This window comes from Paenibacillus caui (assembly GCF_019904135.1).
Classification (GTDB): domain Bacteria; phylum Bacillota; class Bacilli; order Paenibacillales; family Paenibacillaceae; genus Fontibacillus; species Fontibacillus caui.
In genome coordinates this window covers 1-41790 of the sequence record NZ_JAIOGQ010000036.1, presented here as the reverse complement: position 1 = coordinate 41790, position 41790 = coordinate 1, and the positions used below count along the sequence as shown (strand labels likewise).

The 41790-nt window shown below is 49.7% G+C and carries 42 protein-coding genes, 1 tRNA gene, 1 rRNA gene and 1 pseudogene; 12 read left to right on the top strand and 33 right to left on the bottom strand.

The genetic code is table 11. The features are described from left to right. From K7397_RS18375 to K7397_RS18335, 9 genes are all read right to left on the bottom strand, one after another. Nucleotides 1-348, bottom strand: a 16S ribosomal RNA gene (locus tag K7397_RS18375); the annotation flags it as partial. Nucleotides 349-1575: 1227 nt separating this feature from the next. Then, nucleotides 1576-2265 (bottom strand): GDSL-type esterase/lipase family protein, encoded by a 690-nt coding sequence (locus K7397_RS18370; RefSeq protein WP_223069718.1) that lies wholly within the window; start codon nucleotides 2263-2265, stop codon nucleotides 1576-1578. 191 nt (nucleotides 2266-2456) lie between these two features. Next, on the bottom strand, nucleotides 2457-3734 hold the full coding sequence (locus K7397_RS18365) for a TRAP transporter large permease (RefSeq protein ID WP_223069716.1): 1278 nt from the start codon (nucleotides 3732-3734) through the stop codon (nucleotides 2457-2459). Continuing rightward, nucleotides 3731-4201, bottom strand: a complete 471-nt coding sequence (locus K7397_RS18360; protein WP_223069713.1) for a TRAP transporter small permease — start codon at nucleotides 4199-4201, stop codon at nucleotides 3731-3733. Before K7397_RS18360 ends, K7397_RS18365 begins: the two co-directional genes overlap by 4 nt. A 69-nt stretch (nucleotides 4202-4270) precedes the next feature. After that, complete coding sequence (locus K7397_RS18355; protein ID WP_223069710.1) at nucleotides 4271-5290, bottom strand: TRAP transporter substrate-binding protein; 1020 nt, start codon at nucleotides 5288-5290, stop codon at nucleotides 4271-4273. Between the two features lie 33 nt (nucleotides 5291-5323). Then, entirely contained in the window at nucleotides 5324-6106 is a 783-nt protein-coding gene (locus K7397_RS18350) for a carbon-nitrogen family hydrolase (RefSeq protein ID WP_223069678.1), read from the bottom strand. 3 nt (nucleotides 6107-6109) lie between these two features. Further along, nucleotides 6110-6793 carry a DUF2848 family protein gene (locus K7397_RS18345; protein ID WP_237691040.1) on the bottom strand — a complete coding sequence of 228 codons (684 nt, stop codon included), beginning with the start codon at nucleotides 6791-6793 and terminating at the stop codon, nucleotides 6110-6112. 14 nt (nucleotides 6794-6807) lie between these two features. After that, on the bottom strand, nucleotides 6808-7464 hold the full coding sequence (locus tag K7397_RS18340) for a GntR family transcriptional regulator (RefSeq protein WP_223069676.1): 657 nt from the start codon (nucleotides 7462-7464) through the stop codon (nucleotides 6808-6810). Between the two features lie 358 nt (nucleotides 7465-7822). Further along, nucleotides 7823-8182 (bottom strand): glycerophosphodiester phosphodiesterase, encoded by a 360-nt coding sequence (locus K7397_RS18335; RefSeq protein WP_223069674.1) that lies wholly within the window; start codon nucleotides 8180-8182, stop codon nucleotides 7823-7825. 532 nt (nucleotides 8183-8714) lie between these two features. On the opposite strand from K7397_RS18335, the gene K7397_RS18330 reads away from it, so the two are divergent. The 3 genes from K7397_RS18330 (at nucleotide 8715) to K7397_RS18320 (ending at nucleotide 12590) form a co-directional block, all read left to right on the top strand. Beyond that, nucleotides 8715-10484, top strand: coding sequence for a DEAD/DEAH box helicase (locus K7397_RS18330; protein WP_223069670.1), 1770 nt, complete (start codon nucleotides 8715-8717; stop codon nucleotides 10482-10484). A 4-nt stretch (nucleotides 10485-10488) separates the two neighbouring features. Then, on the top strand, nucleotides 10489-11436 hold the full coding sequence (locus K7397_RS18325; protein ID WP_223069668.1) for a YqhG family protein: 948 nt from the start codon (nucleotides 10489-10491) through the stop codon (nucleotides 11434-11436). A 215-nt stretch (nucleotides 11437-11651) separates the two neighbouring features. Then, a complete protein-coding gene (locus K7397_RS18320; protein ID WP_223069664.1) occupies nucleotides 11652-12590 on the top strand; it encodes a hypothetical protein in 939 nt (312 codons plus the stop codon). Between the two features lie 84 nt (nucleotides 12591-12674). Here the strand turns inward: K7397_RS18320 and K7397_RS18315 are convergent, their stop codons facing one another. Then, nucleotides 12675-12869 (bottom strand): YqzE family protein, encoded by a 195-nt coding sequence (locus tag K7397_RS18315; RefSeq protein ID WP_223069661.1) that lies wholly within the window; start codon nucleotides 12867-12869, stop codon nucleotides 12675-12677. A gap of 180 nt (nucleotides 12870-13049) precedes the next feature. Here K7397_RS18315 and K7397_RS18310 point away from each other — a divergent pair, with 180 nt between their 5' ends. Further along, nucleotides 13050-13742: an N-acetylmuramoyl-L-alanine amidase family protein gene (locus tag K7397_RS18310; protein ID WP_223069658.1), complete on the top strand. Its 693-nt coding sequence runs from the start codon at nucleotides 13050-13052 to the stop codon at nucleotides 13740-13742. A 164-nt stretch (nucleotides 13743-13906) separates the two neighbouring features. Here the strand turns inward: K7397_RS18310 and K7397_RS18305 are convergent, their stop codons facing one another. From K7397_RS18305 to K7397_RS18275, 7 genes are all read right to left on the bottom strand, one after another. Beyond that, the gene (locus K7397_RS18305) at nucleotides 13907-15295 is read right to left on the bottom strand and encodes an MATE family efflux transporter (RefSeq protein WP_223069657.1); all 1389 of its coding nucleotides are present in this window, start codon (nucleotides 15293-15295) and stop codon (nucleotides 13907-13909) included. A gap of 224 nt (nucleotides 15296-15519) precedes the next feature. After that, the gene (locus K7397_RS18300; protein WP_223069656.1) at nucleotides 15520-16107 is read right to left on the bottom strand and encodes a DUF1349 domain-containing protein; all 588 of its coding nucleotides are present in this window, start codon (nucleotides 16105-16107) and stop codon (nucleotides 15520-15522) included. 296 nt (nucleotides 16108-16403) lie between these two features. After that, a tRNA-Leu gene (locus K7397_RS18295) sits at nucleotides 16404-16488 on the bottom strand. Nucleotides 16489-16619: 131 nt separating this feature from the next. Next, nucleotides 16620-16955 (bottom strand): carboxymuconolactone decarboxylase family protein, encoded by a 336-nt coding sequence (locus K7397_RS18290; RefSeq protein WP_223069655.1) that lies wholly within the window; start codon nucleotides 16953-16955, stop codon nucleotides 16620-16622. A gap of 76 nt (nucleotides 16956-17031) precedes the next feature. Next, a complete protein-coding gene (locus K7397_RS18285; protein WP_223069654.1) occupies nucleotides 17032-17259 on the bottom strand; it encodes a hypothetical protein in 228 nt (75 codons plus the stop codon). Nucleotides 17260-17352: 93 nt separating this feature from the next. Further along, nucleotides 17353-17694: a hypothetical protein gene (locus tag K7397_RS18280; RefSeq protein ID WP_223069653.1), complete on the bottom strand. Its 342-nt coding sequence runs from the start codon at nucleotides 17692-17694 to the stop codon at nucleotides 17353-17355. 110 nt (nucleotides 17695-17804) lie between these two features. Next, nucleotides 17805-18377, bottom strand: coding sequence for a xanthine phosphoribosyltransferase (locus K7397_RS18275; RefSeq protein WP_223069652.1), 573 nt, complete (start codon nucleotides 18375-18377; stop codon nucleotides 17805-17807). 410 nt (nucleotides 18378-18787) lie between these two features. Between K7397_RS18275 and K7397_RS18270 the strand changes: the two genes are divergently transcribed. Next, nucleotides 18788-19831 (top strand): YkvI family membrane protein, encoded by a 1044-nt coding sequence (locus K7397_RS18270; protein ID WP_223069650.1) that lies wholly within the window; start codon nucleotides 18788-18790, stop codon nucleotides 19829-19831. Nucleotides 19832-20114: 283 nt separating this feature from the next. On the opposite strand, the gene K7397_RS18265 is transcribed toward K7397_RS18270, so the two are convergent. Further along, complete coding sequence (locus K7397_RS18265; protein ID WP_223069648.1) at nucleotides 20115-21236, bottom strand: glycosyltransferase family 4 protein; 1122 nt, start codon at nucleotides 21234-21236, stop codon at nucleotides 20115-20117. A gap of 250 nt (nucleotides 21237-21486) precedes the next feature. Between K7397_RS18265 and K7397_RS18260 the strand changes: the two genes are divergently transcribed. Both K7397_RS18260 and K7397_RS18255 read left to right on the top strand, forming a co-directional pair. Continuing rightward, complete coding sequence (locus K7397_RS18260) at nucleotides 21487-22878, top strand: RsmB/NOP family class I SAM-dependent RNA methyltransferase (protein ID WP_223069645.1); 1392 nt, start codon at nucleotides 21487-21489, stop codon at nucleotides 22876-22878. 112 nt (nucleotides 22879-22990) lie between these two features. Further along, the gene (locus K7397_RS18255) at nucleotides 22991-23086 is read left to right on the top strand and encodes a YjcZ family sporulation protein (RefSeq protein WP_223069642.1); all 96 of its coding nucleotides are present in this window, start codon (nucleotides 22991-22993) and stop codon (nucleotides 23084-23086) included. A 182-nt stretch (nucleotides 23087-23268) separates the two neighbouring features. Here the strand turns inward: K7397_RS18255 and K7397_RS18250 are convergent, their stop codons facing one another. The 6 genes from K7397_RS18250 to K7397_RS18225 all read right to left on the bottom strand — a co-directional run bounded on the left by K7397_RS18250 (nucleotide 23269) and on the right by K7397_RS18225 (nucleotide 29000). Then, entirely contained in the window at nucleotides 23269-24087 is an 819-nt protein-coding gene (locus K7397_RS18250) for a Cof-type HAD-IIB family hydrolase (RefSeq protein WP_223069638.1), read from the bottom strand. A 107-nt stretch (nucleotides 24088-24194) separates the two neighbouring features. Then, nucleotides 24195-24971 carry a pseudouridine synthase gene (locus K7397_RS18245; protein ID WP_223069636.1) on the bottom strand — a complete coding sequence of 259 codons (777 nt, stop codon included), beginning with the start codon at nucleotides 24969-24971 and terminating at the stop codon, nucleotides 24195-24197. Nucleotides 24972-24973: 2 nt separating this feature from the next. Beyond that, nucleotides 24974-26542: an RsmB/NOP family class I SAM-dependent RNA methyltransferase gene (locus K7397_RS18240; RefSeq protein ID WP_223069635.1), complete on the bottom strand. Its 1569-nt coding sequence runs from the start codon at nucleotides 26540-26542 to the stop codon at nucleotides 24974-24976. A 52-nt stretch (nucleotides 26543-26594) separates the two neighbouring features. Then, nucleotides 26595-27062: a DUF309 domain-containing protein gene (locus K7397_RS18235; RefSeq protein WP_223069634.1), complete on the bottom strand. Its 468-nt coding sequence runs from the start codon at nucleotides 27060-27062 to the stop codon at nucleotides 26595-26597. Beyond that, nucleotides 27052-27873 (bottom strand): GTP diphosphokinase, encoded by an 822-nt coding sequence (yjbM, locus tag K7397_RS18230; protein WP_223069633.1) that lies wholly within the window; start codon nucleotides 27871-27873, stop codon nucleotides 27052-27054. Before yjbM ends, K7397_RS18235 begins: the two co-directional genes overlap by 11 nt. 32 nt (nucleotides 27874-27905) lie before the next feature. Next, nucleotides 27906-29000: a quinone-dependent dihydroorotate dehydrogenase gene (locus K7397_RS18225; protein WP_223069632.1), complete on the bottom strand. Its 1095-nt coding sequence runs from the start codon at nucleotides 28998-29000 to the stop codon at nucleotides 27906-27908. Between the two features lie 230 nt (nucleotides 29001-29230). Here K7397_RS18225 and K7397_RS18220 point away from each other — a divergent pair, with 230 nt between their 5' ends. After that, a complete protein-coding gene (locus K7397_RS18220; protein ID WP_223069631.1) occupies nucleotides 29231-29368 on the top strand; it encodes a hypothetical protein in 138 nt (45 codons plus the stop codon). On the opposite strand, the gene K7397_RS18215 is transcribed toward K7397_RS18220, so the two are convergent. The 3 genes from K7397_RS18215 to K7397_RS18205 all read right to left on the bottom strand — a co-directional run bounded on the left by K7397_RS18215 (nucleotide 29365) and on the right by K7397_RS18205 (nucleotide 32633). After that, nucleotides 29365-30759 carry a L,D-transpeptidase gene (locus K7397_RS18215; protein ID WP_223069628.1) on the bottom strand — a complete coding sequence of 465 codons (1395 nt, stop codon included), beginning with the start codon at nucleotides 30757-30759 and terminating at the stop codon, nucleotides 29365-29367. The two genes, K7397_RS18220 and K7397_RS18215, sit on opposite strands and share 4 nt — an antisense overlap. 227 nt (nucleotides 30760-30986) lie before the next feature. Further along, complete coding sequence (locus K7397_RS18210; protein ID WP_223069625.1) at nucleotides 30987-31223, bottom strand: ferredoxin; 237 nt, start codon at nucleotides 31221-31223, stop codon at nucleotides 30987-30989. Between the two features lie 123 nt (nucleotides 31224-31346). Then, the gene (locus K7397_RS18205; protein ID WP_223069623.1) at nucleotides 31347-32633 is read right to left on the bottom strand and encodes a DNA polymerase IV; all 1287 of its coding nucleotides are present in this window, start codon (nucleotides 32631-32633) and stop codon (nucleotides 31347-31349) included. Between the two features lie 163 nt (nucleotides 32634-32796). On the opposite strand from K7397_RS18205, the gene cimA reads away from it, so the two are divergent. Beyond that, nucleotides 32797-34416 (top strand): citramalate synthase, encoded by a 1620-nt coding sequence (cimA, locus tag K7397_RS18200; RefSeq protein ID WP_223069620.1) that lies wholly within the window; start codon nucleotides 32797-32799, stop codon nucleotides 34414-34416. Between the two features lie 177 nt (nucleotides 34417-34593). Here cimA and K7397_RS18195 read toward each other — a convergent pair whose 3' ends face one another. Continuing rightward, on the bottom strand, nucleotides 34594-35226 hold the full coding sequence (locus K7397_RS18195) for a TlpA family protein disulfide reductase (RefSeq protein ID WP_237691039.1): 633 nt from the start codon (nucleotides 35224-35226) through the stop codon (nucleotides 34594-34596). A 98-nt stretch (nucleotides 35227-35324) separates the two neighbouring features. Here K7397_RS18195 and K7397_RS18190 point away from each other — a divergent pair, with 98 nt between their 5' ends. After that, nucleotides 35325-35783 (top strand): M67 family metallopeptidase, encoded by a 459-nt coding sequence (locus K7397_RS18190; RefSeq protein WP_223069618.1) that lies wholly within the window; start codon nucleotides 35325-35327, stop codon nucleotides 35781-35783. Here K7397_RS18190 and K7397_RS18185 read toward each other — a convergent pair. Genes K7397_RS18185 through K7397_RS18175 form a run of 3 tightly spaced genes read right to left on the bottom strand, consistent with a single transcriptional unit; the run spans nucleotide 35769 to nucleotide 39016 of the window. Then, nucleotides 35769-36503, bottom strand: coding sequence for an exonuclease domain-containing protein (locus K7397_RS18185; RefSeq protein ID WP_223069615.1), 735 nt, complete (start codon nucleotides 36501-36503; stop codon nucleotides 35769-35771). The genes K7397_RS18190 and K7397_RS18185 overlap by 15 nt on opposite strands. Beyond that, entirely contained in the window at nucleotides 36500-37579 is a 1080-nt protein-coding gene (locus K7397_RS18180; protein WP_223069611.1) for a DUF294 nucleotidyltransferase-like domain-containing protein, read from the bottom strand. Before K7397_RS18180 ends, K7397_RS18185 begins: the two co-directional genes overlap by 4 nt. A gap of 51 nt (nucleotides 37580-37630) precedes the next feature. Beyond that, nucleotides 37631-39016 carry an ammonium transporter gene (locus tag K7397_RS18175; RefSeq protein ID WP_223069609.1) on the bottom strand — a complete coding sequence of 462 codons (1386 nt, stop codon included), beginning with the start codon at nucleotides 39014-39016 and terminating at the stop codon, nucleotides 37631-37633. A 293-nt stretch (nucleotides 39017-39309) separates the two neighbouring features. On the opposite strand from K7397_RS18175, the gene K7397_RS18170 reads away from it, so the two are divergent. Then, nucleotides 39310-39738 (top strand): MerR family transcriptional regulator, encoded by a 429-nt coding sequence (locus tag K7397_RS18170; protein WP_223069720.1) that lies wholly within the window; start codon nucleotides 39310-39312, stop codon nucleotides 39736-39738. 39 nt (nucleotides 39739-39777) lie between these two features. Further along, a complete protein-coding gene (locus tag K7397_RS18165; protein WP_223069606.1) occupies nucleotides 39778-40461 on the top strand; it encodes a zinc metallopeptidase in 684 nt (227 codons plus the stop codon). 60 nt (nucleotides 40462-40521) lie between these two features. Here the strand turns inward: K7397_RS18165 and gltC are convergent, their stop codons facing one another. Together gltC and K7397_RS18155 are read right to left on the bottom strand one after the other, a co-directional pair. Continuing rightward, nucleotides 40522-41424 (bottom strand): glutamate biosynthesis transcriptional regulator GltC, encoded by a 903-nt coding sequence (gltC, locus tag K7397_RS18160; protein ID WP_223069604.1) that lies wholly within the window; start codon nucleotides 41422-41424, stop codon nucleotides 40522-40524. A gap of 61 nt (nucleotides 41425-41485) precedes the next feature. Continuing rightward, nucleotides 41486-41668, bottom strand: a pseudogene (locus tag K7397_RS18155) (rhomboid family intramembrane serine protease); the annotation flags it as partial. Between the last annotated feature and the right edge of the window lie 122 nt (nucleotides 41669-41790).

Sequence of the window (41790 nt, the reverse complement as noted above, 5' to 3'; positions counted from 1 at the left end):
TCTGGGCCGTGTCTCAGTCCCAGTGTGGCCGTTCACCCTCTCAGGTCGGCTACGCATCGTCGCCTAGGTAGGCCGTTACCCTACCTACTAGCTAATGCGCCGCAGGCCCATCCGTAAGTGACAGATTACTCCGTCTTTCCCAAGTCCCCCATGCGAGGAACTTGCGTATCCGGTATTAGCTACCGTTTCCGGTAGTTATCCCAGTCTTACGGGCAGGTTGCCTACGTGTTACTCACCCGTCCGCCGCTAACTTTCAAGAGAGCAAGCTCTCCATCAAGTCCGCTCGACTTGCATGTATTAGGCACGCCGCCAGCGTTCGTCCTGAGCCAGGATCAAACTCTCCAATAAGGATGAATAAATCATTCGTGAATATAGCGAAGGATTTTTCATCCAAAGATGGAAGGATCCGCTCACCCAAGGGGAGTGGTATTCCATCTAATGAAAGAGCGATTAGCTCATTTTGAATCTGACGAGATTGGATGAAACTCGAATGAACATTCAAGTCATCCTAAATTCTCTTAAATCCGGATTTTACATCCGTAAAATCCTCTCACTCGTTGTTCAGTTTTCAAAGATCAAACTGTCTTTCGTGCATCACCGCATCTCAGCGGCGACTTAAATAATATAACATAGAAGTTCAGGCGATTGCAAGAGTTTTTTAAAACTTTTTTTCTAAGCATTTCTGCTTTTACTTTTTGCCCTCGCCGGACTACAATGTCCGCAGAAGCGGAACGAAAGCTAATATACTACAGACTGAACGCCAATGTCAAACCCAATTTTATCCTGTTCTAAAGACTAAAGTCGGGACCAAACACCAACAGATCTTGCAGTAATTTTGGATCTAAAACTCATCTGGCATTAGCATAAGATTGGCTTCAAAAGAGGAAATTTATCAGTAACAGCCCATAAGATGCAGCCATAGTTCAACTGATAATACAAGCAACCACCGAGCGCAGATTTCAGACTGGACAGCTAAAGGAATGATAAATACTGATGCAGTTTTCTATAGAGCAAAAGGACTAGCTTCCGCCAGTAAAAATACGGTCTCCGTCATCCATCGCCTCGGCATACAGCACGATTTCGGCGCTATAGTCGATGTGGCAAAGCTGACCCGCAACAAGAGGGAGCAGGCATTATTTCTACAGCCACAGCTTCGTTAGGAGCCGAGCCCCGGCGGTACATTGGGGTCGAGGATGCGTCTCGGGCGTAGACGCCATTAAGGCAGGAGGCATATTTGCCGTCGCCATCGGCAATGAGTACGCCTTCCCGAACGCCGTCGTTTTGCTTCCTGATCCGTCGGAGCCCATTTTTGGAGCTCGCGGCCCCGTTCTCATATTAATAACTTCTTAACGAAAGCCGTGCAGCAGAACGGCTTCTTTGGCAAATTGCCAACCCCGATTTGCCCTATGAGCATTTGCGTCTGCAGGGCGGATTTGTAGAGGGGGAGACCGTGAAGAACTAGGCCAAAACGCCAAATCGTAGCCAATAGGCCCAGACATAGAATCAAGCCCGGTTGCCCGGAGCTTGATTCTTAAATTTTGATGATGATGCGATTTCCTGGACTGGCCCAGGCCTTCAGCTTTCTTTTTTCAAAATTTGATTAATAATCTTGTTGATTTTATCGCCCCAAATTTCATAGGCCTCTCCATTGATATGGATCCCGTCAATCGAATAGTCGTAAAGTAGATAGCCCTCAGGAGCAATGGCTTCATTCAGGTCAATGCAGGTGATTTCATGCTGACGGGCATACCCGGTTAAATATCCGTTCAGCTTTTGGACCCGCTCATTGATAGCCGTATAATTGGCTATATCCTTGCCCACGTATAAGGTCAAGGTGATGACGGGAGTAATATGCTTCTGTTCCAGGGCATCAAGAATGCTAACATAATTCTGAAACGCCGTTTCCGGAGTGACCTCGCCCTTAAACAGGTCGTTGGTGCCCGCCATAATAAAAACCATGTAGGGGGTCAGGTTCGTTACATACTCCAGGCGGTTCAGCATGCCTGATGTGTAATCCCCGCCGATGCCCCGGTTTGCTGCATTTCTGCCAAGCAGTTCATTCCACTGGACGTTATAAGTAATCGAATCCCCCAGCATTACAATGTCGGCATGTTTAGGCTTGTAGTGGGACTGGTTTTCCATTTGCATCAAATAGGTCTTATTTTGTAAATATATGGGTACCTCGGAAGTAGCGCTTGCGATCGGGAGCGATAACACGGCAACCAAAATCATCATCAGTCCTGTTTTATAAATGAGCTTGTGCATTTGCCCCGCATCCTTTGTATGAGAAATGAATATTTGCTCTGTTTATTTTCGGTTTAAGGCCAAAAATTATGTGCTGCATCCCGTAAGCCCGCATTGTTAATTTATTTATAATCAAAGAAAAATATGAAGAGGGGCTCCTGTCTGCGTTAGCAGACAAGAGCCCCTCTTACGCTGTTTCCGACAGCCTCATTTCACTCACCGCCAAAAATATGGGGGAGAAAAAGCGATATGTCCGGTAAATAGGTTACGATTGCGAGCACAACAAGCAGGATTAAAAATTGCGGTATCAAAGGTCTCACCATCTGCACCAGATTAACCTTGGCAATCGAAGACGTAACAAACAGGCATACGCCTAGCGGAGGCGTGATCATACCGATAGTCAGATTGACGACGATAATAACGCCTAAGTGAACCGGATCGATGCCGGCCGCCATGGCAATCGGGAGGAACAACGGTGTAAAGATCGTCAAAGCGGATATCGTGTCGATAAACGTTCCGGCGATGAGAAGCACGATGTTCATAAGCAGCAAGATGACCCATGGCTCGTCAGAAATTCCGCTGACTAGAGCGCTGAGTTGATCCGGGATATCATGGAATGACAGCAGCCAGGTAAATAGGGTTGCGTTCCCGATCACGAACAAAATACTTGCTGAGCTTAATGCGGATTCAAACAGCACCTTCGCCAAATCCTTCAATTTGATCTCTTTATAGACAAATACGCCGAGAAGGAGCGCATAGATAACGGCGATGACACCCGATTCCGTTGCCGTAAATATGCCTGACCGGAATCCTCCTATTATGATAATCGGGAGCAGAAGGGCAAAGAAAGCATCCTTGAACCCGATAAAGATCTCTTTGGGGGAGGCCATTTTTTCTCTGCCTCGAATGTTGTTCTTCTTGCCGAACATAAAGACGTAAATCATCAGAAACACAGCCATCAATAATCCAGGCGCAACCCCGGCCAAGAAAAGATCGCCAATCGAGACGCTGGCCATAACGCCGTAAAGAATAAACGGGATGGATGGCGGAATAACAGGTCCGATCGTCGAGGCGGAGGCAATAAGCGTCGATGCAAACCGGCGGTCATAGCCTTGGGCTACCATCGCTGGAATCAAAATGCCGCCAATCGCCGCAGCATCCGCAATAGCCGAGCCGGAAATGGCCGAGAAGAAGGCACAGGCCAGAACGGCTACGAGTCCGAGCCCCGCCGGCAAATGGCCGACAAGCAATTGGGCAAAGTTGACAAGACGTTTGGAAATGCCGCCCACCGTCATGATTTCACCAGCCAAAACAAAGAGAGGGATCGCAACCAAGGTGAAGGAGTCGATGCCGGAAAACGTTTTTTGGGCAACTATGACCATGTTCGTATCGCTTAAGGCCAGTCCGACAAGAGAGGTAATGCCAAGTGCGAAGGCGATCGGAACACGAAAGAAAAACAGTACAAACAGCAGCCCGAGCAGCCAGATCATAGTCTATCCCCTCCTTGCGGTTTCATTCGGAGTTCAATGATTAAATCCTTGATCAAGTAATATAACATCAGCACTCCGGAAATAGGCATAATGATATACATATACATGAGCGATATATCAAGCGTGGGGGTCGTCTGCAGCTTTGAATTCATCGTGTGCACCCAGCTGTAATACGTGAACATGCATACGAAGGCAATGGTCAGCAGGTATCCGACCGCGGCGATCAAGCTACGGATTTTAGCTGGAAATTGGCTGATGACATCCACATTCAAATGTCCCCGGTATTTGATAGCCAGTACAGCTCCGAGAAATACCATGTAGGCGAAAGCGAATCGGGTCACTTCTTCAGTCCAGGGAGAGGGGATTTTAAAGGCGAAGCGAAACAGCACCTGCAAAAATGTCGTGATGACCACAATGGCCAGGCATCCTCCGGCAGCAATTTCGAGCCAGTTACGCAACCATTTCATTTTGTTCACCTCGGCTTATTTTAAAGGGGCTGTCATAGCGCAGCCCCTTCTTTTTTATGGATAAAACGATTATTTAGCGGCAGCTTTGATTTGATCGATCAAATCCTGAGGAACTTTATCGGCGAGCGCTTTGGACACATTCGCGGTAGCAGCGGTAAATGCCTCGATATCGGGTTGCGTAATGCTCACGCCTTTCGCCTTCAGCTCTTCAATCGATTTGGCTTCGTTATCGGCAAGTGTTTTGCGAACGGATGTTGCCGATTCTTGGACCGCTTCCCGAACCCACTGCTTCTGTTCGTCATTTAACGAATCCATGAACGATTTGCTTGCAACGACAGCGGCAGGCGTATACGTATGGTTGGTCAGTGCCACATGCTTCTGAACCTCATAAAACTTCATTGACATAATGGTAGCAATCGGATTTTCCTCACCGTCAACAACGCTTTGCTCCAAAGCGCTGTACAGTTCATTGAAGTTAACAGGCGTCGGGTTGGCGCCCAATGATTTCATGAATTCGTTCCATACAGGTGCAGGCTGAACCCGTATTTTCAAACCTTTCATATCTTCCGGTTTGTTCACCGCATTTGATTTGGTCGTAATTTGACGGAAGCCGACTTCCCAGTATCCGAGACCGACCATTCCTTTTTCATCTACCTTTTGCAATAACGACTTGCCGACCTCACCATCCAGCACGCTAAAAACATGCTCCCTGTTTTTAAAGAGGAAAGGGATGCCGAACACGTTCATTTCAGGCACGACATTGGCGAGAGAACTGTCTGCGGCTACCGTAGTCATGTCGATCGTTCCATTCATGACGCCTTCAACCGCATCTTTTTCAGAGCCAAGCTTGGCATTCCCATAAATTTTGACTTCCATCGTACCGTTGCTTTTTTGTTCAAGCGATTGTTTAAAGGCCTCAGCCGCAATGTTGTACTGGTGCGTATCCGAACCCGTATGAGCCAGCTTCAAGGTGATTTTTGATTTGCTGGATCCTTGGCTATCGGTACCTTTGTTATCGGCTCCACAGCCCGTTAACAAACCTGCAAACAACGCAACGCCCAAAACCAGATTACCCATCTTCAACTTCATTGTTATTCAACCTCCTAGGATCTAAAAATGATATTAATATAGGTCAAATCGTTGATCATCGAATACAGGAATTCGCTTGCGAATTTCATCGACTTTGTCAAGATCGATGTCAACGACAAAGATTTGTTCGGATCCATCTCCTTCGAACAGCACCTCTCCCCATGGATCAACGACAAGAGAGTTTCCGGGGAAAGCCGTTTCCCGGCTGGTGCCGCAACGATTGACCGCAATCATGTAAGACTGATTCTCGATGGCTCTGGAAATAATGAGCGTCCTCCAATGATCCACTCGAGCGGAGGGCCACTGGGCAGTATTGATCAGCACCTTAGCTCCTAAGCCGACAAGTTTGCGGAACAGAAAAGGAAAGCGGAGATCATAGCAGATCATCGTTCCGATGCCCGTACCTTCGTAATCGAATATCCCGAACGAATTTCCAGCTTTCAAATATTGATCTTCATCCATCAACCGGAACAAGTGAAGCTTGTCATAGCGGAGCACTTCATGGCCACTGCGGTCAAACACAAGCATCGTGTTGGTGATATCGCCCGTCACCGAATCTTTGTACAGCACGCTTCCGCCTACGATCATGACCCCGTTTGCTTTCGCAAATGCAGACAGAAGTTCTCTTGTCCGTCGGCCGTCCACATCCGCCAATTCAGCGGCCTGTTCCAGTGCATAACCCGTGTTCCACATTTCCGGAAAAATAATAACATCTGGTTGATGTGACATTGCTTCATGCAAAAAGCGTTCGACTTTCTGATAGTTAATGTCAGTCTCTCCAATTTTCACATCCATTTGAACGAGTGCGGCTTTCATCTATTACCCTCCTATAACAACCTCATATTCGCCGTTTAACCTGCGATCCAGCACAGGGTCAAACATTTGATATTCAAATTTGCTTCCGTACACAAACCCTTCGAGCGTCGGTACGGTTCCGGAGAAAATGACGGTATGATAAACATCGGAATAGCCAACTTCCTTCAATTTCGTCAGAAGCTCGGAAAATGGAAGCAGCGCGGTAAGATCATGTTCCTGGTAAAGCCGTCTCCTGGCTTGATCGGTAATCCAGGAACGAAGCACTAACTGATCCCAATGAGACTCAACGTCCCGTATCCTCCAAAATGAAGTGATAAATGGCTTAGGGCATGCCGCTTTTGATTTTGGAATGTCTTCCTTTTCAAGAAGTCGGTCCGTATGATCGCTGCCAATGGTAAGCAGCCAATCCTCACCGTCGTGAAACACAACGTATTCGACTTCGCCGGAAGTTTCAGAACCGGAAACGGAAATCGTTTGGTCCGCTGTCAGCAAGTCGATTTGTTGCGGATACAAAACGGGAATCGTTTCGGGCGGCGCCACGCCAATCGCCGCAAGCTCCTCGATATGTTCATGGACTTTTTCGATATCCCGTCCCATATAGCCCATCACGAGCACTTTATGAACGGCAGCCTCTTGTTCGGTCAGGCGTCCGTCAGATTCTTGAATGGTGATGCGGAAATTTTGCAAAATACATGTACCTCCTACTGCAGCTTCAACGATGCCAGAACAGCTGAGCGCGTATGTTCAATATGCTCGATGACGGCTTTTTTCGCGAAATCTACATCTCGTTTTTTCAATCCTTCTATGATGATACGGTGTTCCTTCAGCGTCCGGTCTTTACGGTCCGTCGTTTTGAGTGCCGTGATGCCGAACCAGCGCATTTGATCGCTTAAATTGTGCATCAATTGGGTTAAACGGCCATTTCCGGTGAGCTCGGCCAAATACATATGAAAATCCTTGTCAGCCATAATAAAAGCTTCGTTGCTGCCTTCATTCAGTTTTTGCTCTGCATAAATGTGTTCCAGCTTCTCGATGTCGGCATCTGAAATTTTAGGAATGATCAATTCCATGACGAGTGACTCATTTGCCCGTCTGAGCTGTAGCACCTCTTCGACATCTTGCTCCACGATCCGGCTGATGAACACTCCTTTTCTTGGAACGGATTTCAACCAGCCTTCGACTTCCAGCATTTGAATGGCAGCCCGAAGAGGTGTACGGCTGATCCCCAGTTTCTCGGATAAGTCGCGTTCATACAAAACCTCGCCTTGTGCAATCGCATGATTGATGATCGCATTCTTGATCTCATCATAAGCATGCTGTCGAAAGGATTGGGGCTGTTCAATTTTGGTGAGTTTCATTTTGGTATTCACCTGACTTTGAATTTGATAAAAGAAAGAAATGAACAACTGGAATTCATAATCTGGAATTTGGAATCTGGTATACTGATTCTTGATAAAGGTGTCAATAAAAATGACATAAATAACTCTAAATATCATTAATTCATCGAAATTAATGATAAAGCACAAGAATATATGTTAAGTAAGATGACATTGATGTCTGTTGTTGGCAGCAGCTTTATGAGGGAGGATTAAGATTAGGATGCAAATAAAAAAGCACACCGTGTCTGGAGTGTGCCTGCATTCTTAAGATTAGAAATCCCTTTGTCCTGATCTCATATCTTTTTGGGTTAATAGGAATCTCTCAGCAATATTCGGCCTACGACCTTGCTTCTCTAGACTTCTTTTGCTTTAATCGCACGAGGGTTTCCACATTCCGGGTCGTGATTGAGGCAACTCCCATATTTACAAACCGTTCCATCATGACCTCTTCATCTATAGTCCAAACATAAACCGGCAAACCGTAATGAGCCGCGCGCTCCAAAAGCTCCATCCTCACAAGCTGATAATGGATGTTTAGGCCGAAACAGGAAGCTTCGAGCGCATCACGGCAGGTTTTCTCCACCGCTGCCGAATATTCTTCCGTTAAAAACAGGTTGGAGCCTGCATTCAGCAGCTTTCTAAGTTCCGGATGCTTCCGCTGTGCAAGCAGCGCCCGTTCAGTTCCGCAGCCCGACAAGAACACCCGATCCAGCAATCATATTTGGAAACGAGGGCAGCAGTTGCTTCGATGCTTTCATCCACTTTGAGATCCAAATTAGCTGTTTTGCCTGAAGACCGGATGAGCTTAAGCATTTCTTCCAGGCTTACAAATGTCAGGATTCATCATGGGCCAAGACGGCAATGCCATCCCGGGTTACCCGGATGTCCTCTTCGATGATATGTGAGATCGTTCCCACATCAAATAGATTAACTTGCAAATGTAAGTTTCGTATTAATCAGATTTATAGGATATGTAAAGAAAAATGCGCTCCATTTCCTGAACCCCAATTATTTTGCATTTTCCTTGTTGACGGGTCAGACATGCAGCGTTTGTAAACTCTCTGTAAACCCGAACTATATTTTTCATAATTTTCCATATGATCATTTAGGATCATCAACGCGCTGATTCCGCATAAATCTACAAGAAAGGGACATGTTATGAACTTCTTCCATTTCGTCCATACTACATTTACTAAAGAGTGACGCTCCAACAAAGGAGGTTGTTTGGCATGAGTCCTCATGACATCCCGGTTCATCCTGCCGGCGTGCCTATCGAATTTGACAGCGGCTGGTACGAGAATTTGCAAAATCGTTTGGACAAAGGCGGTCCCTGGGATGATTTTCGGCTGCTTCAACTTGCCCTTCAGGCCGAGAAAGCGGGTCTTGTTTCAGACTTTGAGGAAATGCAATGCCTCAAGCATTTGTCTGCGGTTCAGCCGATGCCCCATCAGACTGAAACAGCTCGCAGAGTGCTCTTTGAGATGCGGGGAAGGGCGATACTGGCTGACGAAGTTGGCCTGGGGAAGACGATTGAGGCCGGCCTTATTTTGAAAGAATACTTAATCCGCGGACTTGTCCGCAAAGCGCTGATTCTCGTTCCGGCCTCGCTTGTTCTCCAGTGGGTCCGGGAACTGAACTACAAATTCGGCATTCCCGCCATCGCGCAAAAAAAAGAGCATTCGTGGCAGTCGGACGTAGTGGTCGCATCTATGGATACGGCCAAGCGGGATCCGCACAAGGACATTTTGCAGGCGAACGAATACGACCTGGTCATCGTGGACGAAGCCCACAAGCTGAAGAACAAGAAGACGACAAACTACCAATTCATGCTGGGACTTCGCAAAAAATACTGCCTGCTGCTGACCGCAACGCCGGTTCAGAACAATTTGGACGAGTTGTTTAATCTCATTACCATTCTCAAACCCGGTCAACTTGGCAGACAAAATGATTTTGCCGCCAACTTTGTGGTCGACAAGCGTAAGCCGAAGAATGAGCAGCTGCTTCGGGACGAACTGTCCAAAGTAATGATCCGCAACCGGCGCAGCGACGGGGAGCTTGATTTTACGAAGCGGATTGTACGCAATGTTCCGCTTGTACTGTCGCCGGAAGAGAAGGCGCTGTACGACGGGGTAACCGCTTTTGTCAAAGACCAGTACGCGGCAAACGGCGGCGACATGAACAGCATGCTGTCCCTCGTGACGCTGCAGCGCGAAGTGTGCAGCAGCCGGGACGCCGTCTTCGTCACCCTGGTCAATCTGTCGAAAAAGCTGGCTCCGGATTCGCCCCTCCGTGACAGAATCTGGGAGCTCGTGCATGCGATCAAGGCGATCACGGCCAACACGAAGGCCGAAAAAACGCTGGAGCTGATCCGCGGCATTGATCAAGGCGAAAAAGTGATCGTCTTCACCGAATACCGGGCGACTCAGGAAGCTCTGCTTAAATATTTTCGCGACCGGGAGATGATCGCCGTACCGTACAGCGGCAATATGAACCGCGGGAAAAAGGACTGGATGATGGATCTGTTCCGCGGCCGTGCCCAGGTGATGATCGCGACCGAAGCGGGGGGTGAAGGCATCAATCTGCAGTTCTGCCATCATATGGTCAACTTCGATCTGCCCTGGAATCCGATGCGCGTCGAGCAGCGGATCGGGCGCGTTCACCGTCTGGGGCAGAAAAATGACGTTAAAATCTACAATCTGTCTACGGTCGGGACCATTGAAGAGCATATATTGAATTTGCTGCATGAGAAAATCAATATGTTCGAAATGGTGATCGGCGGTCTGGACGTTATTGTCGAGCGTTTGGAAAAAAGCGGCTCTCTTGAGAAGAGCCTGTATAAAATACTGCTCGAATCAAGCAGCGACGAAGAAATTAAAAAAGGCGTGGACTCCCTGGCCTCATCCATGATGGCGATCAAGCAGAATCTGGAAGAGGAAGAGGAAGCGGTAGAAAACGATAAAGGCAAATCGGAATTGAAAGAACTGCTGGGGGGAAGTTAAGAGCATGTCAATGACTACAGAGGAAATCAGAGCATATGTACTGGACTATCTCAAAGCAACGGAATGCATCATTAAAGAAGAGGCTTCGCATCATGTTACCGTCAAGCTGTCCCCCCAGGCAGACAGAGAGCTGACCAACCGTCCCTATTACTGGGCGTATGTGGACAGATGCCAGGTCGAACCGGAGACGATGTCCTACATTTTTGTGTTTGATCCGGCAGCCTATGAGGCGGAGGAACAAAGCAAGCAAACAGCGCATGTCGGAGCCGGCGAGGACCCGATCATGGGGCGGCATTTCGGCGCGATTCGTCCTCTCCCCCTTCTGGGCCCGGACCGGATTCAGCGGGAGGATCTCTCCTTTGGCAGTCCGCGCTTGAATCAGATCTTCGAGGCTTCAAAGCGCGGGGGAAGCTTTGTCTATGTATTTGAAGACCCCGGACAGCGGCAGAGGATGACGCTTCTTCCAGCCGCCTATGAACCGTGGCTCGGCATCTGCTTCAAGGCGGAATTCGCCTGTGACATGAAACGCGAAGAACTGCATTTCTATGGCATTTCGCTTTCAAACGGAGCTTTCGACACCTCGTTCGGCGAGCGATTGTCCCGGGTGCATCTGGTGCATCGTTTGCCTGAAAATATCAGCGTAATCCCCAGCCAACTTTCGCTGGCTGAAGGCAAAACAGCGCTTGAGCATCGGCTGAGGGAATATTTGGAGCAGGTCGATAAGCATTGGGCGATGGAAGCCCGCGAAAGGCTGAACGAGGAACTGGCCATTATCGATGCCTACTACAGCCATCTGCTGGAGGACGAGAACGAAGAAGCCAGACAGGGAGCAAGGCAGCAATATGAAGCTAGGCGCGATGAAATCCGCTGGCAATTCGATCCGCGTATCCGCGTATCCGTCATAAACTGCGGGATCTTTCATCTTCGTTCCAGCGCTTTGCCGAGAACCTGACCCTAGTCGCTAAAAGACCGCAAAAATAGAAGCTTAAGGCTGGTCCTGTTCCCGACAGGGAACAACAGTCTTTTTTCCTCTACTTGCCTACAATGAAAAAAAGCCTTTCCAACCAGCGGACAAGCCGGGAAAGACTTTAATCATTACATTAATGTTGGAAAGAAAAAGCTAAGGTCCTTTGCTTTTCCTATAAAATTTCAAAGCAGGTGAAGATATTGAAATTATCCGCCGCATCTCGCCGAATGGCTCTGCTTGCCCTCTGTTTCGGACTTCTTGTTCCGCTTGGGCTTTCCTGGCCAAAAGAGAGTTTGGCTGCCGCTTCAGTTAGCGAATCGGCAGCGCAGCGCACCTCCCAGGAGAACGCGCCAGCCGAAGTGCAGAGCTTTGCGAAGGGGCTCATCCAATCCTTGTCGGCCCAGGAAGCGTTCGCCTCCTGGCGCGGAAGCGTTGCTTCCTATGATCCGCTCGGCCCTGGAACACACGCCTGGCTTGTATCCCTTGCCGCCGGCGGAAAGCCGGTCGGCTATTTGATCATTGCGGCCAGACCCGGGGGCGGACTTGCCCTCGCCGAGTACGGGGCAGGGCCTGATCCGCTGTACGATCCGGGCCGGCTGACGATTGAACCCGGCGGCAAGCTGGAGCCGCTCTACGGCGGCCCCACGCTGACCCAGTGGCGCATCGTTCCGCCGGAAGACCAGTCCGCCGCCTATCTGGAAGCCTCCACCGGTGAAGCGCTGCCGGATACGGATGCCGACTGGTCCAAACGCTCCTTCGGCTCGTCTTTTTTTTACCACGCCGTAAGCTCCGATGCACCGGAACAACCGCAGCCGCCTGTTGTAACCTCGGCGTTTTTTGAACCCTATGACAACCTGCTCTGGATGACGCATAAACCGCTGACTGCTGCGATTAATCGCCTTCCGAACGTACTGCAAACCAGAAAGAAGCTGGTTTTCTCGTCTTCCGGACCTGCCCGCACTTATTCCCAGGCTCTTCCTGTTACCGGTTATCAACAGTGGACTTTATCGCCCAAGACAGCTGCTCCAGGGGCGTCAGGGGCGCTGTATATCCGCAGCGGCACAAAGGAATCCCCCCGCTATATCCTGTTTGATGCGCTCGCCGCTTCTGGTTCATTTACGGATTGGACCGGAAAATAAAACTGGCTTGAAAGCGCCAAAGCCCTCCGATCCCGTTTACCCGGAATATCGGAGGGCTTTGTTTTGTTCATTCGCACGTGCCGATCAGCGGATTCGTGTTTTTCTTTTAAAAGGCGCGCGCTGCCACCACAGGGAAAGAGACAGCGGGATCATGCCAAACCATTTGCTGCTCCAGTGCTCTTTCACCTGTCTGCGTTCCCTGCGGATTTCCTTCGGGGTCTCCACATAGGTTACAACCTTTTCGGTAATATATCTTACGAGTTCGTCGCCCTTGGCCATTTCGTACCCCTCCTGATCATTCTCGGTTACATATCCGGCCCACGTCTTTATTACTATTGTGCGCAAATGAAAGCATTTTTAAACTACAGCCGGCACCCTAAATGTCCGTTCATCACAATGAATAAGAATATGGTTACCTGCTTACTCTATAGGCAAATAAATCCAAGCGAGGTGTCCGGTATGAAGCCGTTCAGCAAGCTGTTGATCGCGATTCCCATTGTTTTGATTCTTATTTCTTTATTATCACTCCGCCGCTGCTATGCCGATGAAAAGCCGGCGCATCACGCCTTTCCCAAACCGGTTATCCTGATCGACGCGGGACATGGCGGAATCGATGGCGGAACATCGTACGGTACCATTTTGGAGAAAGATATCAATCTGGAAATTGGACGCAGGCTCTATCTTCTGCTTCGAAGCGAGGGGTACAGGGCCGTGCTGAACCGGACCGGCGACTATGCACTCAGCGATGATAACCGCTGGCACGCCAGCCGCTCCCGCCATACGCGCGATCTTGCGCAGCGCGAAGGCTTAAGTGAAGAAGTGAAGACGTCAATCGTGGTCAGTCTTCATGTCAATTGGTCGAACAACAAAACCCGGAAAGGTCCGATTGTGCTGCATCAGAATGAAGGCCGCAGCGCGCTGCTCGCTGCCTGTATCCAGGAAACACTGAACGGGATATACAGCAGTTCCTCGAGGCCTGAGCTGGGGAAACCGTATTATTTACTCAAACATACGGAAGTACCGGCAGTTATTGTAGAAACTGGATTCATCAGCAACAGCCGGGATCGCGACTTTCTGACTTCTCCGCGGGGGCAGATGAAGATTGCCCAAGCGATAACATCAGGCATTGCGCGATACTATATGGAATCTTAGCAGCTCGAATGACCTCGGCCGTGCGTATTCCCGGCACGCCGACATGACCGATAACGACGCAGCTGTCGAGAGCTCCGATAACAAAAAAACCACGACCTTTGAGGTTTCGTGGTTATATAGCTGATCATCTTCGTTATTCATTTGTTCTGTGTATGAGCTGCAGTTTAGTCAATCAAACGATGCTGGTACCACTTTGTGCCATGGAAGCGCCGGAGAAAAATAATGCCGCGCACTCCCCACTCACAATTCATGGCCAACCAGACGCCAAGGATTCCAAACGGCAAAACAATGCCTAATATATATCCGAGCACAACGCGGAACAGCCACATGGACAGCATCGACATCACAGACGTATATTTCGAGTCGCCCGCCGCCCTGAGCGCGGATGGCGTAATAAAGCTGATCGACCAGAGCGGAATTTGGGCAATCGTATTGATCAGCACGATCGTAAAGATATCGTCCACAATTTCAGCAGGAGGGTGGAATAATGCCACGAGCGGCCTGAACAAGGGCAATACGATCAAACCCATCATAATAAATGAAACAGATGACAACCATATAAATGACCGGGTGAATTTTTTGGCGTCCGCAATATCCCCCCGTCCCATGCATTGGCCGACCACCGTTACAATGGTGAGAGATAGCGCATTTGCCGGAACCTGAAGCACGCCTGCAATCGAAGAGCAAATGGCATTGGTAGCTATTGCGTAGGTACCGAGGCTGACGATGAACACTTGCGTCAATATTTTCCCGCCGTTAAAAAACATCTGCTCCGCCGCAAACGGCAGACCGATAAAAAGGATTTTTTTCAGCATGGACCAGTTGAACTTTAGCATGTCCCTGAGCCTATAATGCAAGTTGTTCTCGATCTTCACCAGATAGAGGATCGCGCAGGCAGCAGCCAAATATCTCGATATATTTACGGAAATGGACATGCCAAGGATACCCATGTGCAGAATATTGATAAAAACGATATTAAATAGCACGTACGACAGGTTCATAATCAAGGATAGAACAAGCGAAGCTCTTGTTTTGCCAACGCCCCTTAACGCCCCGCATACCGCCTCTACAATTCCAATGCCGAGATAGGATACACTGTTTCCGATCAAATAAGTCCGGGCGTTGTCGAATACATCCGGTGAAGCCGTACCAAACAGCACATTCAGAGCCGGGCCGTGAAACACGGCCATAAACAAACCGATGCAAAGGGAGAGCAGAGAAACCGAAGAAACCGTTCCGGCCGTCGCCTTTGAAACCATCAGATCATTGCCGCTGCCCTTGTACTGGGCCACCACCACCGTCCCGCCGGTCGAAACGGCAACAAATACGTTGATTAGAAAAATATTGAGCGAATCGATCATATTGACGGCGCTGACCGCCGCCATTCCGGATGAGCTGATCATTGCCGTGTTCACCAGGTTAAGACCTACGATGAAGGCCTGATCAATCAAAAGGGGAATAAAAAGGGCAATAATCTGCCGATAATCTATAACCGCCCCGGATAAATGCTTGTCAAGAAATGCGCGCTTAGTCAGCTTTAAATTGGTTTGCATACCTGGTAATCCTTCTTTTCACTTTGTTGTCCAGAAGAGCCCTAACCGCAGAAAAAGAAAAAGGCCCTTCGATTGAAGAGCTTTGCTTGGCATACATGATGTATGCAGTCGGGTGACTCAAACCTCCGTGAGGCGGGTAGCCACACGGACCTTAAAATAGCTTTCGCTATTATATCATGAGCGGAAAATAAGTCAAGGAAGTGCACAATACACCTCCGGTTCAGTCAGCTATGTGCCTGCCATTTACATTCCGTTATTTCTATTTCACTAAAAACAGCTTTAAAGGAAGAATGCTCGGGACTACAAGCATAGAATCCCAATTGGATTTTGTCTCCTCCCTCAAATAAATGAAAAATACGCATTTGTTTAAAAAACACTCCATCGTATGAATGTTCAATGCAAAAATCACTTTCACGGCGGCTTAGTCTATAAAACATCGTTTTTATATCCGCACCGATGTCCGTAGTGGCCCAATCCGAATATCCGTGGTTGGTAACCACACTGCCCAACCTTTGGTATTCCTCATTCTCATATTCAATGGATGCCTTGAACCAATTGTCGCTATTTTGATAAATGATTACCCCACACTGGTCAAACCGTTTTTTACTTTCAAATTCAGTTTTGACAACCAGTGAAAAGTACGGATCTTCTGTTTTCATCAATAGAGCCGGAGCCGAGTCATTCCTAAAACCATAGTATGTACGCTGCCAAAAATCGGTTTCCGGTTCTGTCTGAATAATAATCTTGTTTTCCTGGACAGCATAATCTGCCGGTTCGTTTATCCAAAATAGTTTGCTTGCATCGAATTTCATTCTAATGCACTCCCCATTTTCTTCAGCCTCTCGTACTGAACAGTATCATATCATAAAGGATGGCTCCCTTGCGAATAAACCGTTTTAGTTCTGAAAAGGATTTACAAATTGAGGGGGCCCAGCTTCAGGATTTCTTCATCAGCTTCCGTCAGCTTTCTAGGCGACTTGGCTCTTATCTCTGCCGGACTTGCACCGGCTGTTGTGCCATATCTTCGCTAGGGGCGCAACAATTTAAAAAAAGGTTCGCAAATTACCGTAAGGGGCAATTTACGAACCAGTCGAATAGAAGCTATGTATGCGGTCGAGAGGACTCGAACCTCCACGGGGGGTTAGCCCACACGGACCTGAACCGTGCGCGTCTGCCAATTCCGCCACGACCGCATATTGTTAATCGCTAACATAGCGACAAGAAATAATATAACACATTATCGTTTAAAGATCAACAAGTAATTTCAATTAAAATTCAAGCAGCTTCAACGAAAATCATTGAAGCTGCTTGCCGCTGCTGCATGCTATTCCTGCTGAAGCGCCTGCTGGACACGAATGGCCCCTTGTGACAATATATGCCCCGCTGCGGCGGCGGAGGCTGCGGCCGTCGCTTCCAAAATTTCAACATCGGTGGCGCCTTTGGATCTTGCCTCGTTCGCATGATAGAATGTGCAAACTTCGTTATTGGCAAACAAGCCGATTCCAAGACCGATCAGATGCTTGGTCTTCGCATCAAGCTTACCGGACTGCAAAGCCTCGCCCGTAAATTGGTGATAGGCTTGGGCCGCTTTGGGAAGAGACTGTCCAAACCGGTCGATCTCCTCTTTATAAGTGGTTATTTTATCATTTGTCAAACTCATGAACCACAATCCTTTCGTATAGAATGTGCAAGCAATGCAGATCGAACTTCCTATACGTTGTCCAAGGTTTGAAAAATTATGCGCCCGTTCCGCCCTCTTCCGGTTTCCGGGGTTCGCTGAACGGACGGTAGCTGTAGCTCCGGTCCAGCTTTACAATCCGGCGGTTTCGCTTTCGGATCATGACATGGGAATCATCCCATGCAACGACGATCCCAACCACATCATTGCTCTCAAGTGCGTCCCGGACAACTCGTATACGATCTCCGGACAGCCGGTACCTATTCAATTCCTCATCGCTGATCATCCGGCATCCTCCTTCCTAAAGTCTGCAAAAAAAGACCTAAATGGAAAAGCCATTTAGGTCTTTATATGATCACTGAGGCAGCTTCAAGTTGCGTCATTTCTGATCAGCTTGTGCATGCTCTTTCGTGTCATTCTTCTCAAACCAGAAATCAAGAACTTTGGCGGACATAACACGCTGCTCGATATACCCTACTTGCTGCGGAGTAAATTCATCTCTCCAAGAAAAAGCCAATTCTTCACACAAGCCTGCGATGGTCAAAAGCTCGGACCATGCCACATAGCGTTTATACCAGAAAAATTGAGGATGTTCCAGCATATAGGGATAAAGGTCATCGAACTCGGTATGTTTACAATCCAAAGCTCTCTCGAACGTAACCTTTGCGTCATTAAGCTTAGCTATAAAATACTCAGCATTTACTGCCGGTTCTTTCCCCATTGTTTGTTGCCTCCCCTCTCTAGCTAATTATTATTATATCGAAAAAAGCCTGGCCTGCAAAGGATAGAGAAAAAATTGGTCTTCAGCCTACTTCACAGGCAAATGTCATGTTACTCGGCAAACTGAACTTCCCCGCCCTCAAGCGACGCAATTTTGACAAGTGATTCAACCCGGATTCCCTGTTCCCTGAGTTCCTTGGCCCCGGACTGGAAACACTTCTCCATAACGATCCCGACTCCGGCAAGCTCTGCCCCGGAACGTTGGATAATCTTGATCAGTCCCTTGGCCGCATAGCCGTTGGCAATAATGTCATCGATAAGCAATACCCGGTCATTCGCCGAAACAAATTTACGGGACAGCACAATATCGGTCACAATTCCCTTTGTAAAAGAAGGGACACGCTCTATATAAGCGTCCGGATCTGCAAGGAGCGTCTTCTTGCGCCTAGCAAACACGAGCGGAACCCCCAGCTCACAGGCTGTCGCAAAGGCGACGGCTATTCCCGAGGATTCGACGGTAATTACCCGGGTAATTCCGTCCTTCCTGAACCGCGATGCAAATTCCTTTCCCATCTCTATCGTAAGCTGCGGGTCAACCTGTTCATTAAGAATCGCATCAAGCAGCAGGACTTGATCCGAGGCTACAACGCCTTCTTCGATGATTCTCCTTTTCAATAGTTCCATTTCGAAAGTTCCTCCTACTTCTATGCCGATTCTTTTCTGTAAAATACCACAATGCAAAGCCGCCTTCAACCAATAATTTTTTAACTATTTTGGCGCTGAAGGCGAATTTCCTCCATTTTGCCCCTTCGTCCGCTATTCAAACGGCCTGCGTACACAGGCATTTCCTGCGGGATACGAATTTCCATAAACCTCTATAAGATGCAGCCTCAGGCATCTTAGGATGCCCAAATCCGGCTATCCGGAAACATACCGTTCAAAAAAATGAAAGAGAGGCTTTTCCTAAGGACCAATTTTGCAAAACAGGACAGGCAGGAGTCATGTCCGCCTGGTTTTGGACATACCCTGTACTAATGTTAAAACCTATGCTCGCCTGTGCCAGAGCGACTATACCGGATCTAGGAGGACCGCTCATGAGAAACGCAGCCAAAGTCATGCAAATCGCATTTACCTATATCGGCACCATTGTTGGCGCAGGTTTTGCAACCGGGCGTGAAATTTTGCAATTTTTCACCCAATACGGCAAGTGGGGCGTCCTGACCATTGCCCTATCCACGGTGCTGTTTGTTTGGCTCGGCACCAAAATGATGCTCCTTGCCCATGATATCGGGGCAGCCTCCTATGAGGCTCTTAACCGGAAACTGTTCGGAAGACGCATCGGCTGGTGGATCAGCCTGTTCACATTGATCGTCCTGATCGGTGTCAACAGTGTGATGCTGGCCGGAGCCGGATCGGTTTTCGTGGAGCATCTGGGGCTCTCTTATCAATTGGGACTTTGGATCATGCTAATCGGCACCTTTTTGCTGCTTCATAAAGGAATGGATGCGATTCTTCAGCTAAACTCTGTCGTAGTCCCGCTGATGATGATTTTGTCGCTGATTATTATCAGCGGAACGGTAGGCACACCGGGCGCTGACCGTTTTCTAAGCCTCGAAACAGACAACAGCATGGTGCAAACCTGGGCTTCTCCCTTCATATACAGTGCTTTCAATTTATCCATGGCTCAGGCTGTACTGGTTCCGATAGGGAGTCGGACCAAAAACCGCCGCGTTCTGATATGGGGAGGCATATTAGGCGCCATAGGTATCGGTTTTATGCTGATGGCGGGCCATTTTGCGCTTTCAGCCAACATGCCGGGCATTAACCAGTATGAGATACCGATGGGAAGCATCGCTTTCCAGCTTGGCAATGCCGTTCAGCTGATGTACGTCCTGCTCATTTTTATGGAAATTTTCAGCACATTCGTTGCGGACATTTACGGCGTAACCCTGCAAATCAACCATATGTCCAAAATTCCGGAGCGATGGGTGTCCCTGATTATTTTGAGCATCTGTTATTTGACAAGCCAAATCGGCTTCAGCTCGCTTCTGTCGGTTTTGTACCCGATCTTCGGCTTCCTGAGTCTGGCATGGGCAGCAATGCTTGTCCTGTACAGAAAGCCCCGTGCGGCAAAATAACTGTTGCCAAGCCCGAATTTTGGCCTGAATCCTCTCCGCAGCGAGCAGAACATCCCTTCCTTATCTCGACCAGACGAAAAATATCCATAGCCGCTTCCGGCGAGGTGGAGAAGGGAACGATCCCCCAGCCACTTCTCCCAAGAGGCGGCAAGGGATCCGAACTTCTTCTCTTGTTCATCCATCCGCGCATAATCGCCGCAGTTCCGCCGTCTCATTCCGGTTTTTTGGCCGCAAAAGCGGCGGCATGGATGAATCGAAACGGCAGCATTTCAGGATCCCTTTCTTATTGGTATTCCAGATACAATTTTTTCAGCTCGTGAACGGCCCGGTTCAGCGAATATTTGGACTTGGCCTGCTCCGAAGCCGAACGAGCGAGCGTGTACCGAAAATCCGGATCAATGATCAGCTGCTCCAGTGCGGCGGCCAGGGAAGCAGGATCCTCCGGCGGCACCAGAAGGCCGTTAACCCCGTTTTCAATCTGTTCAGGAATACCTCCTACATCGCTTCCTATCAGAGCAAGGCAGCACAGCGCCGCTTCTGCAAATACCGAGCCGAACGCTTCCGCCCGCGAAGGCAGTACAAAAATATCAAAAAACGGCATGAACTCTTCCGGATGGAGCGTATAACCGTAAAATATCGTCTCCTCATAAATGCCGAGAGACTGCGCGAGAGCTTCCAGCTCGGGACGGATCGGACCGTCCCCGATAATGTGAAGCACGAAAGGAACATCGCTCTGCTTCAGCTTTGCGCACGCCTTGAGCAGAATGTCCAGCCCTTTGGCAGGCACAAGCCGGCATACGGTTACGAGCTGGGCTACCTTGTTTTCATGGGCTACCGGCTTGAACCGCTTCTCATCATATCCGTTCGGTATGACCCTAATATCTTCCGGGCGGTCCACATAAGGAGCCATATAGTCCCGGAAGGAATAGGACACGGTGAGAAGCCGGTCCGTACGATGCTCCAGCTCTTTATAGATCGAGACAAGAAACTTGTGCTCGGGACCGCCTTCCTTTATTCGTCCGTTCAGGATCAGTTCGCGTTCATAACTGGAGTGAACGGTCTGGACAACCGGAATATCCGGAAACACATCCTTCATCGCCATTCCGACGATCGGGTGATGGGAATGAATAAGATCGTACCGCTGATCAATCCTCAGCTTGGTCCACCATATGTAGTCCAGATAGGTTTGGACATATTTTTGCACAATCGGACTTGCAGCATATTCCGTCCAATCAAAGGTTTGAAAGGTGATCGTACCGCTTCCTTTCGAGCGGACTCGCTTTGGAATCGAGAATAAGTCCATTTCCCATCTCGGAGGCGTGAACCGCTCCTGCAAATAAGGAATCATTGATGATACACCGCCAGGTTGTTCCGGCGGGAAGAAAAGCGCCTGCAGAAGTTTCAAGGGAAACTCCCCCTTCCGACATCCAAATTGTGTTTATAATCTGCTTTAGGTTACCCTTAGAACAAACTTCCTCAACTTCTTCTCCTACCATTATGCCATACACGGGAAGGAACAGTCATTCCCCTTTTGACAATCCGGTCCCGTATGTTAAACTGCTGGAAGCGTGATTTTCATTCGCTTTTATTTGCTTTGGGGAATGAAGCCATTCTCTGAAGACCTTAAGCTTTTACAAGGAAAGGACTTGTGATCCATGCCGTCTGTAACTCTGCCTCCCGCCTTTCGGTCCGAAATGATTTCCATGCTCGGAGAGCGGGAAGGAGAACAATTTCTTGCGAGCTATCAGAAAGAACGTCTGTATGGGCTTCGCATCAATACATTAAAAATCGGCCCGCTGTCAAAGATGCGGGACAATATCAAAGATCTGTTCAGGCTGCAGCCTGTTCCCTGGTGTCCGGACGGATACTATTACAGCCGGGAGCAGCGGCCCGGCAGGCACCCTTATCATGCTGCCGGTCTTTATTATATTCAGGAGCCGTCCGCTATGTCCGCCGTTGAGCTGCTTGACCCAAGGCCCGGCGAGACCGTCCTTGATCTGGCAGCCGCGCCTGGAGGCAAAACGACCCAGATTGCAGCCAAAATGCAGGGGCAAGGCATGCTCGTCACCAATGAAATTCATCCGGCGAGAGCCAAAATCCTGGCCGAAAATGTAGAGCGGATGGGCATCCAAAATGCGATTGTCACCCAGGCGTCTCCGGGAGAGCTTGCTTCCCGTTTCCCGCTTGTGTTTGACTGTATCATGCTGGACGCTCCCTGCTCGGGGGAGGGCATGTTCCGCAAAGATGAGAAGGCCGCTTCTGAGTGGTCGCCTTCCGCTCCCTCGCTGTGCGCCGCAAGGCAGCGCGATATTCTCCATGACGCGGTTGCCATGTTGAAACCGGGAGGAAGGCTTGCTTATTCCACCTGTACGTTCAATCGCTCCGAAAATGAAGAAAATATGCAGTGGCTGCTGGAACAGTACTCTTTTATGGTGCTTGAAGAAGAACGGCGAATCTGGCCGCACCTGGAAGCTGGAGAAGGGCATTACGTTGCACTGCTGCGCAGAAAGCCCGAGGATGAAGAAACCGGCCTGAAGGGAATAAAGACAAACCGAAAGAAAGACAAAGGTTCGGGGAACTCCCGTCAAAAAGGAAATGAATCCGCCTCGGCCAAAGCGTCCTGTCTCACCTGGATGAACGAAAATATCCCGGACTTTCCGTTCGAGCCAGACAGGCTTATTACATTCGGCGAGGCGCTGTATTTGCTGCCGCAAAGCAGCGGGCTTACAGTGACCCTGCAGAAGCTGGATTGCCTGAAAATTCCGCGCGCCGGACTGCGGCTGGGCTCGTTTCGAAAAGGGCGCTTCGAGCCGGATCACGCGCTTGCCATAGCTCTGACTGCGGACCAGTCCGGAAGCCGTATCAACCTGAGCGCAGATTCGCCTGAGCTATCCGCCTATTTGCGAGGCGAAACGCTTGTTTCCCCTGCCGATCAGCGCGGATGGACACTGGTAACAGTTGACGGTTACCCTTTGGGATGGGGAAAGTGCAGCAACGGCCAGCTTAAAAATCACCTTCCCAAAGGTTTGCGGCAAACGGCATTCTAGGGCAGATAACCAAAATACGGGTTCTCCGGGCAACAGCCCTTCCTCTTCTATCCCTTATTCATACAATATGGTATCCCGAAATTAACGGGAACACCGAAAGGGAGGAATTGCAATGAGTGGTGTATTAGGAGGAGCTTTCACTTCAACTGCCGCTATTCTGGTTCTGTTTATTCTGCTGGTCATCATTACGAGAACGTTCTGTATCTAACCAGTTGAACCGGTTGACGTTTTTAAAACTCTGGTTCAGGCAGGAGCGGCCAGTCCGTCTTAAGTCGGCTTCCGTTTCTGCCGAAAATATAAAGAGGCATAAAGCTGCACTTATATTTAAAAAGCAAAAGGACCTTGACCTTGGCCCTTTTGCTTTTTTTCCATTTATCGGGTTATTCCGCCTTAGAAGAGCGTTTTATTCAAACAATATTTTTCAAGCGCCGCCTTCACGCCCTCCTCATTGTTGGACAGCGTTATTTCATTTGCAGCCGCCTTCACTTCAAGCGGGGAGTTGTCCATGGCGATGCCAAGACCTGCAAAGGTAAGCATTGAAATATCGTTGTAGTAGTTGCCGATGGCGAGCACATTTTCGGGTGCGATTCCCCGTTTTTCCGCCAGCTTCTTCAGCGCGGCCCCTTTGGAAGCATCCTTATGCATCAAATCAATAAAGAAATCGCCGCTTCGCAGCATGTTGAATTCCTGGCTCCACAGGCTCCATTCCGCCTGAACCTTATCCATAAAATCGGCTTGGCCGGCAGCCGTCATCTTGACGACAGGTTCCGGGGAGCTCTTCCAGTCGGGCATATTTTGCGGCGTAATCAAGAACTTCCGGTACATATCAAGCACTTCTTGACTAAGCCCGTCTGCTCCATCGACATAAAGATTAAAGGTGGTATTCACATCGAAATGAACGCCGTTCTCCCTGCAGTAATCGATGTAAGGCTGAAGCCCGTTCAAATTCATCGGAAATTCGTGGATGGTGGTATAAGAGTCACCTTGAACCTGTACGGTGGCCGCTCCGTTGTGGGTAATAATGGAGCCTTCAAGCCCCATATCCTGCATATAGGGAATTGAGCTTCGCGGCGCTCGGCCCGTGCATAAAACAATTTCGGCCCCTTGGGCGCTCGCGGCTTTTATGGCATCTGATGTCCCCTGAGTAAGGATATGGTTATCCGTAAGCAGAGTTCCATCCACATCCAGTGCGATGAGCTGGTATTTCATTACACCACTCCTAAACGTTTTCTAAAAGCCAGGCTTCCTGGTGTCCAGCCGAAAGGCAACACCTGCACTGCAAAAGCCAAGGCTTGTTTTCTTTATCTCTGATCCTTTTATGTTCCGGATTTCTGCTCCGCTGAATGGATGGTCCGGAGGGCTTCGATTTCTTCAGCCGTGAGCTCCCGGAACGCTCCCTTGGGCAAGCCTTCATCCAGCGCCAAGGTTCCCATACGAACCCGTTTTAAATACAGCACCCTGGAACCAACCGCTTCAAACATGCGCTTAACCTGATGAAATTTGCCTTCTACAATCGTCAGCGAAATTTGGCTCACTAGGTGTCCGTCCGCTTCCTCATAGCAGCCTTGCACCTCAAGCTCCGCAGGCTTCGTTACATATCCGTCGTCCAGTTTGACGCCAGCGGCAAATTTCTTCCTATGGTCGTCGCCGATGGTTCCGGCAACCTTCGCTTCGTACGTCTTGGGAACATGCTTGCGCGGCGACAGCAGCTCGTGGGCCAGCGCTCCGTCATTCGTCAGCAGCAAAAGCCCTTCCGTATCCTTGTCGAGCCTTCCCACCGGAAAAGGGGAGAATGCCCGGTACTCCCTTGGCAAAAGGTCAATGACCGTTCTGTCCCGGTTGTCTTCGGTCGCCGATACCACCCCGTCAGGTTTATGAAGCATAATGTAAATATGCTCTCTGTAAACAACGGGCTCACCGTCAACCTCAACCCGGTTCAAACCGGGGCTCACCTGCATTCCGCTGTCCTTGACCCTGACGCCATCTACCGTAACTCTTCCCTGTTTCACAAGCTTCTTTATATCCGAACGGGAGCCGATGCCCATATGGCCCAGCATCTTATCGATTCGCAGCGTATTTTTGCCGGTTCCCATTTTCAAGTCCACCTCCAGCCCGCCGGATATTCGTTCTTAAGCATGCCGTCCTGCCATTTGCCCCAACCAAGGGAATAGCCGTCGACACCTACGAGAACATATCCCTTGGGATCGCAGCCGCGTAAGACCAGCCTGTCTGCCGGAATTTGCAGCGTGTCGCCTTTCAGATATTTTACCGCCTCTCCATCTTCTGCGTAAAGATTAAGCCATCGCAAGGCCTCTTCCGGCTTCAGCGCCGCTGCAAGCGGATGCCCGGGCGTGAAACGTCCGTTCTTCACCGTTCCGGCATACCAACCCGGCCGAATCGTCCTCAGTCCGTTCAGCCTTGCCGGATGAAGCGGAGACAGATATACATGAGACCCGAAAAGCACAGGCTGAGCCTCATGAATCGTCCCTTTCTCCAAATGAGCCGAAGCAAAGGCATGCCAGCTTTCAATCATCGCGGACGAATCCGCCCCATTCGCACCGTTCCGGCTGACTGCCTTCAAGTTGTTCGAGCCCGGCTTGCTTTTTCCCGCTTTTCTTTTGGCTGCCTGGATAGGAGCGCCTTCCCTGCCCGCCGAAGCCATAACCGTAGCCAGAACCTCCCGTTCATCCTGCTCGGGCAAAGGCCTGCCCGTATGGCGAAGCACGGCGACAAAATGCCCTTCCCCTTTGATGAGATGGGGCCACAGACGCCCTGTTTCCGCGGTTTTAGCTGCCGCTTCCCGGGAACATTCTTCGGCTTCCGATCGTTCAGGAGCAGAAACCTCAAGCCATTCAGGACGCCCTCTGGATATGTCCCATTCCTTCGGAAGCGGCACAACTTCAAATTCGGGATGCCTGCTTAGAAAAGCGGCGATCTGCCCTTCGTTCTCTTCCGGTGCAAAGGTGCAGGTCGAATAGACGATCGTCCCCCCAGGTGCGAGAAGCCCGGCTGCAGTCTGCAGTATATCCCGCTGCATCATCGAGCATTTCTCCACCGAGTGCTTCGCCCACTCGCGGGCCATATCGGCATCCTTGCGGAACATACCCTCCCCGGAGCAGGGAGCGTCGATAAGAATCTTGCTGAAGTAGCCGGGAAAAGCGTTCCGGATTCGCTCCGGCGTTTCATTGAGCACTACGGCGTTTCTGACTCCGTAAAGCTCGATATTTTTGGCCAGCGCTTTGGTGCGCTGCTCGCTTATATCATTCGTGACCAGAACCCCGCGCCCCTGAAGCTTTGCCGCAATTTGCGTCGATTTGCCGCCGGGAGCGGCGCACAGATCGAGGACACGGTCTCCGGGCTTGACGTCAAGCGCTTCGACAGGCGCCATGGCGCTCGGTTCCTGAATATAGTACAAACCGGCATGATAATAAGGGTGCTTGCCCGGCTTCAGTCCCTCTTCGATATAAAATCCCGTATCGCACCACGGAACCGGCTGCAGGTCAAAAGGAGTACGCTCGAGAAAAGCCTCCGGAGCGATTTTGAGCGTATTGACCCGAACGCCCGCAAACCTGGGCTGCTCATAAGAAGCGAGATAGGCCGGATATTCGCTCCCGAGCAGGGTCTGCATTCGCGCAAGAAACAATGGAGGCAGTGAAACGGCCATACTGACACCCTTTCAAATTGGTAATTTGACAAAAACGCCGTACCCAAAAGCGCTAGGTACGGTTTCTTCCACGCAGTTCATGCTTGGGCCCACGCTGCCGTCTGAGCTGCAGAGGCACATTCGGTTTGATCAAGGCAGATGCCTCCTCCACAGCTTCGGCAAGACGGGGATCAACAATATGGATGGATAAATCATAATACGGAAATGGCTCCTCGCAGTGCTGCTCCAATTGCTTGACATATTGGATAACTTCTCTTTTTAACCTTTCAAAGTCAATTCCGAGACTGTCCGAAGGATAAGGCGCGAGCTTATCCGCTGCTGACCGGAGCATCTTGAGGCTGCCGACAACGTTGCCGGCGCGGAAGTGAAACAGGCCCACAGCAACCTGGAGCAATCCTTTATACAGCGGCTCGCTCCCTTTGGACAACCACAATTCCTCCATCGCCTCATGGCATTCGAAATAATCGCGGTCCCGGTTGAAATAAATCAAAAAAGCGACAAGCAAGGGATCAAAAGTCATCTTTACGCTCCGTATCAAGTCTCTTTTTGGCTTCCTTCAGCATATCCTTAATGCTTTCGAGCAAATCCTTCATTGCAATCAGATCACGCTTTTCCCAAATTTCATTGAACTTCCGCTGGGCTTCGATCGCCTCGCTGACCTTATGAAAGAAATAGAGCTTGTGGATCGAATCCAGCGTATCGGAAACGAGATTGGCGTCATCCTCAAATGACTTCTGGGATTCCAAAATTTCTTCACGGATGCTGGACATTTCGTTATCAAGGACGAACGCAGCTTCTGCTGCTTTCTTCAGCCGATCCTTCATCTCCGGAGGCAGGCTGTCGCGGTATTTGTAATTCAGGGAATGTTCGATCGTCGCCCAGAAGTTCATCGCAAGCGTCCGGATCTGAATCTCCGCCAGCACCGGTTTCTGTCCGAGCGCCGTTTGTACCGGATATTCAACGATCATATGGAAGCTGCGGTAGCCGCTTTCCTTGTAATTGGTGATATAGTCCTTCTCGTATAGCACCCGCAGGTCTTTGCGCCCCCGGATATATTCGGCGACGCGCCGAATATCTTCAACGAATTGGCACATAATGCGAATCCCCGCAATGTCCTCGATTCCGGTTTCCAGATCTTCCATCGCCACGTTCAATCGCTTCGCCTTGTCCAAAATGCTGGATATCTTCTTCACACGTCCGGTTACAAATTCGATCGGAGCATATTCTTCGCGTTTTTTGAGCTCCGCACGCATCGTTTTAAACTTTACTTTCAGTTCCTCCACAGTCTGCTCATAAGGAAGAAGAAAGGTCCCCCAATCTCTGCCGTCCATAGTCTGTTCCTCCTGTCAGATAACCCGCCTTTTTAGCGATGATCAGCTCCCACCGCTTCGGATATATGTTTAAATCCGTCACGCAGCATACATTCCTTAAGTCCGCTGTACAGCTTGCGGTTGATCTCGGGTCCCTCGTAAATAAGGGCGGTATAAATCTCAACCAGGCTTGCTCCGGCCCGGATTTTCCGGTAGGCGTCTTCACTGTTAAATATGCCGCCCGAACCGATGATGGGCAGGCTTCCGCCCGTCTGCCGGTAAACCCGGCGCACGATTTCCGTAGATCGTTCCTGAAGCGGCTTTCCGCTGAGCCCGCCGGTTTCTTTGGCATGCGGATGCCTGAGGCCTTCGCGCGATACGGTCGTATTGGTCGCGATGATCCCCGATACCCCGCTCTTCGAAATCGTATCAACCATATATTCAAGCTCCTCATCGGTTACGTCCGGCGCAATCTTCACCAGAACAGCTTTGGAAGCCCCGTACTTCTCTCCCTGGCTCCGCATTTCGTCCACGACCTGCCGCAAAAGAACAGCGAGCTCGCTGCCATGCTGCAGGTTCCTAAGGTCAGGGGTGTTCGGGGAACTGATGTTCACGACAAAGAAATCCGCCTCGGGATAAAGAGCTTGAATGCATTTCTTATAATCATTATACGCCTCTTCATTCGGCGTTGTTTTATTTTTCCCGATATTTACGGCAATCGGAATAGGGCGTTTCTTTAGCCCGCCCAGCTTTTTCGCCATTTCGTCTGCGCCTTTGTTGTTAAAGCCCATCCGGTTAATAAGCGCTTCATCGGGGGGAAGGCGGAACAGCCTAGGCTGTTCATTTCCCGGTTGGCTCTTTGGCGTTACCGTCCCAACTTCCATGAAACCAAAGCCAATTGACGAGAAGCCTGCGGCGGCTTCGGCGTTTTTATCCAATCCAGCTGCCAGGCCGACCGGCGACGGAAAATGCAGTCCAAACAAGTCGACCGCCAGTTCCGGCGACTCCTTGATCCCGTACAAAGATTTAAGCAGAGCGGTTCCGCCCGGCATTCTTGAAGCTTTATGTAATCCACCGATCACGAGATGGTGTGCTTGCTCAGGGTCCAGTCTGAAAAAAATCGGTTTGCCAAAGTTGCGATACAGCACTGATTATTCACTCCGTTCTTTTAGCGGTGCGCAAAAAAAAGCGGCGCACGGATATTCCTTGTTCCAGTTTAGCGTTTCCGGCTGCAAAAGGAAAGTTTTTGGAACGGAAATAAACAATTCAGTAATCACTTATATGGAAAAATGCAATGAAAGCCGTTACAATAGAGCTATCTCGTCCAAAGAGGCTGCCTAGACCGGCAGCCTCATATCAACGGAAGGAAGTGCTTCAAATGTCCACTAAAAGAAAGCCGCCCTCTCTTCAACATAAGAAAGAAGAAGTAAACAAAAAGGCGCTGATTTGGCTTGGATCTATTCTGGCCGCCATCGTCATTTTTTTTGCTGTAATGCTTATTCTTGTGAAATCCTAACTTAACCAGTGATACGTTTTATGGGGGTTGCTCTGGTCCTGTCGGTCGGGAAGCTTGAATCTGCTGCCTGCTCCCGGTTTCAAGTCCGGCAGGATCCCCTTTCCTATCGTCACCCGCGTTCCTTTGGGAACCAGATCAAACAGTTCTTCCACGTCTTCCTTCGCCATCCTTACACAGCCCAGCGACTCGTCTTTGCCGATGCTGTCCTCTTCGTTCGTCCCGTGAATGGCGTAATTGCCACCGGATAATCCCATTCCCCTGCTGCCGAATTCTCCATCATCACGTCCATTCGGATTGATGACCTTCTCCACAATTTGAAAAGTGCCTTCCGGTGTCCGCCCTCCGCCCAGTCCGACCTTATATATACGCAAAATAACGTTGCCGCTCACTAAAGCAAGCAAATGCTTCTCCCGATCCACCTTGATCTCCAGCGGTTCATGTAAATACGGTTCCAAGTCTGGAGAACTCTTCGCTGCATCTGCCGGTTCCCCGGCAGCAGTACCGTTCCCCTCAGCCCGTTGTTTTACGCTTGCCAGCACTTTATCAAAAGAAAGGGCAGCCGATGGCGCGTCACCCGCAATCCAGTTATCGGGATATGGACGGTTCAATTCGGCCAGCTTGCCGGGATAATGGCCGGTTTCCTCCTTGAAATGCAGAATGGCCGAAGTGAGCAGAGCCATAAGCTCCTGATTGTCGATCCAATCTCCCGCTTTTTGGCGAAGCGCTGTACTGTCAGGCGGCTTGCAGCCGCAAGTCGCGGCGTTTAGAGCCTGAACCGATGTTCTGCCGGCTGAAGCTTCCCGTTCCATAATATATTCCAATGGCATATCCCGACTCCAAATCAGCCAGCTATCCTTTCGCTGCATCCCAAGAATTCCGGTGATTTTAGCCTGACCGGCTTCACCTCCAAGCAGCGCAGACAAAGCATCCGCCTTATCCAGCTCCGTGCCCAGCGGTTTCGCGGTAAACGACGGCTCCCGTTCGGAGCGGTCCGCAGCAGCGGAAACGGCCCCTTGTCCCTGATCCGGTACCGCTGAAGCGGAGGCTGCGGCAGGGCCGCCTAGCCGCTCTGACTTTGGCTGTGCCGTCCAGTATGGTGACAAGCACATCAAAACGAGCAGCATGAGCGCTGTCAGCCATTTGCGCCGTCTTGTCCGGTTCCTCGCTTTTCGCTTGGATTGTTCAAGCAGCTCTGCGGCGTACTCCTTCCAGATCCCTGCAGGCGTTTTGCTGGATTCAAACGCTTCATAAATATCGCCGGCCTGCATGTAGCAGTAATTTGCTTTGCCTTCTTGTCCGCTCTGTTCGTATTCTTTCCCCAGCAAATACCAGGCCATTCGGTTATCCGGGTGCATCCGGACATAATCTTTCAAATATGCCGAATTGTTCATCATAACCTCCGTTTACGGACCAGACTCGGGCCTCCCGCTTGTTTACATAGAAATCAAACCCTTATTAACTATTATCGGCCTGTAAATGCGGAAATGAATATGCAGGCAAAAGCCCCACCTAGCCAAAACCTTTTCTTCATCCTCCGCTATTTTGTAAAAAAAAACATCCCCCACCCATCGGCGAGAGATGTTTCTTACGTTATGGCAACTAGCATGAAAATTGAACCTTACTTGCTGAAAGGCTCGTCGGCAATTTTGATGGAATCCGTCGGACAGCCGTCGCACGCATCCTGAAGATCGTCGTACAAATCTTCCTCAATTGCAGTTACGCCACGGTTTCCGTCATTTTGATAGATCACTTCTGCCAAGCCTTCATCGTCATAATCGTAAATGTCCGGTGCTGTGGCTCCACAAGCGCCGCATGCGATGCAGGTATCTTTATCAACCCAAGTATATTTAGCCATTTCTTCTGCCTCCTGTTAAAAACGTTACAAGTCCGGTGCACCCCTGGCACCCTCAAGCTCCAATATAATATAAAAAGATGACAATTTCAATTGAATTGACAGCTTGTTTTATCATATTATGATTTAATGCGTATCTTCATTCCGTAAAAAATCCATTTGCAGCGACGTTCCCCGAAGCTTGTGGTTTCGAATCAGCGAGGACGGATCATCGCCCAGCATGCCCGCCGTCAGCACAGCGCTTTCTCCAAATTTATCGCGCAGCTCGTCCATAACGCGGGTTAGCCGCTCTATCTTGGGCTGTTTTTCATAGCTGAACAAATCAAGCTGCATAGCCGACTCTTCCCGCGGAACCAAATTCTGCAGCGTGATCCCGAGCAGACGAACCGGCTTTCCTTCCTTCCAGTGCTTCCGGAAAAGCTTGCATGCTTCATGGTAAATCTCGTCCGCTGTTTCAGTAACGCTCGGAAGGGTTTGCGACCTGGTGATCGTCTTCATGTCCGGCGTGCGGATGGTGATTTGAACGGTTTGCGCCATAAGTCCCTGCCGCCGCATTCTTCGCGAAACCTGATCCGCCAAATTCAACATTACCCGCTGTACATCTTCCATGTCGCTGATGTCTTTGGGCAAAGTCGTGGTATGGCCAATGGACTTATTCTTGTCCTTCTCCTCCCGAACCGGGGAATGATCGATTCCGGCCGCCGCCTGTTTCATCCACAGACCCATGACGCCAAAGCGCTGTTGAAGCAGGCTTTCATCAGCCGCCGCAAGCTGACCGATCGTATAAATGTTCAGCTTCTTCAGCTTGTCGGCCGTCCTCCCGCCGATCCCGAACAATTGGGAGCACGGTTTATCCCAGAGCAGCTCCGGAACGTCCCGGATTCGAAGCACCGTTATTCCGTTCGGCTTTTTCATGTCGGAAGCCATTTTGGCCAAAAGCTTGTTCGGAGCAATTCCGATAGAACACGGCAGGCCCAGCTCTTCTTTTACCCGGTGGTGAATTTCTTCCGCGATCCCAAGAGGCGTTCCAAACTGCCTGGAGCCGGTAATATCCAAATAGCATTCGTCGATGGATGCGGCCTGCAGCAGGGGAGTGTACTCATAGGCGATGTTCATGAAAGCCCGGGAATAGCGGCGATATAGATGAAAATCAGGTTGAATCACGACCAGATCGGGACATTTCTTCATGGCCTGGCTGACAAGCATCCCTGTAGATACGCCCATTTTTCGCGCCGCATAAGAGCAGGTTACGATAATTCCCTTTCGGAGCTCGGCGCTTCCCGCGACGGCTGTCGGCCTGCCGGCATATTTGTCCGGCTCCTCAGCCGCATGGACGGAACAATAGAAGGCGTTCATATCGATATGTAGAATAACGCGTCCTTTTGCCGGATAGTATTGATCCACCTCATTCATGCCATCTATCCCCCCGTTTTGCAAAACAAATTATACAAATGGGTAAAACCATGTTACATTAAAGGAGTAAAGCATTGTAGAAATCTCTTCGACATCGTTTATAATAATTAATTATATCAAATATCAGACTTTTTTTTCATGAAATTCAAAAGGGGGACTCTCCATGTCAAAGGCTTTATCTATCTTCGACACTACATTGCGAGATGGCACTCAAGGCGAAGGTATCAGCCTGTCGGCCGACGATAAATTAAAAATCGCCAAAAAGTTGGACCATTTGGGCGTTCATTATATCGAAGGCGGCATTCCGGGGAGCAACAGTAAAGATATAGAATTTTTCCGCAGAGTTCAGGAGCTTCATTTGAATGCAAAAATAACCGCCTTCGGCAGCACACGGCGCAAGGACAGCATCGCGCACGAGGACGCGAACCTGAACCGGATTATCGAATCCGGCGTTCAGGCTGCAACCCTTGTCGGCAAATCGTGGGACTTCCATGTCCATACCGCTCTCCAGACTTCGCTGGAAGAGAATCTGGCCATGATTGCAGACTCCATCGCCTATTTGAAGCAAAAAGGGCTTGAAGTTATTTTTGATGCGGAGCATTTCTTTGACGGCTATAAACACAATCCGGAATATGCGGTTGCCGTAATGAAGAAGGCTTCTGAAGCAGGCGCCGACTGGCTCGTTATGTGCGATACGAACGGGGGCAGCATGCCCGGAGAGGTTCAGAGCATCGTAAGTTCTTTGAAAGAGCAGCTTGGAGATGTCCAGCTTGGCATCCACACTCACAATGATTGTGAACTGGCGGTGGCCAATGCCATCAGTGCCGTCCAGGCCGGAGCGCGGCAAATCCAGGGCACGATGAACGGGTACGGCGAACGCTGCGGCAACGCCAACCTGTGCTCTGTCATTCCCAATTTGCAGCTGAAGCTGGGTTATGAGGTGATCGGTGACGAAAAATTGAGTCAATTGGCCAACACCGCAAGGTACATCAGCGAAATCGCCAATGTCCATCTGCCGAACAACCAGCCTTACGTCGGCTCATCGGCTTTTGCCCATAAAGGAGGCATCCACGTTTCGGCCATCCTGCGCGATTCGCGGACTTATGAGCACGTTGCTCCAGAAAGTGTCGGCAACAAGCAGCGAGTCCTTGTGTCCGAGCTTGCGGGCCAGAGCAATGTCCTGTCCAAAGCAAAGGAGATGGGCATCAGCTTTGATCCGGACAACAACCGGACCAAAGAAGTCATTCAGAAGATCAAGGATCTGGAGCATCAAGGCTACCAGTTTGAAGGTGCTGATGCTTCGCTGGAGATGCTGCTTCGAGGGGCAAACGGCGAGATCGAAGAAAAGTTTGTCTTTGAATCGTTTAAAATGCTGGTGGAAAAAACAGCCGGCAAGCCGGTTGTATCGGAAGCGTTCGTCAAGCTGAACGTTGGCGGTTCAAGCGTTTATACGGCCGCTGAAGGTAACGGCCCGGTCAACGCGCTCGACAATGCGCTCCGTAAAGCGCTTGTTACGTACTTCCCCCGCCTCAAAGAGATGCACCTCTCGGACTATAAGGTCCGGGTGCTGGACGAGAAAGATGCTACGGCCGCCAAAGTTCGGGTGCTGATCGAATCCCGCGATATGGCAAGCAGCTGGAACACGGTCGGGGTATCCGAAAACGTCATTGAAGCAAGCTGGGAAGCTTTGGTAGACAGTATCCGTTATGCCTTGCTTGGGGAAACCTACAACGAAAGCTTGTCCGAAGAGCCTGAGCAAAGCCACGGACTTGTCAATCATTAAAATAACGCTTCTACGCAGACGCAAAAGCCCGGACATTCTCTTCTAACAAAGAACGTGAATGTCCGGGCTTTTTAATGCCGTTAACCTTATCAAAGCTCCCGCGACGCGAAGCTTAAATAACTTGCTGCTGCATCGGTGCGCTGCTGACCTCCAAGGCTTTCTATATGGCTATGAGGTTCAATCCGCAATCAGTTTGCGCACTTTATCTTCCAATTGCTCCGGAGGCAGCAATCCGATTACTATATCGCGCACAACACCGCTGCGGTCGATTAATACCTGGGTCGGAAAGGCAGCTCCATTATATTGTTCGAAAACCCTTTCACTTGTGTCAAGTAGGATCGGAAAATGAAGCCCATACTGCTTCACGAACGATTTCACGCTGGTTTGATCATCATAAGCCGTAACGTTAACCCCGTAGAGATCGAGCTTACCTTTATATTTGGCTGCAAGCTTTTCCAAATCAGGAGCCTCAAGCCTGCACGGTTCACACCAGGACGCCCAGAAATTGAGCAGAAGCGCTTTGTCCCGTTCTCCGCCAACCTGATACACCTTGCCGTCCAAGCCTTCAAGCTTAAAGGAAGGGGCCGCTTCTCCGGGTTTAACCGTTCGCCCTGCCGCCAGTAAGCCGGCAAATGCCGAAAGCTCTGAATGGGCCTGCTCCTTTGTTAGTGTCAGGCTGCTCCTGGAAGATGATGCGTGGGCATAATTTTGCCGAAGCGGCAGAGCATGGTCGATAATTCCTGTCATAAGTGCAGCGGCAACGGTTATCGCAAAACCTGTTCTGCATAAGCGTTTTCTGTTTAGCTTCATCGTATCGTTCCTTTGCGGTATGATTGTATCAGCAGATAGTATCTATTGTGCCCAATCCGGATCAAACCTTACATTCATTACCGGAAAGGAATACGACTATGGACTCTGAACAATCCCAGCATGAAACTGTCCCCTCTATACTGGCAAGTGAGATTACGATTCAAGAGATCGAAAAACATATGGCCCTCTGTCATCCGCAAGAGGGATGCGGTATTTTGTTTGGCGGCATGGGGCAGTCCGGATGGCGGATTGACGGATTCGAACCCTGCCGCAACATGTCGCGGGAGCCGGGCCGAAGCTTCCAGCTTGATCCCGCTGTTTGGATCAAACACAGCTTCTCTCCGCGCTTGCTGGGCATCGTACACAGTCATCCGGTTTCAGCAGCCGCTCCTTCCCCTGAAGATATGAAACAGCTTCAATCATTCGGAGCCATGATACGGGTCTATGTTATCGTTTCATCACAAAAAAACTCCAGCAATTTGTCCGCTTATACGGTCGAATTGGTGGAGCAAGGCGTCTATGCTCTGAGAAAATGCGCACTATTACGAATGGCTTAGAAAAACATACAGGTCGCCCAGTGTTTGAACTCCCTTTTCACCAAGCTGCTCAATAAGTGCCGTCCATAAGAAGGCAGTCATTTTGGCATCCTCAAGCGCATGGTGACGTCTTGTAACCGGTATGCCGTAAACCTCAAGCCACTCATCGAGCCCTGCGATCCGGCTGCTCGGATCGAGCTTCTGCGCAATCATCATGGTATCCAGCACCCGATGCGACAGATGAACCTTTGAGGTTTTCCACAAAGCCAAATCCAAAAATGCTTTATCATGACCGCTTCCGTGAGCAATAAGCACGCGGTCTTCCACAAAAGTCATAAAGCCGTGCAGTGCCTCCACTAACGAAGGCGCCTGCTCGGCCATTTCCTGGGTAATACCTGTTAAAGAAACAATCTCGGGCGGAACGGCTCGCGTGGGCTTAGACAAAGTGTGAATGATTTCATCCGTGTTGACGGCATCCCCCTCTACCTTAACAGCTCCAAACGACAGGATCTCATCCCCTTGCTTGGGATAAAACCCTGTCGTTTCCAAATCAAATACCGCCGTCTTTAGCTCTGTAAGATTTACATGCAGCGTCTCCGGTTTTCGAAGTCCTTTATTCAGCGATCTCAAAAAAGCAATTTGTTGGGCGCTTTCCGTCCCGAATACAGAGGCTATAGCTGATGGAACGCTTCGGCTTTTCAAGGCACTCCACAAACCGTGTGTTCTCCCCGGCTCTTTCATGGACGCCTCCTTTCCGCAAAACGGTGCTGCCTTTGAAGCATCCTATAAAGCTGTCGTACCGTTACGAGACTTTCTCTCAACTCTCTGAAAACTTCTTTCTGTCTGAGCGTTTCCTGGCTCAAGTAAGAATCGCTCTGAAGCACCCCTTCTTCCGTATGATAGGTGGTCATGGATCTGAACTTCAGCGCTTTTTGAAACGCCCTGCGCAGAGCGTCCATCCAGGGACGCGGGAAAGCTTCTAGTTCATGCAGCTTTGAGATCCTCTCCAGCGTTGAAGTTTCGGATATCCCATAATAAAGGGCCAGGCATCGGACACCATTCACAAGCGGAATATAAAGCCCGTATTTCACATCAAATTCGCCCGCATGTTCGCCGAACCGCTCGGTTATGACCTGTCCCAGTATATTCAAGGCAGCCTTATGTCTTACCGTATTACCAAGCAGGGCAGCTTCCAGTTCCTCGTCGCGTCTCATAATATCCATGAAATCACGACGCCATTCAGCAGCAAGGCTGCTGTCACCTGCAACGCACCTCATGTCGGAAGCAATAGTGAGATATCTGACATCCTCCCAGCGGGAGTCTTCTCTCCATTTTACAAGCTGCTGGTGCCAGCTTCCAAGGCTCTGCCTCCACATTCCGTTGGATACCATAACCTTGCCCTGGCATGGCGGATATCCCGTCTCTTCCAATATGACAGATAGCCTCAAGCCAAATTCCTCAAAATACTTTTCTGCTTCCTTACCCCCACCATCAGCGAAAATGATCCCATTGTCCTGATCGCTCCATGGTGTCTGTTCATAACGTCCGCCGCTTCCAAAAAGAACAAAAGCGAAGGGGACGGGAGGAACTCCCATACCAGCCTCCGCCATATTCCGTTCGCAGAGCTTTACAGCCTGAGACATAACTTCATCTTGCAAACGGTTCACGATCCCGTTCCACTCTTCTATGGAAACCGAGGAGAAAGCCTGAACCAGCTTGCTCTCCTCAGTCCACCTTGCCAGACGAAGATCACTGGAAGTCGCTGCGGAATGAATGCTTTGAAAATCAACATTGTTTAGAGGAGATTCTGAATTCACCCGGCGCACTTCCTCTCTCTAACGAATTTCTAGAAATCTAGGACTTAAATCTTATTTATCTTTGCCTGAATTGTTCAGCAGGCCCATTTGTTCAGGATAACCATAAGTACCATGTTCGCTGATATCCAGACCCATCGTTTCTTCTTCTTCCGTAACGCGAATGCCCATTACAGCTTTCATGATGCCCAGGATAATGAAGGAAAGAACGAGAACGAATGCGAATACCCCTACCATGCCAAGCGCCTGAATGCCAAGCTGTTTAAATCCGCCTCCGTAGATAAGACCCGGACCACCTACGGCAACAGTATCAGCAAGTTCCTTCGTTGCAAAGAAACCTGTCGAAAGAGCTCCCCACATCCCTGCAATACCGTGAACGGAGAAAGCGTAAACCGGATCGTCAAGACCAGCTTTTTCGAACCATTGTGCAGTGAAGAATGTTAATACGCCAGCAACTACGCCGATTACAACTGCGGCCCAAGGCTCAACGAAAGCACAAGAGCCTGTGATGGCTACCAAAGCTGCCAGTACGCCGTTCAGCATGCTTGGAATGTCCGCTTTGCCGAATACAGCCCAGGATACCAACAGTGCAGCCACACCGCCTGCCGCTGCAGCCAGGTTCGTTGTCATAGCAACGTACCCGAAGAACCCATCGTTAAGCGCAGTCAAACCGCTGCCTGGGTTAAATCCAAACCAGCCGAACCAAAGGATGATTACGCCGAGAACGGACAATACCTGGTTGTGTCCAGGAATGCTGTTTGGCTTGCCGTCTTTGCCATACTTGCCAAGACGCGGCTTCAACAGGAAAGTCGCCACAAGCGCTGCGGTTGCACCCGTCAAGTGAACGACTGCGGAACCGGCATAGTCCTGCATGCCCATTTTGGCCAGCCATCCGCCGCCCCATACCCAGTGAGCGATAATTGGATAGATAATGATCATGAACAGAACGCCGAAAACAATGTAAACACTGAGTTTGGCACGCTCAGCCAGACCGCCGCAGGCGATTGCCAGTGATACGGCAGCGAACGAAAATTGGAACAGGAACATGATGACCATCGGTACGCCGGAAGCTGTCAAAGCATCAAACGATCCGGTGTCAGCATTGCCTCCAAAGAAGAAGCCCGTGTAACCGAAGAATCCGTTGCCGTTACCAAAGCCAAAACCAAATCCCAATGCCCAGAAGGCAATTACTGCAATACCTACAGTAAGTACGGTTTTACCGGCAACGTGACCCGCATTCTTCATCCGGACGGAACCTGCTTCCAAGAGAGCAAAACCCGCTTGCATGAAGAACACAAGCACAAAGGCCATGAACACAAACAGTGAATCCAGACCAATCCTTACTGCTGGGGCTGTTACTTCATCTGCAGCAAATGCTGAGACAGGAAGCGCAAACAGCGAACCAAAAGTAAGTAAAGCCAACAACCACTTTTTCTTCATATAACCCTCTCCTTAATGTCATGTTTCTTAACATGTTTTTTATGTTAAAGCGATTATAATCAAAAACCTACTAAGTTGACAACAAAAATTTTTGAATCTCTTGAAAAAAAATATGATCGCCCTATTTCCCTTCCTTCCCATGTAATGTTTTTGTGTTCCTTCTATAAATAATGTGAAGGGGCAGAGAAAAGCATAACGTTTGACTGTATACTTTCTGATCCTGTATCATACGATGTATAAATAGAGATATATAAGCAAGAGAACGGCGGAATAGGAGTGATACCATTGGGAATATAAAATTGTACCGGATCGGCGAACTGGCCAAAGCGGCCGGAGTCAGTGAACGAACAATCGATTACTATACAAAGCTGGGATTGATCAAACCCGAAACCAGGACGGATAAAAATTACCGTTTGTACAGTCATGAAACCTTGAATCGACTGGAACGTATTAATCAGTGGAAGCAGGAAAAATATACACTGGAGGAGATTCGCGCTCGGTTAGAGCAATTAAACGATATTGACGAAGCGCAGGTTACAGAGAAGCTGACATCTCTTGAACTTCATTTGCAGCAGCTTGAACGCGAAGTGAAAGAGCTTGAACCGTTGATTTCCCAGATGAAGCCCGGACAAGCGAACAAAGCGTATATGCACCTTATGCCGCAAAGCCTCGCTTGTATCGAAGCGCTTCGTCTTTTGCTAAACAACGGACCGTTCACCTAAGAAAGCAAACAATCTAAACTTCATATGGAGGTATGACAAATGTATTTTGATGGAATGTACATTCTGATCATTATCGCGTTTATCTTTTCCCTGTGGGCGCAGTTCAGGGTTAAAGGAACTTTCAACAAATTTTCGAAATTTGAGAATTACAGCGGCATGACAGGACAAGAAGCAGCCCGCCGCATGCTTGATGCCAACGGCCTCTATGACGTTCCGATTGAGCCCGTTCGCGGAAGCCTGACAGACCATTATGATCCAATCCATCGTGTGGTTCGTCTCTCCGAGCCGGTTTATTATGAAAGAACCATTTCGGCCGTTTCGGTCGCCTGCCATGAAGTTGGCCATGCCATCCAGCATAAGGTGCACTATCCTATGCTCGTGCTGAGACACCGGATCTTCCCGGTTGTGAATATTGCTTCGGGTATCGCACCGTTTCTGCTGCTCGCCGGGTTTTTCTTTCAGTCGTTCAACCTGCTGGGCCTGGGCATCCTCTTCTTCTCTGTCGCGGTTGCGTTCCAGTTGATTACGCTTCCTGTTGAGTTTAATGCCAGCAACCGGGCCCGTAGAATTATGCTGGAGCAAGGCTATGTAAGCCCTAATGAAGAAAAGCAAGTCGGCAAGGTTCTGAATGCCGCCGCATTGACTTACGTTGCCGCAGCTTTGGTCTCCGTGCTTGAACTGCTGCGTTACATTCTGCTCTTCACTAGCAGCAATCGTGAATAATTTCGGGGCAATTTCATATTAGTTAGGCGCATGAAACAAATCTCCCGCGGGCTTCTGGCCTCACGGGAGATTTGTTTTTAAACCGAAATGTTCGAACAGAAAAGTACGGAACGACTGGGCAACTAAAGGAAGTTTATCATCCGAACGATAAATAAGTCCGATGGTGCGGGTTACTTTAGGGGTGTGGATTTTTACCTTGGCCGGCTCAAGGCTTCCGGTCTGAAACAAAGCCATCTCCGGCAGCAGACTGACCCCCATTCCGGCTGCGACCAAACCGCGAATCGTATCCGTCTCTTCTCCCTCAAATGCGATCTTCGGGGTAAAGCCCGCTTCCAGACAAGCGTGAAGCACAATGGGCCGGAGCGAGTATCCTTTGCTGAACAAAATGAATTTGTCTTCTTTTAACTGATTCAGCGCAATCTGCGATTCTCCGGCCAAAGGATGGCTTGGCGGAAGAATGGCATAAAGCTCCTCCGTTAACACGACGTTGCCCTCGACCTGGTCATGCTGCTCCGGTAACGGGGATATAAACGCAAGGTCAACATCTGCGGCGATCACATCCCGGATCAAGGTCGTGAACATTCCCTGCTTGAAGCGGAACTTCACATTCGGGTAACGTTTTTTGAATTCGGCTATAATGACAGGAAGCAAATGAACCCCAAGGCTGTGGGGAAAGCCGAGACGAATTTCGCCCTGCTCCGGATCTAAAAATTCATGCACCTCGGCAACAGCACGCTCCAAGTCTTTGAGAACGGTCTCAATTCTGCTGCAAAAGAGCTGGCCGACCGCAGTCAGTTGAAGATTTCGTCCCTTTTGCTTAAACAGCTCCACGCCAAGCTCTTTCTCAAGCTGATGAATCTGTCTGCTGACGGCCGATTGAGCGACATGCAGTTCTTCTGCCGCCTGCGTAACATGCTCCTTACTGGCCACTTTCACAAAATACTGCAGTTGTCTAAGTTCCACGCGATTGTTCGCTCCATTCCGAATGGCACTAATTTCACTGTATCATGTACACAGCCGAGGTTCAACGGCGTTTTAAAACCCGGATCAGCAGTCCGTAGATAAAAAAGCCTCCGATCAGTCCCCCCAGATGCCCCATCCAGTTAATATTGCTCACGGCAAACGAAAAAATGACGCCTACCATGAGAAGAGCATAGAGCGTTCTGCGGGAGCCCTCATCCATAAGATGACGCTGAAATAAGGCTAGAGTAAAGGGCAGAAAATTCTGCCCCTCCTCATCAAACCGTACGTGAGGTTTTCCCTCATACGGCTTTCCGATGTTCGTCATTCATGTGCATGCAGATCACAAGAGTGTCTTTAGCCCAAGTT

Coding starts and splice junctions, on each gene's coding strand:
- K7397_RS18370 (WP_223069718.1), bottom strand. CDS start 2,265: ATGCACAAGCTCATTTATAAAACAGGACTGATGATGATTTTGGTTGCC.
- K7397_RS18365 (WP_223069716.1), bottom strand. CDS start 3,734: ATGATCTGGCTGCTCGGGCTGCTGTTTGTACTGTTTTTCTTTCGTGTT.
- K7397_RS18360 (WP_223069713.1), bottom strand. CDS start 4,201: ATGAAATGGTTGCGTAACTGGCTCGAAATTGCTGCCGGAGGATGCCTG.
- K7397_RS18355 (WP_223069710.1), bottom strand. CDS start 5,290: ATGAAGTTGAAGATGGGTAATCTGGTTTTGGGCGTTGCGTTGTTTGCA.
- K7397_RS18350 (WP_223069678.1), bottom strand. CDS start 6,106: ATGAAAGCCGCACTCGTTCAAATGGATGTGAAAATTGGAGAGACTGAC.
- K7397_RS18340 (WP_223069676.1), bottom strand. CDS start 7,464: ATGAAACTCACCAAAATTGAACAGCCCCAATCCTTTCGACAGCATGCT.
- K7397_RS18330 (WP_223069670.1), top strand. CDS start 8,715: ATGAGTCCTCATGACATCCCGGTTCATCCTGCCGGCGTGCCTATCGAA.
- K7397_RS18325 (WP_223069668.1), top strand. CDS start 10,489: ATGTCAATGACTACAGAGGAAATCAGAGCATATGTACTGGACTATCTC.
- K7397_RS18315 (WP_223069661.1), bottom strand. CDS start 12,869: ATGGCCAAGGGCGACGAACTCGTAAGATATATTACCGAAAAGGTTGTA.
- K7397_RS18310 (WP_223069658.1), top strand. CDS start 13,050: ATGAAGCCGTTCAGCAAGCTGTTGATCGCGATTCCCATTGTTTTGATT.
- K7397_RS18305 (WP_223069657.1), bottom strand. CDS start 15,295: ATGCAAACCAATTTAAAGCTGACTAAGCGCGCATTTCTTGACAAGCAT.
- K7397_RS18300 (WP_223069656.1), bottom strand. CDS start 16,107: ATGAAATTCGATGCAAGCAAACTATTTTGGATAAACGAACCGGCAGAT.
- K7397_RS18290 (WP_223069655.1), bottom strand. CDS start 16,955: ATGAGTTTGACAAATGATAAAATAACCACTTATAAAGAGGAGATCGAC.
- K7397_RS18285 (WP_223069654.1), bottom strand. CDS start 17,259: ATGATCAGCGATGAGGAATTGAATAGGTACCGGCTGTCCGGAGATCGT.
- K7397_RS18280 (WP_223069653.1), bottom strand. CDS start 17,694: ATGGGGAAAGAACCGGCAGTAAATGCTGAGTATTTTATAGCTAAGCTT.
- K7397_RS18275 (WP_223069652.1), bottom strand. CDS start 18,377: ATGGAACTATTGAAAAGGAGAATCATCGAAGAAGGCGTTGTAGCCTCG.
- K7397_RS18270 (WP_223069650.1), top strand. CDS start 18,788: ATGAGAAACGCAGCCAAAGTCATGCAAATCGCATTTACCTATATCGGC.
- K7397_RS18260 (WP_223069645.1), top strand. CDS start 21,487: ATGCCGTCTGTAACTCTGCCTCCCGCCTTTCGGTCCGAAATGATTTCC.
- K7397_RS18255 (WP_223069642.1), top strand. CDS start 22,991: ATGAGTGGTGTATTAGGAGGAGCTTTCACTTCAACTGCCGCTATTCTG.
- K7397_RS18250 (WP_223069638.1), bottom strand. CDS start 24,087: ATGAAATACCAGCTCATCGCACTGGATGTGGATGGAACTCTGCTTACG.
- K7397_RS18245 (WP_223069636.1), bottom strand. CDS start 24,971: ATGGGAACCGGCAAAAATACGCTGCGAATCGATAAGATGCTGGGCCAT.
- K7397_RS18240 (WP_223069635.1), bottom strand. CDS start 26,542: ATGGCCGTTTCACTGCCTCCATTGTTTCTTGCGCGAATGCAGACCCTG.
- K7397_RS18235 (WP_223069634.1), bottom strand. CDS start 27,062: ATGACTTTTGATCCCTTGCTTGTCGCTTTTTTGATTTATTTCAACCGG.
- yjbM (WP_223069633.1), bottom strand. CDS start 27,873: ATGGACGGCAGAGATTGGGGGACCTTTCTTCTTCCTTATGAGCAGACT.
- K7397_RS18220 (WP_223069631.1), top strand. CDS start 29,231: ATGTCCACTAAAAGAAAGCCGCCCTCTCTTCAACATAAGAAAGAAGAA.
- K7397_RS18215 (WP_223069628.1), bottom strand. CDS start 30,759: ATGAACAATTCGGCATATTTGAAAGATTATGTCCGGATGCACCCGGAT.
- K7397_RS18210 (WP_223069625.1), bottom strand. CDS start 31,223: ATGGCTAAATATACTTGGGTTGATAAAGATACCTGCATCGCATGCGGC.
- K7397_RS18205 (WP_223069623.1), bottom strand. CDS start 32,633: ATGAATGAGGTGGATCAATACTATCCGGCAAAAGGACGCGTTATTCTA.
- cimA (WP_223069620.1), top strand. CDS start 32,797: ATGTCAAAGGCTTTATCTATCTTCGACACTACATTGCGAGATGGCACT.
- K7397_RS18195 (WP_237691039.1), bottom strand. CDS start 35,226: ATGAAGCTAAACAGAAAACGCTTATGCAGAACAGGTTTTGCGATAACC.
- K7397_RS18190 (WP_223069618.1), top strand. CDS start 35,325: ATGGACTCTGAACAATCCCAGCATGAAACTGTCCCCTCTATACTGGCA.
- K7397_RS18185 (WP_223069615.1), bottom strand. CDS start 36,503: ATGAAAGAGCCGGGGAGAACACACGGTTTGTGGAGTGCCTTGAAAAGC.
- K7397_RS18175 (WP_223069609.1), bottom strand. CDS start 39,016: ATGAAGAAAAAGTGGTTGTTGGCTTTACTTACTTTTGGTTCGCTGTTT.
- K7397_RS18165 (WP_223069606.1), top strand. CDS start 39,778: ATGTATTTTGATGGAATGTACATTCTGATCATTATCGCGTTTATCTTT.